Annotated in this window: 56 protein-coding genes and 1 riboswitch (2 of these 57 cut by a window edge); of the genes, 21 read left to right on the top strand and 35 right to left on the bottom strand. The window is 61.2% G+C overall.

Annotation, left to right across the window (positions count from 1 at the left end; genetic code table 11):
- The 3 genes from N2599_RS06805 to N2599_RS06795 all read right to left on the bottom strand — a co-directional run.
- On the bottom strand, positions 1-941 hold the 5' portion of the coding sequence (locus N2599_RS06805; protein ID WP_027513264.1) for a carbohydrate ABC transporter permease. It extends 4 nt beyond the left edge of the window; 941 of the gene's 945 nt are visible here — the first part of the coding sequence; it begins with the start codon at positions 939-941; the stop codon falls past the left edge of the window.
- Positions 934-1,836: a carbohydrate ABC transporter permease gene (locus N2599_RS06800; RefSeq protein WP_027513265.1), complete on the bottom strand. Its 903-nt coding sequence runs from the start codon at positions 1,834-1,836 to the stop codon at positions 934-936. Before N2599_RS06800 ends, N2599_RS06805 begins: the two co-directional genes overlap by 8 nt.
- 93 nt (positions 1,837-1,929) lie before the next feature.
- Positions 1,930-3,165 (bottom strand): ABC transporter substrate-binding protein, encoded by a 1,236-nt coding sequence (locus N2599_RS06795; protein ID WP_027513266.1) that lies wholly within the window; start codon positions 3,163-3,165, stop codon positions 1,930-1,932.
- Positions 3,166-3,621: 456 nt separating this feature from the next.
- On the opposite strand from N2599_RS06795, the gene N2599_RS06790 reads away from it, so the two are divergent.
- A complete protein-coding gene (locus N2599_RS06790; RefSeq protein WP_027513267.1) occupies positions 3,622-4,662 on the top strand; it encodes a LacI family transcriptional regulator in 1,041 nt (346 codons plus the stop codon).
- Positions 4,663-4,988: 326 nt separating this feature from the next.
- Here N2599_RS06790 and gnd read toward each other — a convergent pair whose 3' ends face one another.
- Positions 4,989-6,440, bottom strand: coding sequence for an NADP-dependent phosphogluconate dehydrogenase (gene gnd / locus N2599_RS06785; RefSeq protein WP_198521611.1), 1,452 nt, complete (start codon positions 6,438-6,440; stop codon positions 4,989-4,991).
- A gap of 157 nt (positions 6,441-6,597) precedes the next feature.
- Between gnd and N2599_RS06780 the strand changes: the two genes are divergently transcribed.
- Positions 6,598-6,996: an SRPBCC family protein gene (locus tag N2599_RS06780; RefSeq protein ID WP_027513269.1), complete on the top strand. Its 399-nt coding sequence runs from the start codon at positions 6,598-6,600 to the stop codon at positions 6,994-6,996.
- Between the two features lie 3 nt (positions 6,997-6,999).
- On the top strand, positions 7,000-7,356 hold the full coding sequence (locus N2599_RS06775) for a VOC family protein (RefSeq protein WP_027513270.1): 357 nt from the start codon (positions 7,000-7,002) through the stop codon (positions 7,354-7,356).
- 80 nt (positions 7,357-7,436) lie between these two features.
- Here N2599_RS06775 and N2599_RS06770 read toward each other — a convergent pair whose 3' ends face one another.
- From N2599_RS06770 to N2599_RS06725, 10 genes are all read right to left on the bottom strand, one after another.
- Positions 7,437-8,018, bottom strand: a complete 582-nt coding sequence (locus tag N2599_RS06770) for a dienelactone hydrolase family protein (RefSeq protein ID WP_027513271.1) — start codon at positions 8,016-8,018, stop codon at positions 7,437-7,439.
- A 139-nt stretch (positions 8,019-8,157) separates the two neighbouring features.
- A complete protein-coding gene (locus tag N2599_RS06765) occupies positions 8,158-8,871 on the bottom strand; it encodes a PAS domain-containing protein (protein WP_051336820.1) in 714 nt (237 codons plus the stop codon).
- A gap of 189 nt (positions 8,872-9,060) precedes the next feature.
- Positions 9,061-9,996, bottom strand: a complete 936-nt coding sequence (locus N2599_RS06760; protein WP_027513272.1) for a lipid A biosynthesis lauroyl acyltransferase — start codon at positions 9,994-9,996, stop codon at positions 9,061-9,063.
- A 4-nt stretch (positions 9,997-10,000) separates the two neighbouring features.
- Complete coding sequence (locus N2599_RS06755; protein ID WP_027513273.1) at positions 10,001-11,029, bottom strand: zinc-binding dehydrogenase; 1,029 nt, start codon at positions 11,027-11,029, stop codon at positions 10,001-10,003.
- 55 nt (positions 11,030-11,084) lie between these two features.
- Positions 11,085-12,371, bottom strand: a complete 1,287-nt coding sequence (locus N2599_RS06750) for a beta-ketoacyl-ACP synthase (protein ID WP_027513274.1) — start codon at positions 12,369-12,371, stop codon at positions 11,085-11,087.
- 11 nt (positions 12,372-12,382) lie between these two features.
- The gene (locus N2599_RS06745; protein ID WP_027513275.1) at positions 12,383-13,588 is read right to left on the bottom strand and encodes a beta-ketoacyl-ACP synthase; all 1,206 of its coding nucleotides are present in this window, start codon (positions 13,586-13,588) and stop codon (positions 12,383-12,385) included.
- The gene (locus tag N2599_RS06740) at positions 13,585-14,067 is read right to left on the bottom strand and encodes a 3-hydroxyacyl-ACP dehydratase FabZ family protein (protein WP_027513276.1); all 483 of its coding nucleotides are present in this window, start codon (positions 14,065-14,067) and stop codon (positions 13,585-13,587) included. Before N2599_RS06740 ends, N2599_RS06745 begins: the two co-directional genes overlap by 4 nt.
- 114 nt (positions 14,068-14,181) lie before the next feature.
- Positions 14,182-14,499, bottom strand: a complete 318-nt coding sequence (locus N2599_RS06735) for an acyl carrier protein (protein WP_087002718.1) — start codon at positions 14,497-14,499, stop codon at positions 14,182-14,184.
- A 242-nt stretch (positions 14,500-14,741) separates the two neighbouring features.
- On the bottom strand, positions 14,742-15,062 hold the full coding sequence (locus N2599_RS06730; RefSeq protein ID WP_375714118.1) for a hypothetical protein: 321 nt from the start codon (positions 15,060-15,062) through the stop codon (positions 14,742-14,744).
- Positions 15,004-15,840, bottom strand: coding sequence for a DUF899 domain-containing protein (locus N2599_RS06725; RefSeq protein ID WP_051336821.1), 837 nt, complete (start codon positions 15,838-15,840; stop codon positions 15,004-15,006). Before N2599_RS06725 ends, N2599_RS06730 begins: the two co-directional genes overlap by 59 nt.
- Before the next feature lie 121 nt (positions 15,841-15,961).
- On the opposite strand from N2599_RS06725, the gene N2599_RS06720 reads away from it, so the two are divergent.
- Together N2599_RS06720 and N2599_RS06715 are read left to right on the top strand one after the other, a co-directional pair.
- Positions 15,962-17,182, top strand: coding sequence for a hypothetical protein (locus N2599_RS06720; protein ID WP_027513279.1), 1,221 nt, complete (start codon positions 15,962-15,964; stop codon positions 17,180-17,182).
- Between the two features lie 42 nt (positions 17,183-17,224).
- Positions 17,225-17,854 carry a Vgb family protein gene (locus N2599_RS06715; RefSeq protein WP_027513280.1) on the top strand — a complete coding sequence of 210 codons (630 nt, stop codon included), beginning with the start codon at positions 17,225-17,227 and terminating at the stop codon, positions 17,852-17,854.
- A gap of 79 nt (positions 17,855-17,933) precedes the next feature.
- Here N2599_RS06715 and cbiB read toward each other — a convergent pair whose 3' ends face one another.
- The 6 genes from cbiB to N2599_RS06685 form a co-directional block, all read right to left on the bottom strand.
- On the bottom strand, positions 17,934-18,914 hold the full coding sequence (cbiB, locus tag N2599_RS06710) for an adenosylcobinamide-phosphate synthase CbiB (RefSeq protein WP_027513281.1): 981 nt from the start codon (positions 18,912-18,914) through the stop codon (positions 17,934-17,936).
- Entirely contained in the window at positions 18,911-19,912 is a 1,002-nt protein-coding gene (cobD, locus tag N2599_RS06705) for a threonine-phosphate decarboxylase CobD (protein WP_027513282.1), read from the bottom strand. Before cobD ends, cbiB begins: the two co-directional genes overlap by 4 nt.
- Positions 19,909-21,216, bottom strand: coding sequence for a cobyrinic acid a,c-diamide synthase CobB (locus N2599_RS06700; protein ID WP_027513283.1), 1,308 nt, complete (start codon positions 21,214-21,216; stop codon positions 19,909-19,911). The genes cobD and N2599_RS06700 overlap by 4 nt, the downstream gene beginning before the upstream one ends.
- Positions 21,213-22,055, bottom strand: coding sequence for a uroporphyrinogen-III C-methyltransferase (cobA, locus tag N2599_RS06695; protein WP_027513284.1), 843 nt, complete (start codon positions 22,053-22,055; stop codon positions 21,213-21,215). Before cobA ends, N2599_RS06700 begins: the two co-directional genes overlap by 4 nt.
- Positions 22,056-22,210: 155 nt before the next feature.
- Positions 22,211-23,161, bottom strand: a complete 951-nt coding sequence (locus tag N2599_RS06690) for a nucleoside hydrolase (protein ID WP_027513285.1) — start codon at positions 23,159-23,161, stop codon at positions 22,211-22,213.
- 70 nt (positions 23,162-23,231) lie between these two features.
- A complete protein-coding gene (locus N2599_RS06685) occupies positions 23,232-23,651 on the bottom strand; it encodes a cobalamin biosynthesis protein (RefSeq protein WP_027513286.1) in 420 nt (139 codons plus the stop codon).
- A 101-nt stretch (positions 23,652-23,752) separates the two neighbouring features.
- Between N2599_RS06685 and N2599_RS06680 the strand changes: the two genes are divergently transcribed.
- Positions 23,753-24,565: a TSUP family transporter gene (locus N2599_RS06680; protein ID WP_027513287.1), complete on the top strand. Its 813-nt coding sequence runs from the start codon at positions 23,753-23,755 to the stop codon at positions 24,563-24,565.
- Between the two features lie 7 nt (positions 24,566-24,572).
- Here the strand turns inward: N2599_RS06680 and cobO are convergent, their stop codons facing one another.
- From cobO to cobU, 4 genes are read right to left on the bottom strand one after another with little or no spacing between them, the layout of a single operon-like run.
- Positions 24,573-25,205, bottom strand: a complete 633-nt coding sequence (cobO, locus tag N2599_RS06675) for a cob(I)yrinic acid a,c-diamide adenosyltransferase (RefSeq protein WP_027513288.1) — start codon at positions 25,203-25,205, stop codon at positions 24,573-24,575.
- A 14-nt stretch (positions 25,206-25,219) separates the two neighbouring features.
- Entirely contained in the window at positions 25,220-29,146 is a 3,927-nt protein-coding gene (cobN, locus tag N2599_RS06670; RefSeq protein ID WP_027513289.1) for a cobaltochelatase subunit CobN, read from the bottom strand.
- Between the two features lie 9 nt (positions 29,147-29,155).
- Positions 29,156-30,205 carry a cobalamin biosynthesis protein CobW gene (cobW, locus tag N2599_RS06665; protein ID WP_027513290.1) on the bottom strand — a complete coding sequence of 350 codons (1,050 nt, stop codon included), beginning with the start codon at positions 30,203-30,205 and terminating at the stop codon, positions 29,156-29,158.
- Positions 30,206-30,209: 4 nt separating this feature from the next.
- Positions 30,210-30,734: a bifunctional adenosylcobinamide kinase/adenosylcobinamide-phosphate guanylyltransferase gene (gene cobU / locus N2599_RS06660; protein ID WP_027513291.1), complete on the bottom strand. Its 525-nt coding sequence runs from the start codon at positions 30,732-30,734 to the stop codon at positions 30,210-30,212.
- Positions 30,735-31,046: 312 nt separating this feature from the next.
- A riboswitch (cobalamin riboswitch) is annotated at positions 31,047-31,436 on the bottom strand.
- Positions 31,437-31,599: 163 nt separating this feature from the next.
- Between cobU and N2599_RS06655 the strand changes: the two genes are divergently transcribed.
- Together N2599_RS06655 and N2599_RS06650 are read left to right on the top strand one after the other, a co-directional pair.
- A complete protein-coding gene (locus tag N2599_RS06655; protein ID WP_100771833.1) occupies positions 31,600-33,390 on the top strand; it encodes a chloride channel protein in 1,791 nt (596 codons plus the stop codon).
- Positions 33,391-33,564: 174 nt separating this feature from the next.
- Positions 33,565-34,116 carry an AAA family ATPase gene (locus tag N2599_RS06650; protein WP_027514029.1) on the top strand — a complete coding sequence of 184 codons (552 nt, stop codon included), beginning with the start codon at positions 33,565-33,567 and terminating at the stop codon, positions 34,114-34,116.
- 29 nt (positions 34,117-34,145) lie between these two features.
- Here N2599_RS06650 and N2599_RS06645 read toward each other — a convergent pair whose 3' ends face one another.
- Positions 34,146-35,603: a cobyric acid synthase gene (locus N2599_RS06645; protein WP_027514030.1), complete on the bottom strand. Its 1,458-nt coding sequence runs from the start codon at positions 35,601-35,603 to the stop codon at positions 34,146-34,148.
- A gap of 602 nt (positions 35,604-36,205) precedes the next feature.
- Here N2599_RS06645 and N2599_RS06640 point away from each other — a divergent pair.
- Together N2599_RS06640 and N2599_RS06635 are read left to right on the top strand one after the other, a co-directional pair.
- The gene (locus N2599_RS06640) at positions 36,206-37,201 is read left to right on the top strand and encodes a glycine betaine ABC transporter substrate-binding protein (RefSeq protein WP_027514031.1); all 996 of its coding nucleotides are present in this window, start codon (positions 36,206-36,208) and stop codon (positions 37,199-37,201) included.
- A gap of 100 nt (positions 37,202-37,301) precedes the next feature.
- A complete protein-coding gene (locus N2599_RS06635) occupies positions 37,302-37,652 on the top strand; it encodes a hypothetical protein (protein WP_027514032.1) in 351 nt (116 codons plus the stop codon).
- A gap of 5 nt (positions 37,653-37,657) precedes the next feature.
- Here N2599_RS06635 and N2599_RS06630 read toward each other — a convergent pair whose 3' ends face one another.
- Positions 37,658-37,813: an entericidin domain-containing protein gene (locus N2599_RS06630; protein WP_027514033.1), complete on the bottom strand. Its 156-nt coding sequence runs from the start codon at positions 37,811-37,813 to the stop codon at positions 37,658-37,660.
- Positions 37,814-37,917: 104 nt separating this feature from the next.
- A complete protein-coding gene (locus N2599_RS06625; protein WP_027514034.1) occupies positions 37,918-38,859 on the bottom strand; it encodes a LysR family transcriptional regulator in 942 nt (313 codons plus the stop codon).
- A gap of 64 nt (positions 38,860-38,923) precedes the next feature.
- On the opposite strand from N2599_RS06625, the gene N2599_RS06620 reads away from it, so the two are divergent.
- Positions 38,924-39,184: a hypothetical protein gene (locus N2599_RS06620; protein WP_156915398.1), complete on the top strand. Its 261-nt coding sequence runs from the start codon at positions 38,924-38,926 to the stop codon at positions 39,182-39,184.
- On the opposite strand, the gene N2599_RS06615 is transcribed toward N2599_RS06620, so the two are convergent.
- Positions 39,181-40,083, bottom strand: a complete 903-nt coding sequence (locus N2599_RS06615) for a universal stress protein (RefSeq protein WP_027514036.1) — start codon at positions 40,081-40,083, stop codon at positions 39,181-39,183. The genes N2599_RS06620 and N2599_RS06615 overlap by 4 nt on opposite strands.
- Positions 40,084-40,318: 235 nt before the next feature.
- On the opposite strand from N2599_RS06615, the gene N2599_RS06610 reads away from it, so the two are divergent.
- The 8 genes from N2599_RS06610 (at position 40,319) to N2599_RS06575 (ending at position 46,432) form a co-directional block, all read left to right on the top strand.
- Positions 40,319-40,762: a hypothetical protein gene (locus tag N2599_RS06610; protein ID WP_027514037.1), complete on the top strand. Its 444-nt coding sequence runs from the start codon at positions 40,319-40,321 to the stop codon at positions 40,760-40,762.
- A gap of 778 nt (positions 40,763-41,540) precedes the next feature.
- The gene (locus tag N2599_RS06605; RefSeq protein WP_198521613.1) at positions 41,541-41,948 is read left to right on the top strand and encodes a hypothetical protein; all 408 of its coding nucleotides are present in this window, start codon (positions 41,541-41,543) and stop codon (positions 41,946-41,948) included.
- A gap of 88 nt (positions 41,949-42,036) precedes the next feature.
- Positions 42,037-42,264: a hypothetical protein gene (locus tag N2599_RS06600; protein ID WP_100771843.1), complete on the top strand. Its 228-nt coding sequence runs from the start codon at positions 42,037-42,039 to the stop codon at positions 42,262-42,264.
- Positions 42,261-43,727 (top strand): TolC family protein, encoded by a 1,467-nt coding sequence (locus N2599_RS06595; protein ID WP_260308044.1) that lies wholly within the window; start codon positions 42,261-42,263, stop codon positions 43,725-43,727. Before N2599_RS06600 ends, N2599_RS06595 begins: the two co-directional genes overlap by 4 nt.
- 14 nt (positions 43,728-43,741) lie before the next feature.
- Entirely contained in the window at positions 43,742-45,088 is a 1,347-nt protein-coding gene (locus tag N2599_RS06590; protein ID WP_260308042.1) for a multicopper oxidase family protein, read from the top strand.
- Positions 45,089-45,123: 35 nt separating this feature from the next.
- A complete protein-coding gene (locus N2599_RS06585) occupies positions 45,124-45,603 on the top strand; it encodes a cupredoxin domain-containing protein (protein ID WP_100773381.1) in 480 nt (159 codons plus the stop codon).
- A gap of 22 nt (positions 45,604-45,625) precedes the next feature.
- Positions 45,626-45,913: a copper-binding protein gene (locus tag N2599_RS06580; RefSeq protein WP_027508957.1), complete on the top strand. Its 288-nt coding sequence runs from the start codon at positions 45,626-45,628 to the stop codon at positions 45,911-45,913.
- A 57-nt stretch (positions 45,914-45,970) separates the two neighbouring features.
- On the top strand, positions 45,971-46,432 hold the full coding sequence (locus tag N2599_RS06575) for a DUF411 domain-containing protein (RefSeq protein ID WP_027508956.1): 462 nt from the start codon (positions 45,971-45,973) through the stop codon (positions 46,430-46,432).
- Between the two features lie 34 nt (positions 46,433-46,466).
- On the opposite strand, the gene N2599_RS06570 is transcribed toward N2599_RS06575, so the two are convergent.
- From N2599_RS06570 to N2599_RS37795, 3 genes are all read right to left on the bottom strand, one after another.
- Positions 46,467-46,595 carry a hypothetical protein gene (locus tag N2599_RS06570; RefSeq protein WP_260308463.1) on the bottom strand — a complete coding sequence of 43 codons (129 nt, stop codon included), beginning with the start codon at positions 46,593-46,595 and terminating at the stop codon, positions 46,467-46,469.
- Between the two features lie 340 nt (positions 46,596-46,935).
- A complete protein-coding gene (locus tag N2599_RS06565) occupies positions 46,936-48,702 on the bottom strand; it encodes an adenylate/guanylate cyclase domain-containing protein (RefSeq protein ID WP_027508955.1) in 1,767 nt (588 codons plus the stop codon).
- Between the two features lie 390 nt (positions 48,703-49,092).
- Entirely contained in the window at positions 49,093-49,275 is a 183-nt protein-coding gene (locus N2599_RS37795; protein ID WP_375714136.1) for a hypothetical protein, read from the bottom strand.
- Between the two features lie 519 nt (positions 49,276-49,794).
- Here N2599_RS37795 and N2599_RS06555 point away from each other — a divergent pair.
- Together N2599_RS06555 and N2599_RS37790 are read left to right on the top strand one after the other, a co-directional pair.
- Entirely contained in the window at positions 49,795-49,992 is a 198-nt protein-coding gene (locus tag N2599_RS06555; RefSeq protein WP_027508954.1) for a hypothetical protein, read from the top strand.
- A gap of 295 nt (positions 49,993-50,287) precedes the next feature.
- Positions 50,288-51,307, top strand: a complete 1,020-nt coding sequence (locus tag N2599_RS37790; RefSeq protein WP_027508953.1) for a GlxA family transcriptional regulator — start codon at positions 50,288-50,290, stop codon at positions 51,305-51,307.
- A 16-nt stretch (positions 51,308-51,323) separates the two neighbouring features.
- Here the strand turns inward: N2599_RS37790 and N2599_RS06540 are convergent, their stop codons facing one another.
- The 4 genes from N2599_RS06540 to N2599_RS06525 form a co-directional block, all read right to left on the bottom strand.
- Positions 51,324-52,655 (bottom strand): diguanylate cyclase, encoded by a 1,332-nt coding sequence (locus tag N2599_RS06540; RefSeq protein WP_027508952.1) that lies wholly within the window; start codon positions 52,653-52,655, stop codon positions 51,324-51,326.
- A gap of 206 nt (positions 52,656-52,861) precedes the next feature.
- Positions 52,862-53,692, bottom strand: a complete 831-nt coding sequence (locus N2599_RS06535; RefSeq protein WP_027508951.1) for a response regulator — start codon at positions 53,690-53,692, stop codon at positions 52,862-52,864.
- A 167-nt stretch (positions 53,693-53,859) separates the two neighbouring features.
- Positions 53,860-54,123 carry a hypothetical protein gene (locus tag N2599_RS06530; RefSeq protein ID WP_027508950.1) on the bottom strand — a complete coding sequence of 88 codons (264 nt, stop codon included), beginning with the start codon at positions 54,121-54,123 and terminating at the stop codon, positions 53,860-53,862.
- A 122-nt stretch (positions 54,124-54,245) separates the two neighbouring features.
- Positions 54,246-56,164, bottom strand: partial view of a mechanosensitive ion channel family protein gene (locus N2599_RS06525; protein ID WP_027508949.1) — the 3' portion only. Its footprint extends 601 nt past the window's final position; 1,919 of the gene's 2,520 nt are visible here — the last part of the coding sequence; its start codon lies off the right edge, out of view; the stop codon is at positions 54,246-54,248.

Raw genomic sequence — 56,164 nt, 5'->3', positions numbered from 1 at the left:
CCTTTGACTGCGCCGGCGGCGATACCGCGAACGAAAAGCCGACCGGACAGGAAATAGACGATGAGCGGAACCGCGCCCGTCAGCAGCGTTGCCGCCATATTGACGTTGTATTCCTTCACGCCCTGAACCGAATTGACGATATTGTTGAGCTGCACGGTCATCGGATAGGTATCCGGCCGTGTGAAGACGACACCGAACAGGAAGTCGTTCCAGATGCCGGTGACCTGCAGGATCATCGCGACCACGAAGATCGGCAGAGACATGGGAAGCATGATCCGGAAATAGATCTGCCAGAACCCTGCCCCGTCGATACGAGCCGCCTTGAACAGTTCCACCGGAAGCGAAGCGAAATAATTCCGGAAGAGCAGCGTCAGGATCGGCATGCCGAAGATCGTGTGGACGATGACGAGCCCGGTGAGCGTGCCGTAAATCCCCAATTCCCTGAGCACGATGACGATCGGATAGATCATCACCTGATAGGGAATGAAGGCGCCGATGATGAGGATCGAGAAGAACAGTTCCGCTCCCTTGAACCGCCAGTTGGCGAGCGCGTAGCCGCTGACCGAGGCAATCGCGATCGAAACGACGACGGAGGGCACCAGGATGCGCACGGAGTTCCAGAACCCGCGGGAAAGACCATCGCAATTCAGCCCGGTGCAAGCCTGCGCCCAGGCTTTCACCCAGGGCTCAAAGGTGATTTCCATCGGCGGCGAGAAGATATTGCCGAGACGGATTTCGGGCATGCCCTTGAGCGATGTAACGACCATCACGTAAAGCGGCAGGAGGTAGTAGAGCGCCGCAACGGTCAGCGCACCATAAAGCATGATGTTGCGCGGCGCAAAGATGCGGCGAGGCTTGCGGCCGCTGGGACCGCTGGCGAGCTGCGAAGAAACCGCATCAAAGCTTGCGGCAGCGGTGTTGAGAGTGCTGATACTAGCCACGCTTGCGTCCTCCGAACTCGAGGTAGGCCCACGGAACGACGATGATGGCGACCGTCAGCAGCATCATGGTCGAGGCGGCAAAACCCTGGCCGAGGTTCTGGGCCTGGAACATGTAGTCGTAGACGTATTTTGCCGGCACCTCCGACGCGTTTCCGGGGCCGCCGCTGGTCTGGGCGACGACGAGGTCGTAGACCTTGACGATGCCGCTCGCGATGATGACGAGCGTGGTGATGAACACCGGGCGCATCATGGGAATGATGATGAGAAGATAGGTCTTCCACATCGGGATGCCGTCCACGCGGGTCGCCTTCCAGATGTCCTCGTCTATGCCGCGCAGACCCGCCAGCATCAGGCACATGACGAGGCCCGTGCCCTGCCAGAGAGCGGCGATCAGGATGCCATAGATGACGATATCGGGATCATAGAGCGGGTCGAAGGCGAACGAGGTCCAACCGAGCGATCGAATGACAGATTGAATGCCGAATTCGGGGTTGAGCATCCATTGCCACACGAGCCCCGTGACGATGAAGGAAAGAGCGAAGGGATAGAGGAAGATCGTCCGGAAGGCGTTCTCGAACCGGATCTTCTGATCCATCAGCGCCGCCAGTATAAAGCCGATGACCAGGCTGAAGATCAGCGACAGGATGCCGTAGATCGCGAGGTTCTGGATCGAGATCATCCAGCGCGACGAGGCCCATAACCGCTCGTATTGGTCAAGGCCGACGAAATTGAGACGCGGGAGCAGCCTTGAATTGGTGAAGGAATAAAACACCGTCCACAGGGTGCCGCCGAGGAAAATGACCAAGGCGACGAGCATCATCGGAATGGAAGCGATCTTCGCATTGAGGTTGCGGAAGAGCTGGCTCGGTCGGCCGGTCGGGGCATGCGCCGCCATGATCTCTCCTCTTCAGGAATGAACCATTTCTTGAAAACAAATCCTCGTCCGGCCCCTACGCTGTGGGACCGGTACGAGGCATCCGGGAGGGAATCAGTCAGCCGAGCCGATGATATCCGCGAAGCGCTTCTGCGCAGCTTCCGGCGTAATCGACGCATTGGCGAAGAATTCGGACATCAGGTCCTCCTTCTGCTTGGTCGTATCGGCGGAAACCAACTGGTCGGTGCTGGTTATGACACTGCCCTTCGCGAGAATGTCGAGCCCCTTCTTCATGCAGTCGTTGGCAGCTGCGAGGTCAACGTCGCCGCGAATAGGCAAAGAGCCCTTCTTCAGATTGAACGCAACTTGCGTCTTCGGGTCGACAATGGTCGCGGCGAGAATGTCCTGCGCCTCGGACTTTGCATCGTCCTTCTGGAGCGGGAAGTAAAAGGCGTCGCCGCCGGTGGTCAGAAACTCGTTCAGGCCGAGACCCGGCAGGCAGGTATAATCCGTACCGGCCTTCTTCCCGGCAACCTGAAACTCGCCTTGGGCCCAGTCGCCCATGATCTGGCCGCCGGCCTTGCCGGTGATGACCATGTTGGTGGCCTGGTTCCAATCCTGGACATTACTGCCTTTTGCCATGTCGCGGGCCTGTGCGGCAGCCGCGAATATCTTCGCCATTTCAGGCCCCGCAGCCACTTCCGCGTCCTTGTCCTTGTAGACCTTCTCGTAGAGGTCCTTGCCGCCAAGCGAGATGATCAACACATCGAACAGGCCATTGGCCTGCCAAGGCTGTCCGCCGAGCGCCAGAGGCTGGATTCCGGCCTTCTGCAGCGCCGGCGCCGCAGCGACAAATTCGTTCCAGTTCTTCGGTACCGCGGTACCCGCCTTTTCGAAGGCCTCGTTCGAAAGCCACAGCCACTGCCACGAATGGATATTGATCGGCGCGCAATAGATCTTGCCGTCGATGGTGCAGGAATCGAGCAGGCTTAGCGGCCGGATGACGTCCTTCCACTTGCCCTTTTCGGCAACCGCCGTGAGATCGCGCATCAGGCCTTCCTGGACCAGTTCCTCCGCCTGACGGCCATGGTTGAACTGGGTGGCGCCCATGGGATCACCACCGGTAATGCGGCTGATCATGATAGGACGAGCGGTGCTGCCCGAACCGGCAATGGCGCCATCCACCCACTTATTGCCCGTCGTATCGAATGCCTTTGCGAGTTCGCCCACGGCAGCAGCTTCACCGCCGGATGTCCACCAATGGGTGACTTCGAGATCGGTCGCATTGGCCGCACCTAGCGGCAACACGACGGAAGCGGCAAGTACGGCCGCCATCGAACGAAAATTCATGAGTTTTCCTCCCTCACTGAAACGTTGCCGGAAAAACTTAGTGCAATCGACATTTTGGCGCAACTGCCCGCCGGCAAAATTCTCTGTGAAACTCGCTATTGCTACCATTGCCTGTTCTTGTTCCACAAATTCCGCGATCATGGTGTTAAGTTGGGCATTCAAGATCGCATGGTGAATAACGGAGCATCATATTGAGATTTAATCATATTTTTAATTGTGGCGCATGCCATCTGAAGGGATCGTCTTCGCAACTGCAAAAAATCTGAGCGGGAATCCGCGATTCAACCTAAGCGTCTAGCGATGGAGCGACCGTCATAAAAAGTGCTCGACATTTCTACTGTATCGTTACAGATTTCATTGTTCAGGGAGGAGCGTTTTTCAGCGGGACATGCGCTTACGGCGCTGCGAAAAACATTCTATAAGCGGACCAAAATCGCGCGAAGGTGACCTAAAGGGATGGAAAACAAGGGAAATTCGGGAGGAGCGGCAGCCGCTATCCAGCGCGAGCGGCCGACGCTGAAGACGATCGCCTTCATGACGGGCCTAGGCATTACCACCGTTTCGCGGGCCCTCAAGGACGCACCGGATATTGGCGCGGAGACCAAGGAGCGCGTGCGCATGGTGGCGCGCCAGCTCGGTTACCAGCCGAACCGCGCCGGCGTGCGCCTCAGAACCGGCAAGACCAACGTCATCGCGCTCGTCCTTTCCATCGATGAAGAGATCATGGGTTTCTCAAGCCAGATGGTCTTCGGCATCTCCGAAGTGCTGACCGGCACGCCCTACCACATCGTGGTGACGCCCCACTCGCACAGCAACGACCCGATGGCGCCGGTGCGCTATATCCTCGATACAGGCTCTGCCGACGGCGTCATAATTTCCCGCATCGAGCCCGACGATCCGCGCGTTCGGTTGCTCGCCGAACAGAACATGCCCTTCGCGACCCACGGCCGGACGGATGCCGGGCTGGTTCACCCCTATCATGATTTCGACAACGAAGCCTTCGCGCACGAGGCGGTGAAGAGGCTCGTCGAGCGCGGCCGCCGGCGCATCGCCCTGCTCCAGCCGGCGAGCAAGCTCACCTACTATGCTCATACGAGAATCGGCTTCCAGACGGGTCTTCACGACTATGGCGCGGAGGAAGTTCCCCTGCGCGTCAACACCGATACGCCGTTGGAAGAGGTCAAGAACGCAGTCGAAACGATGATGCGCTCGCTTAACCCACCCGACGGGATTGTCTGTTCGGCCGGAAGTGCGGCCATTGCCGTCAACGCCGGCATCGAGGCGGCAAGTAAGCGCGTCGGCTACGATGTCGATATGGTCTCCAAGCAGTCAGCGCCGATCTTGAACTGGATCAGGCCGGAGATCATCACCGCCAATGAAGACGTTCGCCACGCCGGCCGCGAACTGGCCAAGGCCGTCATCGCCCGCATCGACGGCATCGAGCCGGAACTGCTGCAAAGCATCAGCAAACCGGTCTGGCCGAATGATCGCAGATAGGCTGCGCATGCCTCACTACGGTTCGCAACCGCTCTCTCGATGTTTTATGCGCCTGTTATGATCATTTCAGGTGCAGAGGGCATCGCACCTGGTCTTAAAGTGAGCGCCGCACAAGCAAACTCCGCCCACAAAGGCAGCTTACTGACTATTTCCGGATTGCGGGCATTACGTGCCGCTGGAGAGGCCCAAACGTCTAAATGAAATCCTGCGAGATGTCATATCCGCTCAGGGTGGCCCTCTATAATTCAAAGAGCATTTTCGCCGCTGAGGCCGGACAGAATTCGGAGTTCTGCGTCCGGCTTCAGCGTGAGCGAGTATATTCCGCCTCAGAACGTCGAAGCACCGCTGCCCCAGGGGCCGTGGTGGAAATCCTTGCCGTCGAGGCGGTCGAAGCCGTGGGCGCCGAAAAAGTCGCGCTGGGCCTGGATGAGGTTTGCGGTGCCGCGGCCCTGGCGGTAGGCGTCGAAATAGGTGAGCGCCGAGGTGAGCGCCGGGACCGGCAGACCTGCCTGCAAGGCTGCCGCAACGACGCGGCGGAGCGACGGGATCGACTCCTTGACCATTTCCGAGAAGGCAGGCGTGACGACGAGGTTCGCGGCATCCGGGGCCTTGGTGAAGGCCGAGGTGATCTCGTCCAGGAACTGCGAGCGGATGATGCAGCCGGCGCGCCAGATCTTGGCGATCACCGGCATCGGCAGCGACCAATTGAACTCGCGGGAAGCTTCGGCCATCACCGCAAAGCCCTGCGCATAGGCGCCGATCTTGGCGGCAAAGAGCGCCAGTTCAAGGTCCTTGTCGAGGTCCGGACCGTAAGCGATCGGGAACTCGTATTTCGGCCTGCCGAAGATACTCTCGGCGGCTTCGCGCTGGTCTTTCATCGACGAAATGCTGCGGGCCGCAACGGCAGCCTCGATGGCGGTCGCCGGAATGCCCATGTTCTGCGCTTCGATCGCCGACCACTTGCCGGTGCCCTTCTGGCCGGCCTTGTCGAGGATCATGTCGACCATCGGGCCGCCCGACACGGGATCGGCCGCGGCCAGCACCTTTTCGGAAATCTCGATGAGATAGGAGTTCAGGCGGCCCTTGTTCCATTCGCCGAAGATCTTGCTGATCTCGCCGGCGCTCTTACCCAAGCCGTCGCGCAGGATGCCGTAGATTTCGGCGATCATCTGCATGTCGGCATATTCGATACCGTTGTGGATTGTCTTGACGAAGTGGCCGGCGCCGTCGTTGCCTAGCCAGGCGACGCAGGGATCGCCGTTGTACTTGGCGGCGATCGAAGTCAGCACCTTTTCGACGCGCTTCCAAGAATCCTCTGTGCCTCCGACCATGATCGACGGGCCGTGGCGGGCGCCTTCCTCACCGCCGGAAACACCCATGCCGATGAAGGTGAGGTCCGTATCCTTGAGGCGGTCGAACCGGGCGATGGTATCGCGGAAATTGGCGTTACCGGCGTCGATCATGATGTCGCCCTTGGAAAGATGGGGGCGAAGCGCTTCCATCTGCTGGTCGACGGCGTCGCCGGCCTTGATCATGATGATGATCGGGCGCGGCGGGCGGATCGCATCGACGAATTCCTCGATGGTCTTGCAGGGAATGATCTGCTTCTTGAGATCACCGGCGCTTTCGTAGAACTCGTCTGTCTTTTCGGGAGTGCGGTTGAAGACTGCGATCTTGTTGCCTTTTTCCGCGATGTTGAGCGCCAGGTTGGAACCCATGACGGCAAGGCCGATCAGCCCGATTTCTGCCTTTTCCACGATACACCTCCGATGAGTCATTTTGGACCGGTGTTGTGGCATTCTCCAGGTAAAACGGCAAGTCTGGGAGGGCGCCAATCAGTTCGGCAGCGCGCAGTTCGAAAGCACAACGGCCGTTTCCTTCAACGCCGCGTTCCTGTCTGCTATTATCGTCTGCGGAGACACTAAGGAAAATCCGATGAGCACCCTGCCCGCCAAAATCGTCCACTGCTCGATCAGCCGGCACTGGAAGGACGTCTACGACTTTGCCGGCAAGCCGGAGAATATGCCGCTCTGGGCCTCGGGGCTGGCCTCCGGCCTCGAACCGGAAGGAAGCGACTGGGTCGCTTACGGCCCTCTCGGAACTGTGCGCGTGAGCTTCGTTCCGCACAACGAGTTCGGCGTCATCGACCATACGGTCACGATCGAAAGTGGACTGCGGGTTTACAACGCGCTGCGGATCGTGCCGAACGGCGACGGTTGTGAGGTAATGTTCACGCTGTTGAAACGGCCGGGCATGACGGACGAGCAGTTCGCAGAGGATGCGGCCCATGTGCAGAGGGATCTCGGCGCCTTGAAATCACTGATGGAGAAATAACCGATGGAAAAGAGCGCAAACGACCTGAAGATCGACTACATCGAATTCACCGTCGCCGACATAGAGGCGGCTAAGGACTTCTACGGCAGTGCATTCGGTTGGAGTTTCACCGACTACGGCTCCAGCTATTGCGAATTCAACGACGGCCGCCTGGCGGGCGGCTTCACCAATATCCAACCACCGCGCCCCGGTGGCGGTCCGCTTGTGATCCTTTACGCCGACAAACTCGAGGAAGCCCTGGACAAGGTCGAACGTGCCGGAGGCACGATCGCAAAGCCGATCGCCGATTTTCCGGGCGGGCGGCGCTTTCATTTCCTCGATAAGGACGGCTATGAGTTGGCCGTGTGGAGCAAGTCTTAGGGTAAGAAGCCAGCACTGAAAATCCGGCGCTTGGTACAACGCTTCCGGTTGCGCCTCAGCCAAGCCCTCGCCAGTACGGGTTAGACACGGTTCAAGAACTCAATCACCCGTCGGGTAAGCAGCGCAGTGGCATCCGCATCGTACGACGGCAGCGAGCTGTCGGCAAAGTAGTGCTGGTCGCCATCGTACAGGAAAAGCTCAGCATCGGCCACCTTCTCCACGATCTCGCGGGCGGCGTCGATGTCGCCTTCGCCGACGAAGATCGGGTCATTGTCCATGCCATGAATTTGGACCGGGACGCCATCCGGCCAGGGTCCGAAGGCCCACTCGCCGCTAATCGGGAGGCAGGAATATAAGAGCAGGGCTCCGCGGGCTCCGGGCCGTGACTGCGCGAGCTTCTGCGCCGGCAGCACGCCGAATGAGAACCCTGCGTATACGAGCTCGGGGGGCAGTTCGTCCGCGACGCGGACGCCTTTCTCCCGCATGTCGTCGAACCCGATATCGCCGATGTATGCGACGCCCTCGTCGATGTTTCGGAAGGTGCGTCCGTCAAACAGGTCCGGCGTGTGCACCGTGTGCCCGGCGATCCGCAAGTCGTCAGCGAACGCACGCACACCGGCGGTCAGCCCCTGTGCGTGATGGAACAGTAGAACCTCGGCCATGGGGAAGCTCCAAATCGGACGCGAATTCCAATAGTAATAGCGAATCTGGGCGCGGATCAGCAAGCGTAGGATGCAGACATCTGACGTGCATCGAACCGGTATTCCAGCTCGGGGGCAACAAACGCCAGATTTTTTGCGACTAAGCCGCAATCGTCGAAATCGCGCCGGCATCGGCAGCTTCCAGAACGACGAGCGCGCCCAAAACCTGCCCGGACAGGTCGCGCAACGGCGACATGCGGCAACGCGTGGCCTTGGTTTCTCCGCGCTGGGCGTAGTTGTATTCGACATGCTGCCCCGCAAAACAGGCATCGAAATTGGCCTTCGCCTGCGTCAGGAACAGTTCCTCGCCGATGAACTCCATCACATGGCGGCCGATCATCTCGATCGGCTTTCGTCCGAGATATGCACAGTTCACCGGATTGGAATAAAGATAGCGGTAGTCGCGCGTGAGCACAGCGACGCGATCCGGCAAGGTCTCCAAGATCGCCGAATTCAAAAAATTGCCGTTGTCGACATTGGGCACATAGGCCTTCGGCGCAGGCAGCGGCCATTCCGGGGGTGGCGCAAACTCCGGACGCGGCGACGCACCGAAGTAACGCTCCAAAAGAGATGTGAGAACAGCTGCGTAATGGCTGACGCTGGCCGCATCGTCTGCTTCCTGCTGCAGCAGATAGCCGACAAACTGAAGCTGCATGTACATCTCCATCAGGTTGACTGCCTCGTGGCCCACAATTGCCTGGACCAAACGATCGATTCCACCGTCAAGGGTTGCAACACGCACATCATCCCCGAGACGAATCGCCTCGTCGATCTGCGAGCAGCGTAACGAAAAAGCCTGCAAAAGTTCGAGCAAGGCGCCTCCATGTCCCTCATTCTTCAGAGGGATTCATATTCTCCCCGCTTTTACGGAATTCAACGCAGACGACATTAATATGAATTCCGCTACTCGCCCTAGTAGCGATGGGTAACATGAACAGCGTTCACATTCAACGCGAACGACACATGGGTTTTAGTAGATAAGATATGAGAGGCTGGCGCCTCTTCACTTCAACAATTCGTGCTTTATCTTCCAGCGGTCGTGGTACCAGAGCCATTGGGCTGGATATTCCCGCACCCAGCTTTCGACCTTGTCATTCAACAACTGCGCAGTCGCCGTCACGTCGAGATTGCCCTTTTCGTCACGCGGCATGTCCAGCTTCGGCTCGATCTCCAGCCGGTAGCGATTGCCGGGAAGCCGGATGCAGCGCGCAGGATAAACCTCGCAGTTGAACTGACGGACGAGTTTCGGCAACAAGGGGTTCGTTTTCACGTCCAGGCCGAAGAAGGTGGTCTTCAAGCCCTTGCGGAACTTCTGGTCGACGAGTACGCCGACGCCCTGCCCGGCTTCGAGCTGACGCGCCAGCGCAAAGGACGAGCCGGCATGCGACGGCACGAGCTTGCCCATGCGGGCGCTGCGGAAATCAAAGACCTTCTGGGCGACATAAGGATTGTTCGGCGGACGGAAGAGAACCGTCACATGCAGGCCGAAGGCAGCGCCGCCGACGGGCAGAAGTTCGAAATTGCCTGTGTGGGCCGTAAAGACGATGAACGGCCGGGGATTGTCCCGCAGGTCGAGGAAGATCGGGATGCCAGAGACCTCCACCCTGCCTGGCTCGGTTCTTTCCGGATCGAAATCGAACAGCCGGTCGAGAAAGACGTATTCGGCGGCGAGCCTGCCCATATTGCCCCAGCTTGCGAAGGCGGTCTCTTCTATTTCCGCATCGCTCTTTTCGGGAAAGGCGTTTTTCAGATTGTAGAGCATCAGCTTGTGACGCGGCGTGTACGGGCCGATCTTGCGGGTCAGCCAATCAGCAAACCGGATCGCACCATCAGCCGGAAACAGCTTCAGGAAATTCATGAAGCCGAAAGCAGCCTGAGCGATCAGCCATTGCCGGAAATGCTCGAGCTTCAGAACGATCCGGGTGAGGAAGAGCTTCACCGGTTCAGTCCATCTTCAGGATGATCTTGCCGAAGATCTGCCGGGATTCCATCCGCTCAAGCGCGCGGTCGATATCGTCGAAGCCGACTTCGGTATCGATGACCGGATGAACGAGGCCGCGGCCCATCTTCTGCATGGCGTTTGCCATGTTCTCCATGCGGCAGCCGAAGGAGCCGAGCAGCTTCAGCTGCTGCTGGAAGAGCATCATCAGGTTCATGTCGGTGGAAACGCCCGACGTCGAGCCGCAGGTGACGAGGCGGCCGCCGCGCTTCATGCACAGCATCGAGCCGGCCCAGGTATCCTTGCCCACGTGTTCGAAGACGACATCAACGCCCTTCTTTTTCGTGAGCTTGCGCACGACGCCCTCGAAGCGATCGGTGCGGTAGTTGATGACGTGATCGGCGCCGAGTGCCTTCGCCCTCTCGATCTTGTCGTCCGAGCCGACCGTGGTGATGATTGTGCAGCCGATCTTCTTAGCGAGCTGGATGGCAGCCGTGCCGATGCCTGAACCGCCGGCATGGACGAGAATCGTCTCACCGGGTTCGAGCTTGGCATTGTCGAAAAGCATATGCTCGACCGTGCCGAAGGTGACAGGTGCCAGAGCCGCGCCTATGGCATCGACGCCGGGAGGGGCCGGAACGAGCAGGCGGGCAGGAAGGTTCACCTTCTCCTGCGCGAAACCGTCGAGATGGAAACCGTGAACGCCCGAGACGTGTTCGCAGAGATTGTCGCGGCCTTCGCGGCACGGACGGCAGAGGCCGCAGGTGCGCGCGCCGTAGATCGCAACGAGCTGGCCGGGCAGGACATTCGCAACACCAGGACCAATGGCCTCCACGACGCCTGAAGCCTCCGCTCCGATGACGAGCGGCATCTTGCGCTTTGCAAATGCCATGCCGCGCCAGCCCCAGACATCAATATGGTTGAGGGCGACGGCCTTGACGCGCAGCGTCACCTCGCCGGCAGCCGGAGCATCCGGTTCCGGCAGGTCGGTGATCTCAAGCTTACGGTCGTCGACCAATTGCAAAGCGCGCATACGAAAACCTCTCGCCTTGAAGGCGGTTTATCTCTCTTGTTTTGTCGGCAACCGCTTAAGCCGGTTCGAGCGCCATGACAAGGCTGGCGTTCTGTCCGCCGAAGCCGAAGGAGTTCGAAAGCACGGCTGAAACCTGCTGTTCGCGCTTCTTGTTGGGCACGACATCGAGAACGATCGTCGGATCCGGGTTGTTGTAGTTGATCGTCGGTGGCAGCGTGCCTGTGAGCATGGTCTGCAGCGAGAAAACCGCTTCGACCGCGCCGGCCGCCGTCAGCGTATGGCCGATCATCGACTTGTTGGACGACAGCGGAATGGAGGCCATCCGCTCGCCGAAGACGGCAAGCATGGAGCCGTACTCCATCTTGTCGTTTTCCGGCGTCGACGTGCCATGCGCGTTGATGTAGCCGATGCCGCTTTCATCGATGCCCGCATCGGCAAGTGCTGCACGGATCGTCGCGATCGCCGGGCCGCCGTCGGGCGACGAACGGGTGCGGTGGAAGGAGTCGGCTTTTTCGCCGGCGCCCTTCATGATCCCGAGCACCTTGGCGCCGCGCGCGACTGCCGCTTCCAGCGATTCAAGGACCAGCGTTGCTGCACCTTCGGCGATGACGAAACCGTCGCGATCCTTGCTGAAGGGCTTGGAAGCCTTGGTCGGCGGATCGTTCTGCGTCGACAACGCGGACAGCAGCGAGAAGCGGATGAGTGCTTCAGCGCTCAGCGACCCGTCGGTGGCAACGGCAAGGGCGCGATCGGTCCGGCCCTGACGGATCGCCTCGATGCCGAGCTGGATCGCCGTCGCGCCTGAGGCGCAGGCGGTCGACAGCGTGACCGGCAGCCCGCGCGTACCGAAACGGTCGGCCAGACGCTCGGAGATCGCGCCGAACAATGCCGCTTCATGGAAGGCCGCATCCGTCCGCTGGCGCATCGCGGCGAGGAACCGCTCGTAGGCGTCACCCGGATGACCGGACGGCGGCGAGCGGTCGGCGAGATCGAAGCGGGCGCTCCATTCCGGCTCGATCGGCGGCGCAGCAAGGAAGAGCGGACCGTTGAAATCGCCGGAGATGCCGGCATCGGTGAGCGCTTCGATCGTCGTTTCGCGCGCAAAGGCATAGGAGCGCTCGACGGCGTTCCGCACCGGGATGTCGATGAAATCGACAGTGCCGGCGATGCGGGTCGAGAGTCCGTCGGTCGGAAAGCGCGTGATGCCGTGGATCCCGGAGGTGCCGGAGGTCAGCGCGGCCCAGTTGTCCTTGAGACCCTGCCCGAGCGAGGTGATGATGCCCATACCCGTGACCGCGACGATCGGCCGGCCGAGATGATCCTTGTAAGTCGCTTCTGTCATATGATCACTCCTCACGCATCCGCGGAAAGAACGGCGACACCCTCGCCGCGCTGGTGGCCGATCGTGGTCACGACTGCGGCCGTGGTACCAGCACTCATCGGCTTTTCATGGGCAGCGTCGAAAGGCGGCACCTTCGCCTTGCTGTCGACGGCGAGTGCCGCAAAAGCAAGGCCAAGGGTAAACTGCGCTTCGATGGCATGGCCGGACACGCCGCTGAAGCCGCGGACGGCCGCACCCGGAAGCTGATGCTCCAGGACAACCTTCTCGCGCTCTGCCAGGTCATGCATGCCGGTCGAGCCCGAGAAGATCGCAGTCGTTTCCGGCGCAAGCGCCTTGGCCGGCTGTAGCAGGCGCTCGAGACGGGCCTCGAGGTTACCGGCGTTCCGACTGCCGCGGTCGCCTTCGATGGAATCGATCGTCGCGTAGATATGCGCGCCCCGCGCCTCCGCATGCTCACGCGATTCCAGAATGAGAAACGACCCGGCCGTACCGAGGATCATGCCGCCGCCTTCACTATCCTTGCGCGACCAAAGCGGCGCCCATTTGCCCTGCAGGTGGGCGCCGATCGCTTCGGGCAGCAGGATCATGTCCTGCCGCTCGGCGGCAAAGGCGCCGCCGACGAGTGCGTGCGAGGATTCACCCGACTTGATCCGGTGGAACGCGGTTTCGACGGCGGAGATGCCGGCAGCCTCCTCGCCCATGAAGGTGCGCGAGGAGCCGGTGACCTTGTGGACGATCGAGATATTGCCGGCGAGCAGGTTGGAAAGCTGCGCCAGGAAGAGCGTCGGGCGCAGTTCCGTGGTCAGCTTCTCGTTGAGCAAGAGCTCGCGATCATTGCGCTTCAGGCCTTCGTCGACGATCAGCGTATCGACATTGATGTCACGCTCGCCGCCACCGGCCGCCACGATCATGTCCATCGTGCCGCAGGCTTCCGCATTCTCCTTGAAGCCCGCGTCATCGAGCGCCAGGCCGGCGGCAAAGACGCCGATGCGCTGCCAGTTCTCCATCTGCCGCTGATCGCCACGCTTGGCGATCTGCTGCGACCAGTCGATTTCCGGCAGCGGATGCACCGGATAGGGCTTGAACTTCTCCGTCTCGACGATCGGCTCCGGCGCCCGGCCTGCCGTCAAAAGCGCGACATGCGCATCCTTGCCGACGCCCTGACAGGTGACGATACCGACGCCGGTGATGACGACATCATTTTGAGCCTTGCTCATCCCTTTACTCCCTGCGCGGCGATCGCATCCATCAAACCAACCTCGCCCGCACGCTTCTTCACGATATCGCCGAGCGGAACCTCGCTGAAAGGCATGGTGCGCAGCTTCAATTGCGCATCGCAGACCTTCTTGCCGCCGCTCGTGATCTTTGCCCTGGTCACGGCAAAACCGGACCCGTCATGCTCCAGAAACGCCTCGATGTCGAGAACTGCCTCGGGTTCGACAAAGGTGCGCATTTTGGCGCCGTCGACCGACATCAGGAATGGCATCGCGGCAAAATCGGTCGCGGCCAGCACCAGCATGCCGGAAGCCTGCGCCATGGTTTCGATGAGAAGCACGCCCGGAACGAGCGGCATCCCCGGAAAATGGCCTTCGAAGACGGGGCTTTTCGCCGGCACGACGGAACGCGCCTTGAGCACACCCTTTTCGAGGTCGACCGCTTCCACGCGGTCAATCATCTGGAAATATTCCAGCAGCATCGGATCCTCCGGCCCGGCAGGGAAGAGAGCGCCGGATACGCCTAGTTAGGAACAAAACCGCCCGGCCGCTACGGTTCGCAGAGGCAGGGCGGAGAAAAAAGATAGCTGTGTCGTTCAGGCCTTGGCGGCGCGAAGCTCATCGATCTTGGCACAGAGGTTCTTCAGCACGAAATATTCCTCGGTGGAAACCTTGCCCTCGTTGACTTCCTGCGTCCACTTTTCGAGCGGGATCTTGATGCCGAATTCCTTGTCGATGGCGAAAACGATATCGAGGAAATCGAGGCTGTCGATACCAAGGTCGTCGATCGTATGGCTCTCCGGCGTGATCGTCTCGCGATCGATCTCGCTGGTTTCTGCAATGATGTCGGCAACTTTATCGAATGTAGCGGTCACGCACTGTACCTCTTTGAATGACGAATTTATCCCCCTCATAGGCAAATCCATTTCAAAAGCCAATGCTTTCGCACAATCTGCTTTCAAATTTGACGGACAACTGTTGCCGAAACAGCAGTCCGGGGCAAGGCCCGGAACGTCGATCCGGCAGCCTTGCCCGCGATATTCGGCAGCAGATGCCACCAGTTGATTGCGCCGCAGGTCGCTTTAATACCGATCATGCCGGCGTAGTCACTCCGCCGTGAATTTGAGGCCATGCTTGCCGCGAGGCAAGCATCAGATCAAGACCGGCGCGCGCCGCCTCGCCGGCTGGAGATCAGCTTCAGCCACGACGCCAAATGGAACGCGCTCATGAGCAAGTACATCGGGACCATTCCGGTCAGCGGTGATGCATCGGCTGCGGCAGAGCAGATCATGTCCGCACCGCCGGAGACCCCTGTCAGCAGCGCCATGACCGCGAAGGTCGGGGCCGCCGCAAGGGATAGCCAATCGGCGGCACCGAGGGCGGCCAGGTTGCCGCTTCCGCCGGAGGTGGCCGCAGTTTCACGCTGAGCAGCAATCATGGTTTTGAACCTCCCGGCGAACTTGCTTGCCGTACTCATCGTTGTGGCGCCACCAGACGCCATGCTCGTTGCGCCCCTTGGGCGCACGGTCGAGCCACTGGTACATGCCCCACAGGCCGTCCAATCCGCGCGCATAACTGGAATAGGTGTGGTAGACGATGCCGTCTTCGAGCACGAACGCGCTGAGACCAGGCCTGTCGCGCGTATAAGTGGGAACGTCGGTTCCGGTCATGGCCGCGATCTGCGCGACCGGCCCTTCACTGCCGCGCAACTGCCATTCCTGAACGGTCTTTCCGGCGAGCGGCTCGGGTGCCGGCGCTTCACGGCGGAAGTTGTATTCAATGTTGCCCTCACGCTGCTCCTCCTCGGTGAACCAGACGCTGAAGTCACGGTTGAAGTCGCCGCCGTTCGACGACGCCCAGGGAAAGCTCCAGCCCATCCGCTGCTTGAACGCCTGCAGCTTTGCGAGGGGCGCGCGCGAGACCGCCGAGAAGGCGACGTCGTGGTTCTCAAGATGGACGACGATGCCGTTGAACCCATCGGCGATCGAAGAGCAGGACGGGCATCCGGCTGTATAGTCGGGGCCGAACATGAAGTGGTAGACGAGAAGCTGCGAGCGCCCGCCGAAAAGGTCCGCCAGCGAGGCGCTTCCTTCGCCGATTTCGAACCGGTAGTCCTTGTCGATCCGGACCCGGGGCAATTCCTGACGGCGCAGCGCCAAAGCGTCGCTGCGCCGCGTCAATTCCTTCTCATCCTCAAGCAGGTCGAGCCGTGCCGACAACCACTCTTCGCGTGTTCCGGTTACGTGTGCCGTCATTGTTCTTCTCCTTTGGTTGTTTGTCGCCGTCCATTTTCGGTGCGGCGTGTTGCTTGCTGGTCGTGAATAGACTAGGGCCGGTTATCGACATGGTGGGAGTTACAAGTGTGACGGGATTCCGATGGACTCGCTGATCACTGCTGCGGCACGCGCCCTCGCGGCGGGCGATCCCCTCGGCGCACTGAAGCGGGTCGCCCTCCGTGACGACGCGCCGGCGCTTGCGCTCAGAGGCATCGCGATGGCGCAGCTCGGCGATCTCGACCGGGCCAAGGCTCTGCTCAAGAGTGCGGCGCGCGCCTTCGGTCCGAGAGAAGCTATGGCCCGCGCGAGGTGCGTCGTCGCCGAGGCCGAGATCGCGCTCGTCTCGCGAGACCTGACCTGGCCGGCGAAGGCGCTCGACGCCGCGCGGGCGACACTTGAAGCACACGGCGACCATATCAACGCCGCGCATGCCAGCAATCTCGAGGTCCGGCGGCTGCTCCTGATCGGCCGCCTCGACGAAGCTCAGCGCATTCTCGCAGGCCTCGATCCCACGTCGCTCCCGCCTGCTTCGAGGGTCGCCCATGAGTTGGTAGCCGCGGGGATCGCGATCCGGCGCCTGCAGACGAAGGAGGCGCGGGCCGCGCTCGTTCGTGCCGAACACGCCGCACGCGAAGCGGCTATCCCGGCGCTGAGCGCGGAGGTCGAAAGAGCGTCCCTCCTCCTGATAACGCCGGCGGCACGCCTGATTTCGCGTGGCGAGGAACGTCCGCTCCTGCTCGATGAGGTCGAAACGCTCCTGGCGTCGGAGGCGCTCGTCGTGGATGCGTGCCGCCGCGTCGTGTGGAACGCAGGCGTGGCGGTCTCGCTCGCCACACGCCCGGTCTTGTTCGCGCTTGCCCGCGCGCTCAGCGAAGCCTGGCCCGGGGACGTGTCGAGGGGCACGCTTCTCGCTCGCACGTTCCGGGCAAAGCATGCCGATGAATCGCATCGCGCGCGGCTGAGGGTGGAAATCGGCCGGCTGCGCGCTGAGCTTCGGGCGCTGGCAGATGTTAGGGCAACGAAGCGAGGCTTCGCGCTGGCACCGCGTCATACCCGCGAGATCGTCGTGCTGGTGCCGCCCATCGAAGAGCAGCATGCGGCGGTGCTCGCCTTTCTCGCCGATGGCGAGTCGTGGTCGAGCTCGGCACTCGCCATTGCGCTTGGAGCAAGTCCTCGCACCGTGCAAAGGGCGCTTGAGCAGCTTGCGGCAGCAGGCAAGGTGCAGTCTTATGGCCGCGGACGGGCGCGCCGCTGGATGACCCCGCCTGTGCCGGGATTCCCGACAATCTTGTTACTCCCCGGTCCGCTGCCGGGTAATTAAGGTCAGGGCCTGAGTTGAAACCTGAAATGACAGGGTGGAATCATGAAAAGATCCGCAGCTGAAATCCTCCGTGAATATGGACCCTTTCCGGGTGCCGAGGACGTGGCCGGCGTCACCTTCGATGGCCAGCACGTCTGGTTTGCCTCCGGAGACAAACTGAACGCCCTCGACCCCGGGAGTGGAGAGATGGTGCGCTCCATTGATGTTGCCGCGCACGCAGGGACGGCCTTCGACGGCGAGCACCTGTTTCAGATCGCTGAGGATAGAATCCAGAAGATCGACCCGAAGACCGGCCGCGTGCTCGCCACGATACCGGCACCCGGCGGCGGCGACTCCGGGCTTGCTTGGGCCGAGGGGACGCTCTGGGTGGGGCAGTACCGGGACCGGAAAATCCATCAGATCGATCCGCAAACGGGCGCTATTCTTCGCACCATCGATTCCAACCGCTTCGTCACCGGCGTCACCTGGGTCGACGGCGAGCTCTGGCACGCCACCTGGGAAGCCGACGAAAGCGAGGTGAGGCATATCGATCCGGAAACGGGCAAGGTTCTGGAGAGCGTCGAAATGCCGCCTGGAATGGGCATTTCAGGGCTCGAGTCGAACGGCAGCGATCAATTCTACTGCGGCGGCGGACGAAGCGGGAAAGTGCGGGCCATTCGCCGTCCCACCTGAGGATCGGCGGCCGGCAGCGGCACCGAAGCATCCGCCGGCTCCACAAACAGGTAGTCGAAGCGGCCTTGCGGAACCGCCGTCAGAGCAGAACAGCGAATGCCAGAAACACCGTGATCGCCAGTATCATGCAGCTCGCATTGAAGACCGCAACGCCGTCCTCGACATCCTTGACGGTCGCGGTGCCGCGGCCTGCGCCATTGATCATCGGTTCGCTGACGACGATACCGGAATAGACGCGCGGGCCCGCCAGTTGAACATCGAGCGCACCGGCCATCGCCGCCTCGGGCCGGCCGGAATTCGGCGAGCGATGCAGACCGCCGTCGCGGATCGCAACCCGCAAGGCCTCACGGCTGGCGTTTGCACCACGCCGAAGCCAGGCGCCCGCGGCAATCAGCAGGATGGTAAGACGCGCCGCGGGCCAGTTCGCCAAGTCATCTAGGCGGGCAGAAGCCCAGCCGAAATCGACATACTTGTCCGACTTATGGCCGATCATCGAGTCCGCGGTATTCAGCATCTTGTAGATGAACAGGCCGGGCAGGCCGAGGACGGCATACCAGAGCGCCGGCGCAACGACGCCGTCGGAGAAATTCTCGGCGAGGCTTTCGATCGCCGCGCGGCAGACCCCTGGCTCGTCCAGTGTTTCCGGATCGCGGCCGACAATGCGGGAGACGGCCCTGCGTCCGCCGACTATACCCTCGCCGCGCAAGCCTTCTGCTACCGCGGAGACATGATCCGTTAGGCTCTTCTGCGCCAGGAAGACCGCGACGCAGACAACCTCGAGCAGAATGCCGACAAAGCCGAACAGGCCGAAGAACCAGTGCAGCACGAGTCCGGCGACGGCGCTGAATGCGAGCAGGACAGTGATCGACACCGTGCCGTTCAGCCGCCGCTCGGCCTTCGTCAGCGTCTCGCGGTTGAACTGCCGGTCGAAATGCGAAATCGCCTTTCCAAAAATGACTACGGGATGCGGCAGCCGCGACCACAGCCAATCCGGGTCGCCGACGATCCGGTCCAAAAGGAGCGCCAGCAAAAGCACGAGGAGATTTTCGTCGATCGTCATCCGTCAAAACTTTCCAAAGCGGCCGCAAGCCTGTTGTCTGCAGCAGAATCGGGCGCGAGGCCGAAACGCAGCCATTCCGGCGCATAGTCGAACTTGCGGACAAGAATATGGTGGCGGCAGAGATGCAGATGAATGCCGCCGGCGCGGCTGTCTTCGACAAGCGCGAAGAGCGGCGTACCGCCAGCTATTTTCAAACCGGCACTTTTTAGCGCGTCCCGCAAGGCATCCTGGCGCTCGGCGATTCGGCGGATGATGGGAGTGCTATCCGACCGCAGCAAGGACGCGGCAATCGACAGCGCCGGGCCGGACACGGCCCAGGGACCAAGCCAATCCTCGAAACGCTCGCGGATATCGCTTGCCGCTACAACGAAGCCGAGCCGTAGACCTGCGAACCCGAAGAATTTTCCGAACGAACGGAAGATGATGAGATTTGAAAGCCGGGATGCCAGCGGCACGAGACTCAAATTCGGCTCGGCATCGCCGAAGGCTTCGTCGACGATGAGATAACCGCCCTGCCCTTTGAGCCGTTCATGCAGAGCGGCCAGTTCGTCCGGCCGATGGCTTCGGCCGTCGGGATTGTTCGGACTGACGACGACGGCAAGCGCATGCCGGTCATCGACAGCGCCGATCCCATTGACCGCATCAACGACAAAGCCCGCCGACCGGAACGCCTTTTCGTATTCGCCATAGGTCGGCGAGAGAATCGCGACGCGCCTGCCGGGCTCGACCAGCCGCGGCAGAAGCTGGATGACGGACTGCGTGCCGGGAACAGGCAGCGGCAGGAGGTCGCCGCTGCGGTAATAGTCGCGGGCAGCGGCAACGGCGGATTGCACCAGATGCTCATCCGGCAGGCGATGCCAGGATTCCGCCGGGATGTCCGGCAGCGCGGCCGGGCTTGGATTGATGCCGGTCGAAAGATCAAGCCAATCCTCCGGCCTTCCGCCGAAGGCAGCGGCAGCGGCCGTGATCCCGCCGCCATGCATGATCGGAGCGCTCATGCAGTCGCTCCGGCAAGGTCGATCAGATGCATGTAGGAGCCAGCGATTTGGCCGCGGCGAAGGCCGGCCTTGCCGAGATCGATGTCCAGCGCGTCACTCACATAGAAAAGCCGGTCGGCCTCACCTTCCCGAACAACAGTGGAGTAATGATACTCATGGGCCGTCATGGCATGATCGAAAAGTGCCCCGTCGACGGGCTGAACGCGACGATAGCCGAGATGCCGGCTGCGCTCTTCATAGCTGGTGACGAGCGGCAGAAGGCCGAGCATGTCGTGCCGTGCGCCGCCGGCATCGATCAATCCTTCGCCAAGGACCATGTAGCCGCCGCACTCGCCGTAAATGCGCGTGCCGCGTCCCGCAGCCTCGATCATCCCCCGGCGGAAATTCTGCGCGCCTGCGATCTCTCCGGCATGCAGTTCCGGATAGCCGCCCGGCAGGTAGATCGCGTCGGCATCGGCGGCGGGTGCTTCGTCGGCCAGCGGCGAGAAGAAGGAGATCGTTGCCCCGCGCCGCCGCCAGCCGAGCAGCATATGTTCGTAGGAAAAGGCGAAGGCGATGTCGCGGGCAACGGCAATCCGGCTTCCGAGCGGGGCCAGCCGATGGATGTTCGCCGCCGAGGGGACGTTGAGGCCTTGCCGCGCGATGCGCAGAAGAAATTCGAAATTGCATTCGGCCGAGACTGCCTTGGCGGCGTGCTCGATAAAGGCTTCCAGCCCCTGATGCTCGCCAGCCTGGACGAGGCCGAGATGCCGCTCGGGAAGCGCCAGCGTCTTGTCGCTGCGGATGACCGCGATGACCGGCATGCGGATGGCATCGAGGGCCTGGCGCAGCATCGTCTCGTGTCGCTCGCTGCCCACCTTGTTGAGAATGACGCCCGCGATCCGCACATCGGCGCGGAAACCCGCAAAGCCGCTGACGAGCGGCGCGACCGAATGCGACATGCGCGAGGCGTCGACGACGAGCACGACGGATAGACGGAGCATGGCGGCGAGATCGGCCGCTGTCCCCTTGCCATCGGCGGCACCGTCGAAGAGGCCCATCATCGCCTCGATGACGAGAATGCGATCGCCCGACCGGTGCAGCGCGGCATTGGCGGAAATCAGCTCGGGCCGCATGGCCCAGGCATCGAAATTCAGGCAGGGCGTGCCGCTGGCGGCGGCGTGAAAGGCAGGGTCGATATAATCCGGGCCCGCCTTTCCGGGAGCGATCGCGACGCCACGGTTGCGAAGCGCCCGAAGCAGGCCGAGTGTGATCGTAGTCTTGCCGGAGCCGGAGGACGGCGCAGCGATCAGCAATCCGCTCATGCCGTCACCTTTCCTTCCGTGCGGCGAAACGGATCGGGCTCAAGCCTGCGGCCTGCGAGCGCGCCCAACCAATCGAGCGACGCGCGCAGTCTCACGACCTCGCCGACGACGACAATCGCAGGCGGCTCAAGGCCCGAGGCTATGATGGCCGCCGGTGCCTCGCCAAGCGTCGTTTCCAGAACCTGCTGTCCGCTGGTTGCCGCATTGCAGACGAAGGCGACCGGCTCCGACGCCTTGCGGCCCGCAGCGATCAGGTTGGTGCTGATCTGGGCGATATGTTTCATCGCCATATAGATGACGATCACCGGCGAACCGCGGCCGATCGCCTCCCAGTTGATCGCATCCGGCACGATGCCGGAAGAATCATGGCCGGTGAGGAACGTGACCGCATGGTTGATGTCGCGATGAGTGACCGGAATACCCGCATAAGCAAGCCCGCCGATGCCGGCCGTGATTCCCGGCACGATCCGGAACGGGATGTTGTGCTCGACCAGCGTCAGTGCCTCTTCGCCACCGCGGCCGAAAACGAAGGGATCGCCGCCCTTCAGCCTGAGAACGCGCTTGCCGGAGCGCGCGAGTTCGACCAGGCGAAGCGAGATGTCCCGCTGCTTCGCGGAAGGCTTGCCGCCCCGTTTGCCGGCATATTCGAGAACGGTGTCATCCCGCGCGAGCTTCAGACATTCCTCGTCCACCAGCGCATCGTGGACGATCACATCGGCTTCCGCCATCGCCTTGGCGGCAAGCAGCGTCAGGAGGCCAGGATCGCCCGGCCCGGCGCCGACGAGCCAGACGCTGCCCGGCTCCAGCGCCGGCAGATGTGAGAACGCGTTTTCGATCATTCAGGTGATCTATGCCCGGCTGCAGGCAAGGTCAACGGCGAGGACAACTCGCGACTGCAGGTTGCCGGATGGAATCCTACTCAATTCTTAGCCATCCCATTGATTAGACTCGGCAAGAACGGACCGGCAGAAGCCGTCGGCCGGTCCGTATTTCCTCAGACGCGCAGCAGCGTCTCACGAATGAGGTCGTTGACCTTTTCCGATTCGACGCCGGTGCAGACGATCTGGCTCGGCAGGCCGTCCCACTTTCCCGGCGGGAAACGGCGGCCATCCGGCTTGACGATCGTCTGACCGTCGGCAATGCCGCCGCAGACGACCCGAACGGAGCCGGTGATGGTCGTGAAGAGTTCCGGCGCCACGACATAGACGCAGGCGCAGCTGTCATGCACCATCATGCCGTCATCAACCGCATGCGTGTAGAAATCGATGTAGAACTGCGAGAGGTCGTTCAGCATCTTCACGGCCTTGTCGCCCTTTGCAGCGGCAGCGGCGAGATAGCTCCGGCTCATGGTCGTGATCGAGGTCACGTCGAGGCCGACGACGGTCACCTCCCACGGCGCGGTCAAGACGATATCGGCAGCTTCGGGATCGCCGTGAATATTGGCTTCCGCGACCGGGGAGACATTGCCCGCCACATAGAAATTGCCGCCCATGATGACGACGGCTTTCACGAGCTTGGCGATTTCCGGATCGTCCTTGAGCGCCAGCGCAAGGTTCGTCATGCGGCCGACGGCAACGAGCGTCACTTCCCCCGGATTGGCGCGCACCGTGTCGATGATGAATCGGTAGGCCGGGCGCGGATCAAGCGGCAGATCCACCGTTTCCGGTACTTCGATATTGCCGAGACCGTTGTCGCCGTGAACCAAAGTTGGCCAGCCAATTTCCTCGCGCGAAGGATCGATCGTGATACTAGCACCCTTGGCAACAGGTGCCGGGATATTCCATTCGCGCTTCAGAAACAGCGCGTTGCGCGTCGTCGCTTTGATCGAGGCATTGCCGAAGATGGTCGTGATGCCGATCAGATCGATGTCCGGATGACGATGCAGGAAAAGGAGCGCCATGGCGTCATCGACGCCCGGGTCCGTGTCATAAATGACCTTGTGCATGAGATTTCCTTTTTATGCTGTCCGCTGCCGTCCAAGGGACGACTAGCGAAATGGGGCACCATAACGCCCGTTATTCTTTCTGCAACCGCATGCGGGCGATCGCCGCGGTTGCATGCGCGGATTTGATCTTGGGCACCGCGAGCTCCGCCACCTGGCCGGCAGCAGCAAGCGCAGCGGATTCAGCAACGCCGTGGCAGCCGATGCGGGCAAAGACAATATCGGATGGATTCTTAAGGCGTGGCGTCTCCTCCTCAAGGCGTGCGGCGCTGAAAAACAGCATCGGCAAGCTGAGGTGTCTGGCGGCTTCAAGAATAGCAGGTTCCCCGGCCCGGCCGTCGATCGACGCGATGGCGGCGAGTTCACCGGGCGCCAGACCGGCCAGCCGCAACGCCTCGGCCGCAAGCGCCATGACCTCATCGGCCGGCGTGCCGCGCTCGCAACCGAGGCCGAGGACGTGGCGGCGTGAAATATCGAACGTGATTTCGGTCATTAGCCCGTTTTGAAAGACTGCATGCGTATCCTGCCAGCCATTGCAGCCGGAGACCGGAAATGCAACATGGCGCGGACTTCAATCGCGCCTTCGAGTTCGCCTTGTCCGATATCGCTCCCCATCTGCTTCTTCTCCTTTGCCTCGCTGGCTTCTTCGCCGGCTTCGTTGATGCCATCGCGGGCGGCGGCGGGCTCATCACCGTCCCGGCGATGCTGATCGCCGGGATTCCACCGCTCCAGGCACTCGGCACGAATAAGGTGCAATCCGTTTTCGGAGCAGCATCCGCCACCATCGCCTATGCGCGGAAAGGCCATGTGAACCTTCGCAAACAACTGCCGATGGCCATGATGGCGGCGATGGGCGGAGCGCTCGGCGCGGCTTTTGCGACGATCGTGCCCGGCGATGTCCTGCGCGCCATCATGCCGGTGCTGCTTATCGCGATCGCGCTCTATTTCGCCTTCAAGCCGAACCTCAACGACCTCGATAAGCACCGCCGTATCACCCCCTTCGTCTTCGGCATGACCTTCGTGCCGCTGATCGGCTTCTACGACGGCGTTTTCGGCCCCGGCACGGGCTCCTTCTTCATGCTGTCCTTCGTGACGCTTGCAGGCTTCGGCATGCTGAAGGCAACGGCGCATACCAAGCTTCTGAACCTCGGCTCGAACATCGGCGCACTCATCGTCTTCGCCTCCTTCGGCGCAACGCTCTGGACGATCGGGCTCATGATGGGTGTCTGCCAGTTCCTCGGCGCCCAGGTTGGCTCACGGCTTGCGATGCGCACCGGCGCCAGGCTCATCAAGCCGCTGCTTGTGACGGTCTGCATTGCGTTCACGATCAAGCTCCTGTCCGATCCGACGAACCCCCTTCGCCTGTGGAGCCTGGCTATGACCGTCGATTACCTGCCGGGTCATTGACCCGCCGTCAGAACTCCACGCCGGGCTGTCCCTTGATGCCGGAGCGGAACGGATGCTTGATCAGTTCCATCTCCGTGACAAGGTCGGCGATCTCGATCAACTCGTCCTTGGCGTTCCGGCCGGTCAGCACGACGTGCGTCATGTGGGGTTTTTCGGCCTTGAGAAATGCGATGACCTCGTTCACGTCGAGATAGTCGTAGCGGAGCGCGATGTTGATCTCATCGAGCAGCACCATGGAGTTGCGCTCGTCGCGGATCAACTCCTTCGCCTTTTCCCAGGCAGCAGCGGCGGCGGCCATATCGCGGGCGCGGTCCTGTGTTTCCCAGGTGAAGCCCTCGCCCATTGTGTGGAACTGGCAGACGTCGGAGAAATGCTTCTCGATCAGGTCGCGCTCGCCGGTCCACATCGCGCCCTTGATGAACTGCACGACGGCCGACGGCTTGCGGTGGGCGATATGGCGGAAGATCATGCCGAAGGCCGCGGACGATTTGCCCTTGCCCTTTCCAGTGTGGACGATGATCAGACCCTTCTCGTCCGTCTTCGTCGCCATGATCTTGTCGCGCGCGGCCTTCTTTCTAGCCATCTTTTCGGCGTGACGTGCATCGTCCTTCTGGCCGGGTTCCACTGGTTCTTCGCTCATTGTTCTTCCCTGGTTTATACCGTTTCTGCGTGACGTGACGGCGCGAGATCGAAGCGCGCCGAATTGCTGCGCGGCGTCCAGAGCCTGCGCTCGATCGCTTCGAGCAGCCGCTCCTTCATTTCCCTTAAAGCCGCCGGGTTCTTTTCCGCCATGAAATCGCGGACTTTCGGATCGGCGACGAAGGCCTGGTAGACGGCTTCGAAATGATGGTCTCCGACGACCCCCGTCGTTGCCGCGAAGGCAAAGAGGTAATCGACGGTCGCGACGATCTCGAAGGCGCCCTTGTAGCCATGGCGCATAACGCCATCGATCCACTTCGGATTGACGGCACGCCCGCGCACGACGCGGCCGATCTCCTCTTCCAGCGAGCGGATCACCGGCTTTTCCGGCCGCGAGTGATCGTTGTGGTAGATCGCGGGACGCGTCCCACCCAATTGCTCTGCGGCCGCCGCCATGCCGCCTTCGAACTGGTAGTAGTCGTCGCTGTCGAGCAGGTCGTGCTCGCGGTTGTCCTGATTCTGCACCACGGCCTGGATGGAGCGCAGGCGCTCCTCGAAGACACCGCGTTCGGCCTTGCCTTCGTCTGCCGCGCCATAGGCGTAGCTGCCCCAGACGAGATAGGCTTCCGCCAGGTCGGCGCGACGCTCCCAGCCCTTTTCGTCGATCAGCGCCTGCAGGCCCGCGCCATAGGCGCCGGGTTTGGAGCCGAAGATGCGGTACCCGGCGCGCTTCTGCGCGGATGCCTCGTCGAGCCCGGCTGCGGCGAGCCGCGCAGCCTCGCCGCGCATGCGAGCGGCAATCGGGTTGTCGGCGGCATCTTCATCCAGCGCGCCGACGGCGCGGATTGCCCGGTCGAACAAGGCGATCTGTTCCGGAAAGGCATCGCGGAAGAAGCCGGAGACGCGCAGCGTCACGTCGACCCGTGGGCGCCGCAGCAGCGCCGGCGGAATGATCTCGTAGCCGGTGACGCGCCGCGAGGTCATGTCCCAGAGCGGCTTGACGCCGATCAGCGCCAGCGCCTGGGCGATATCGTCTCCGCCGGTGCGCATATTCGAGGTTCCCCAGGCCGTCAGACCGAAGGAGACCGGCCATTCGCCGTGATCCTGAGCGTAGCGGCGAACGAGCAATTCGGCCGATTTCTTGCCGAGTTCGTAGGCCGCAGGCGTGGGGACGGCGCGGCTGTCGACCGAATAAAAGTTCCGTCCCGTCGGCAGCACATCTGGCCGGCCGCGCGTCGGCGCGCCGGAGGGGCCTGGCGCGACGAACCGGCCGTCGAGACCGCGCAGAAAGCCCGCGATTTCGGCCTTGCCGCAAGCTAGGATCGAGGGCTTCAGGCGGTTTTCGATCTCGGAGAGCACCGCGCGCGTGGCGGCCCAGTCCAGCGGGCATGGAAGTTCGCCGGAAACCAGCTTTGCGGCAAGCAGTTCGATGCGCTCGACAGTGTCGCCGCTGGTGCGCCAGGGGGTGTTGGAAGTCTCTGCCAACTGCGATGGCCGCGGACCGAGCCAGGGCGCCGACATATCGCAGTCTAGTGGATCGAAATGTGGAGCGTGGGGCTTATCCCCCTCCGCTGCAAACGCATCCGCCGCAATCGCCCGCTGCAAACTCTGATCTCCGCCCTCGCCCAAACCACGCGGGACGCGCGCCAGTGCCACCGTGAGATCAATCAGCAACCGGCCTTCCGGCGCGACGCCGAAGATGTGCAGGCCGTCGCGGATCTGCATTTCCTTGAGGTCGCAGAGATAGGCGTCGAGCTTCTTCAGCGCCTCATCCTCGGTCTCGCCCTTAGCGATCCCGGCATCCTGGTCGAGGCCGATGTCGGCGACGAGATCGAGGATCTGCTTGCTGAGCAGCCGGATTCGTCGCGGATCGCTGCCGGAGGCTTCGTAATATTCGTCGACCAGCGCTTCCAGGTCCTTGAGAGGACCGTAGCTTTCGGCCCGCGTCAGCGGCGGCGTCAGGTGGTCGATAATGACGGCGCTCGCGCGGCGCTTGGCCTGTGTGCCCTCGCCCGGATCGTTGACGATGAAGGGATAGAGATGCGGGAGCGGGCCGAGGATTGCCTCGGGATAGCATTCCGCAGACAGCGCCAGCGCCTTTCCCGGCAACCATTCCAGATTGCCGTGCTTGCCCATATGGATCACGGCATCAGCGCCGAACTCCTCACGGAGAAAGGCATAAAAGGCAAGATAGCCATGCGGCGGCACGAGGTCCGGCGAATGGTAGCTTTCCTTCGGGTCGATGTTGTAGCCGCGTGCAGGCTGAATGCCGATGAGGACATTACCGAAACGCGTGAAAGGCAGGGCGAAACCGCCATCCGTGAAATACGGATCGGATGCCGGATCGCCCCAGCGGGCGGTAACTTCGTCCTGAACCTTTTTCGGAAGAGACGCGAGGAACAATTTGTATCCGCTCAATGAAAGCGTCTCGCGGATCACCCTTCCATCGCGTCCGGAGTTGGTCGGCCCGTCGGCGAGGTGCCGCATCAGCGCATCGCCATCGGCCGGGAAATAGGAAACCGTGTAACCCGCATCCCGCATCGCCTCCAGCACCTCGATGGTGCTGGCCGGCGTATCGAGACCGACGCCGTTGCCGAGGCGCCCGTCGCGGTTCGGATAATTCGCAAGCACCAACGCGATGCGGCGGTCCGCAACTTGCCTGCTTCGCAGACACGCCCAGTTGGCGGCGAGTTTCGCCGTGTAACGCATACGATCGGCATCCGGCTCGCTGGCGACGATATTGGCTTCAACGGCCGCGTCGTAACGGGCGGCGGATTTGAACGAAACGGCGCGCGCCAGCACGCGGCCATCGACCTCGGGCAGCGCAACGTTCATGCCGAGATCGCGGGCGGAAAGACCTTGGGACGACAAGGCCCATGCTTCCTTGGACGAAGCGGAGAAAATCGCCTGGAGAACGACGGCGCCGTTGGATTCTAGGACCGTTGCCGCGCGATCGGCGCCGGGCGCGGAGACGGCAAAGCCGGTCGTGTTGATCACCACGTCAGGCGGCGCTTCTGTTAAGATGCGTTCGAGAATGCCGGTCGATACCGGGTCCTTGAGGCTATAGGCGAAGACGGGCAGAGGACGCAGGCCTTCCGCCGCCAGCGCTTCGATGAGCGCTTCGATGGGGGCCGTTTCACCGCTCTGGACGAGGGCGCGGTAGAAGCTGATGGCGACGGTCGGGAGTTCGCCGGAACTTCCCTTCCCCCCAAGGGGGAGAAGGTGGCCCGAAGGGTCGGATGAAGGGGAAGCACGGCAATCGCCAGCATCACCTTCGCGGCCCTGTTCGCTCCTTGCGTCGCTCACGCCCCTCATTTGCCCTGAAGGGCATCTTCTCCCCGCTGGAGAGAAGATGGAGGCTGCGGCGGCCTTCCACTCCTCAATCCCAATCACACCTCTGCCCGGCCACCAGATGCCGGCCTTCATCAACGGCGCTGCCGCGCCCGGCTTCCCGTCACCGGCAAGCATCGCCGCGGCATAATCGAGAAAGCCCCGCGAATTCCCGTCGCCGCCTTCGACCAGATAGGACCAGAGCGCATTCAGATCATCGAGCGGCACATTCGAAAAAGGCGCCAATCCCGCATCCGGCTTGGAATCCCCGGGCAGCACCGCGATCAGCGCGTCATGCCGCGCAGCGCAGGTGTGCAGCGCCTCCAGCGCGTAGTGGAAATAGCTCGCGCCCCCAAGCGCCCGGACGATGATCAGCTTGGCATGCCGCGCAGTCCGCTCGATATAGGCATCGACGGACATCGGGTGCTTGAGGCTCATAAGGCTGGCGAGCCGGAGCGAAAAAGGCCTGCCGCCTTGTGCGTGAGCCGCGGCGATCGCCGAAAGCTCCGTGTCCGCTGCGGACAAGAACAGGATATCGCCCGGCGATTGGCCGAGGTCGATCGCCTCCTCGCCATCGCTGATCGTTCCTTTCTGGGCAAGAAGCAGATGCATGGCCGAGCCTTAGACGAGTGCCTGGATGGCATTGCGGACCGTGCCCTGATCCATCTCATGCAGACCGATCACTACAAGGCGCGTGCCGCGTGCTTCGCCTGGCGCCCAGGCGCGGTCGAAATACTGGTCGATGCGACTGCCGACCGCCTGGACCTGCAAACGCATCGGCTTGCCCGCGACATCGGCAAAGCCCTTCAGGCGCAGGACGTCGTGCTTGGCAATCACGCCTTTCAGCTTCTCGGCGAAGCCTGCCGGATCGGTGATCGGACCGAGTTCGACGACGAAGCTGTCGAACTCGTCATGGTCGTGCGGCGTGCCGTCCTCATGCTCCAGCTCGTGATGGGATTTGCGGTTGACGATGTCCCCTTCCGTGCCGATTCCGAGGCCGAGCAGCACGCTTGCGGGAACCTCGCCGTTTCTCGCCTCGATCATCGCCGGCTTGCGGGCAATGCGGGAGGTTACTTCGCGGCGCACGCGGCCGAGCCCCTCGCCGTCAAGGAGGTCGGTCTTGTTGAGCACGATGAGGTCGGCGCAGGTCAATTGATCCTCGAAGAGTTCTTCTATCGGGCTTTCATGATCGAGCGACGCGTCGTCGGCACGGCGCGCATCCACCGCATCGTGGTCATCGGCGAAACGGCCGGCGGCGACGGCCGCGCTGTCGACGACGGTGATGACCCCATCGACCGTCACCTCGCTGCGGATATCCGGCCAGTTGAAGGCGGCAACGAGTGGCTGCGGCAGGGCAAGGCCGGAGGTTTCGATGATGATGTGGTCCGGGCGCTGCGCGCGCTCCAAAAGCTTCGTCATCGTCGGGATGAAATCATCGGCAACGGTGCAGCAGATGCAGCCATTGGTAAGCTCGATGATGTCGTCCTCGGTGCAGTTTTCCGCGCCGCAACCCTTCAATACGTCGCCGTCGACGCCGAGATCGCCGAATTCGTTGATGATCAGCGCGATCTTCTTGCCGCCGGTATTGGAAAGCAGATTGCGGATCATCGTCGTCTTGCCGGCGCCAAGGAAGCCGGTGATGACCGTTGCGGGGATCTTCTGCTGGTTCATAGGTTCAACCCTTCATTTTCAGCGGCAGACCGGCCGCGATGAAATACACGTCCGCGGCTTCCGCCGCGATCATCTGGTGCAGCCGTCCGGCATGATCGCGGAAATCCCGCGCCATCCGGCTTTCCGGCACGATGCCGAGGCCGACTTCATTGGAAACGATGACGAGCCGCGCCTTGGCCTTTGGCAAAAACGACGCAAGGGCAGCGAATTCCGCCGCCATGTCGCGCTCTTCCATCATCAAATTGGTGACCCAGAGCGTCAGGCAATCGACGAGGATCGCCCGACCCTCGCGGTCGATCGCGGAGAGACGGGAGAGGAGATCCAGCGGCTCCTCGTGTGTCGTCCAGAGCGGACCGCGATCGGCCTTATGCTGCTCGATGCGCGCACGCATCTCTTCGTCCCACGCCCGGCCGGTCGCGACGTAGTGGCGCTCAAGGTCGCTATCGGCGATCAGCCGCTCGGCGAAACGGGATTTGCCGGAACGCGCGCCGCCGAGGACGAAGGCAGTGCCGGGGGAAGGAGAGGTCATCAGGATGCAAACCCCGGAAGGGATAGCACCACACCACCTCTCCGTCCCTCATTCCTGTGCTTGTCACAGGAATCCAGCCACGGCGCGTCTCCGCCGTGAATGACCTTTTTCGTTTTTGGGAATCTTCTGCTCCCAAGGACTTGGGCGCACTGGATTTCTGTGCTGGTTCCCGGGACAAGTCCGAGGACAGGAATGAGGGAAGTCGAAAGTGCGGTGTCCCGCAAAGAAGCCGCAAAATACGGCATAAAATTCCATCGTTCAGCCATGACAACCTCCGTGCTGGCAGCGGGGAACAATGCCCCAGAATGGGCTCTTCGCCCGGCACGCATGGCAGGTCTCCTGGCTCGCGGGTATTGGCACGACAGGGCGGCCATTGCGGTCGCCCTGTCGTGCCAGCGGGTCTTCCTCGCCTTCCCGGCTGCGTCTTCGTGAAAAGGCGGACGATTCGTAGAAATAGAGGCGTCCTGCCCCGGCTGATCACGATGCATTTCCAGTGGCTTTTCCGGCGCCTTGCCGCTTCACCCGCTCCGCGACATGCGAAACAGCCGTGAATTGGCCCGAACGCCGGATGGAAGACCCTGACCGCTCTACAGTCGCGGGGTCGGCTGTGATGAAGACGCCCGGCTTGGGTCCGTCCCTTCACATTCCCTTTTCATCCGGCACGGCATCTGCCGTTCCGGAACCATCCGTAAGATTGTTCATCGTTAGGCAAGCCGCCTGTCGAAGTCAATCACGCACGCCAAACGGAACCAGCGGAGAACAGGTTCAAGTTCGCGGTGCTGTTCGCGCCGGCCTTTCGCCATATTTCGGGAGCAGGTGCCCTAATCGCCCTTGAAGGTGTTGGCCGTTACCTAGTTCTTTGCATATGCTCACGAAATTGAATTTCCCGCGCCTCCACCAGCTCTATCGCCTGCTTGATTCAGGGCGGATTCGCGCGCTTGCCCGCCGCAGCGAAATGGGCATGGTCTTTGCCGGGATCGCCGTCGGCGTGACGTCGGGCCTTGCGGTCACCGGCATGAGCCTGCTCTCTCGCGAGCTGCACCGCCTGATCTTCGGCATCAGCGAGATCGAGAGGCTGAGTGGGTCGCAGATAAACGACAAATTCCTGCTTCTGATCGCGCCAGTCTGCGGTGGGATTCTTCTCGGCCTTGTGTTTTTTATTCTCGCGCGAACCCGCAAGAAGCCCATGGTCGACCCGATCGAAGCAAATGCTTTGCATGGCGGCCGACTGTCGCTGACGGACAGCATCATCGTCGCTGTCCAGAATCTGGTTTCGAACGGCTTCGGCGCCTCTGTTGGCCTTGAGGCCGGCTACGTCCAGCTCGCGGCAGGCATCGCCTCCAAGCTCGGACTGAAGCTGCAGCTTCGCCGCGCCGATCTGCGAGTCCTTGTCGGCTGCGGCGCAGCCGGTGCGATCGCCGCCGCCTTCAACGCGCCGCTGACCGGCGCCTTCTACGCTTTCGAACTCATCATCGGAACGTACACGATCGTTTCGCTGACGCCGGTCGTCGTTTCTGCGCTCGTCTCGACGCTCGTCGCGCGCCTGCTGGCGGGAAGCGACTTCATGATCGACGTCGGTGAATTCGGCACGGTGGTTCCGGCCGATTATATCCCTGCCCTGCTGCTTGGCGCCTTCTGCGCCGGCGTCGGTATCCTGATCATGCAGGGCGTAGCCTTCATCGAGGAACTGGCGCGTAAAAGTTCGGTTCCGACGCCGCTTCGTCCGGCACTCGGCGGCATCGTCGTCGGCCTTCTGGCGATGATTACGCCTCAGGTGCTTTCGGCGGGCCATGGCGCCTTGCATCTCAATCTCGACCGCGATGTCGCCGTCACGGTCCTGATCGGCCTCTTCCTGCTGAAATCTTTCGCTTCGGCCGTCTCGATCGGTTCCGGCTTCAGGGGCGGCCTCTTCTTCGCCTCACTCTTCATGGGAGCGCTGCTCGGCAAGCTTTTCGCCTATTCGGCACCCTATTTCGCGCACGCGACGCTGACGCCGGTGATCTATGCCGTGGTCGGTATGAGTTCGCTCGCCGTTGCCGTCATCGGCGGGCCGCTGACGATGACCTTCCTGGCGCTCGAGATAACCGGCGACTTTCCGATCACCGCGCTGGTGCTGGCGGCCGTCATCACCTCGTCGCTCGTCGTGCGGAGCACCTTCGGTTACTCCTTCGCCACCTGGCGCTTTCATCTTCGCGGCGAGAGCATCCGCAGCGCCCATGATGTCGGCTGGATCCGCAATCTGACGGTCGACAAACTGATGCGCTCGGACGTGAAGACGGCAAAGGCCAATATCACGATCGACGAATTCAAGAAGGCCTTCCCGATCGGTTCGCGGCAGCGCGTCATCCTGGTCGACGACGCCGACAAATATGCCGGCATCGTGCACGTTCCGGAAATCTACGCGAGCCCGGTCGATACTGACGACGAGGGCAAGGGTCTGAAGGATTTCATCCGCTACCGGAACGATTTCCTGCAGCCGCAGATGAACGCAAAGCAGGCGGCGGCGATCTTCGACAAGACGGAGAGCGAAGCGCTCGCCGTGCTCAACAATCTGATCGAGCGCCGCGTGGTCGGCCAGCTCAGCGAAAGCTATACGCTTCGCCGCTACAGCGAAGAGCTCGATCGCAGGCGCCGCGAAGTTTCGGGCGAAATCTAGTGATGTCGAACTAGTCTTACCAACCTAGATTGCAGGGACCCAGACCGCCGGCGGCCAGTATCGTTGCTAATAAGATGTGATCGCGCAGAGCGAAATGACGCTTGCCACTTCCAACGCGGTTCAAGCTCCAGCAAATTGCAGTCGGTTGAAGATTGGAAGGACAATGGAAACGGCATGGAGATCACATTGATTACGGGACCGGCCGGCGTTGGCAAGTCCACGCTGTGCTGGGAGATGAGCTTGCAACTCGCCACGGCGAACGTCGCTCACACCGTCATCGAGACAGATGAACTTGATAGAGTGTTCCCGCGCCCGAGTGCCGAGGATCTCGCGAGAATTCGCTCGGGAACGACGGATGTCAGCAGCCTCAATCTGGCTGCGATTTGGTCGACATATCGGGCTTTGGGGCACACCCGCCTGATCATGTCAGGCGTTATGGTGCATCTTGAATTCGACCGACGATGGATTCTTGCGGCCATCCCGGACGCGACGATCACGGTGATCCGCTTGATAGCGTCTGAACCGACGCTGATGGCGCGGCTGGTACAGCGTGAGATCGGTTCTGGCGCGGATGAGCAGGCACAGCGTTCACTTCGACAAGCGAGGCGCATGGCAAACCAAGACGCCAATGGCGTGTTCGTTGTGCCGACAGACGGCAAGACACCGACGGAACTCGCGGAGGTCATCCTGCGAAAAATCGGATGGCTGAATGTTCGCCCGGAGTGATCGCGGGAGGGCGGCGTAAGCCAGCCACCCTAGCCGAGCAACGCGGTCAACCAGCCCTTGTCGAGATGGGTTTCGAGTTCGGAGGCGACCTCATCCAATGCCTCGTCGACGCTTTGTCTGTAGTTCCGCCTGTCACCGGAAAGGCCGAAACTTTCGAGAAGCTTGCTGCGATAGGCGTCGCTGCCGAAGAGGCCGTGGAGATAGGTGCCCATGATCCGCCGGTCGGCGGAAACCGCGCCATCCGCCACGCCGTCGATCACCGCTGATGGGCTGGCGCAGTCCGGCCCGGCCGTCACACCCAGGTGGATCTGGTAGCCGGCAAGCGGAACGTCATATTCGGCCGAGACCGCCAGGCTGTTGCGCACGGTCTTTTCCGGCGCCATTTCGGTCTCGACATCGAGCAGTCCGAGACCCGGCGTCTCGGCGCTCGCCCCCTCGATGCCGAGCGGATCGCGAACCATGCGCCCTAGCATCTGATAGCCGCCGCAGATGCCGATGACGCGGCCGCCGCGCCGGACGTGGGCATCCAGATCGCGGTCCCAGCCGGCAGCGCGCAGGTCGGCAAGGTCGGCAATCGTAGATTTCGATCCGGGCAGGATCACGAGTGCGGCATCTCCCGGCAGCCGGTCGCCCGGTTTCACGAAGACGAGTTCGATATCCGGCTCGGCACGAAGAGGATCGAGATCGTCGAAATTGGCGATGCGCGGCAAAACCGGCACGGCGATCTTCAATGCGCCGGATGCTCCCTTGGCAAGGCGCTCCAGCACGACGGAATCCTCTGCCGGCAAACGGCAAGCCGCCTTCAGCCAGGGCACGACCCCGAAACACGGCCAGCCGGTGAAGCGACTGATCGCGGCAATGCCGTCATCGAAGAGCGAAACATCGCCGCGGAACTTGTTGATGACATAGCCGGAAATCATCGCCCGGTCGCCATCCGAAAGGATCGCATGCGTGCCGGCGAGGGAGGCGATCACGCCGCCGCGGTCGATGTCGCCGACGAGCACGACGGGCACCTTGGCACGGGTGGCAAAGCCCATATTGGCAATGTCGCCGGGACGGAGGTTGATTTCGGCCGGCGATCCCGCACCCTCGACGATCACAAGGTCGGCGCCCTCGGACACGATCGCGAAGCTCTGCAGCACATGCTCCAGCAACTGCGGCTTGAGCCTCTGGTAGTCGCGGGCCTTCGCCTGCCCGAAGACCCTGCCCTGCACTATGATCTGGCTGCCGTTTTCGGATTGCGGTTTCAGGAGAACCGGATTCATGTGAACCGAAGATGGGGTTCGTGCCGCGAGCGACTGCAGCCACTGCGCCCGGCCGATCTCCCCGCCGCCGTCGTCCGCGACGGCCGCATTGTTCGACATGTTCTGCGGCTTGAACGGCTTTGCGTTGAGGCCGCGGTTGGCCGCAAGCCGGCAGAGCCCGGCGACGAGCACCGTCTTGCCGACATCCGAGCCGGTTCCCTGCAACATGATCGCCTTGGTCATGTACGAGGCCTACAACGCGGCGTGATCCGCGGTCAATCGCCTGCCTGAAATGCGAAAACCGCGCGGGCTGGCGGGCGCGCGCGGTTTGCCGAAAACTCTGGCGTATTCGCCAATACACGGCGAAACTCGTATTCTCCGGGACGCAATACCTGATCCGGAGAAACGGCGGTTGTCCCTCGCCGTGGTTCAACTGATAGCGTGACATTCTTACCGGAGTGTTATTGCAGAAAATTATGCGAGGCGAATTTCGGCTTTTTTTGAGTTTTCGCCGATTTTCGATCCGCACGCAGTTCACTGGGGACATCCCGCCTGTGGCTCGACGCAGGCTTTGGTTGGTGGGTCGGTGAGAATATTAGTGCATTCAAAACAGCTATTTAGCTCGAAAATATTCGACCACCGGCGGATTTCAATTACCGCGTCAAAGGCGTAGGCTGGAAAATAATAGCAATGTTTCAGACCGGCAGTCGCGATGCGAAAAAACGCATGGCACGTGAGATTACGGCGGCCGACTGCTGCATTTGCATTCATTGAACGGACGGATTGGGCGGGTAGTATTGCATCCAAAGGCTGCACATCAGACATAAAAACTGGGGAACGAGCGAATGAAGATCATCCTGGCTTCGCTTACTTTTGCCGTATGTCTCTTCGCCGGCGGCCGCGCCGCGCAGGCGGACTGCGGTAACGTCTCGATCGCGGAGATGAATTGGGCATCCGCCGCGATTGCCGCCAATTTCGACAAGTTCATTCTCGAAAACGGCTACGGCTGCAATGTCACGACCGTTGCCGGCGATACCGTGCCGACCTTTGCTTCGATGGATCAGAAGGGCGAACCCGACATCGCGCCCGAACTCTGGACCGCGTCCGTCCGGACTCAACTCGAGGCGGCGGCAACAAGCGGTCGGCTGGTTCAAGCCTCCGAGATTTTGGCAGACGGCGCAATCGAAGGCTGGTGGATCCCGAAATTCATCGCCGATGCAAATCCCGATATCCGTTCCGTGCAGGATGCTCTGAAGCGGCCGGACCTCTTCCCCTCGCCGAAAAGCGCCTCCAAGGGCGCCATCCACAATTGCCCGTCCGGCTGGAGCTGCAGGATTTCGACCGCCAATATCTTCAAGGCCTTGAAAGGCGATAGTGCAGGCTTCGAGCTGATTGACAGCGGAAGTCCGAAGGATCTGGACGATTCAATCGCCAACGCCTTCGACGCCAAGATCGGCTGGCTCGGCTATTACTGGGCGCCAACGGCGATCCTCGGCAAATATGACATGACGCTGCTCAGTATGGGCGTCAGCCACGACAAGGCGGAATGGCTTGCCTGCACTTCGGTCGAAGGCTGTGCCCGTCCGCAGCTCAACGCCTATCCTGTCTCCCAGGCCTTCACCGTCGTCACCAAGGCGTTTGCCGACCGTGCCGGTCCAGTGCTCGGCTATCTGCGCGCCCGCTCTTGGGACAACAACACCATAAACGACGTTCTGGCATGGCAGGACGAAAACCGGGCAAACAATGAGGACGCCGCGCTCTATTTTCTGCGCAATTACGCCGACTTCTGGACACGATGGGTGCCTGCCGACGTTGCAGAAAAGGTGAAAGCGGCTCTGTGAGACTGCAATTCCAGCCTCGCGAAGGCTATGCCGCCTAGTCTGACGGCTCACTTTCTAATCGAAGGCTGCCGTGAGCATGGCAGCATGTAATGGATGACCGATGACGCCAGCCGCTTCCTTTCCCGATCGCGAGACCGTTGCCAGCAAGTTTGCGGGCGCTTCCGAAGCGGACAAATCCTATCTTTCGCTGCTCATGGAAAATACGGCGCAGGACGACAGCCTGATCGACGGTTTGCATCGGTATCTGGATCTGGCGGCGGCAGCTCCTTTTCTCAATTCGCTAAAACTTGAAAGTACCGGACTGTGGATCGGCGAAGCCGCGCCGGCGCGGCTTCAGATTCAGTTGATGGAGGCGGCCAAGTCGAGCCAGCATCCGGCCTATCTTGCCTTCCGCACTGGCCTTAACCGATCGGGCGGCCTCGAACGCGCCTACCCTGCCGCAGCGATCTGAAAGTTTTAGCGGGTTGCGGCGCGGTTGACCGAACGGCCGGCGTCCTGCGTCGCGTTGACGGCATTTGCCGTATCGCGGCCGAAACCGCGGATGGTATTGCCGCACGAAGAAAGCGCCAGAAGCAGCATCAGCGCTGCGCCGATTTTGACCGTCATCGTCATTTTGGAAATCCTCTTTTGGAAACTAAACGTCGCCTGGCCGAAGCAACCTCCGCCGCTCCGGCCATTCAACGCGCCGAATCCAATAAGGTTCATCGCCGTCCGGATCAAGCAGCGACAGCTTTTGCCTTTTCCGCGAAAGCGAAGCGGATGCTGTCTGCCACGGCCTCCATAGGCCCTGAGAGCTGCGAGGCCGTCAGCAGCCGGATATCGAACGAGCCGAGTTCGGGCAGGCCTTCCTGCGCGTCGAGAATGACCATGTCTTCGCCGATATAGGAGCGCGGCAGCGGCGCGATCGCAAGATCGGAAAGCACAGCGGCACGCTGCGCCATCGTATGGCCGCTCAGATAGGCGACGCGGTACGGCCGCTTGTTGCGCTCCAGCTGCGCCAGCGCCTCCTGGCGCCAGATGCAGCCGTCTTCCCAGATCGAGATCGGCAGAGGATCGCGCCTGTGAGCTGTTCCGCATTTCGCACCCGCCCAGACGAGGCGTTCACGGAAAACGATCTCTCCGCCTGTCGGAAACGGCCGCGTTGCGCAATTGATCAGCGCCAGATCCAGCCTTTGCTCTTCCATGCGCTTCTTGAGGCCTTGGCTCATGTCGATCGTCACATCGACCATGATGCCGGGATAGCTCTCCGCGAAGCTCTTCAGGATCCTTGGCAGCAGGCGCTCGCCGATATCTTCCGGCGCGCCCAGCCGCACGACGCCGCTGAGTTCCGGCATGATGAAGCGGGAAACCGCCTCGTTGGAGAGCGCCAGAATGTTGCGGGCATAGGTCAGCAACAGCTCGCCGTGCTGCGTCAGCGTGACCGAACGCGCATCGCGCATGAAGAGCGTCGCGCCCAGCTGCTCCTCGAGCTTCTTGATCTGCATGGAAACCGCCGACGGCGTGCGGAACACGGCCTCGGCAGCAGTCGAAAAATTGCCTGTTTCCGCAATGGCGACAAAGGTTCTCAGAACATCATTGTCGAGCAGCGGGATCGGGCGCCGAAAGGGTATCGTCATCGTCGCATCTTTCAATTTTTCTGATACTAAGCACCATATCATTTCGTTTGTTTGAAAGTCAACGCGTGGCTATCTTAGCACCATGGCTCGACAAACCAAGGAGGCCATGATGACCGGGACAGCATACAGCATTCTGGACACCTTCTTCGCATTCAGGGCAACACAACTGCAGCGCACGACCTGGGAGAACACCATACGGCAGATGAGCACCCTGCCCAGCCACCTGATCGCTGATGTCGCCCCCTATCCGGGTAACAATACTCGAGAATTATCCACACGACACTCCGCTTCTCAGCAGAGTTCTGCGTTGGCGATGCAACATGAAATGCGATTCACGCCCGGCTGGCCCTCCAGTGATCGCCGCTAATGCTTCATCATTAAGGGAAGCGGCGCATGCGACAGCAGGTAATAAGTGACACGGCCGAGCAGCAGTTCCAGGAAATAGCCATGCTTGAAAGCGCCGATCAACAGGCACGTCGCATTCGCCGACTTGGCGAAATCGAGAATCGCCTCCCCGACGGACCGGCCTCCCGAGCTGATTGCGGCGACGTCGCCATCAAGCCCCAGCTGATCAAGCAGTTCCCTTGCCGTTAACTGGTAGCTTCCGTCCGGTTTGTCGTTGACGCATAGAACCGTCACGCGATCGGACGCGGCCAGCCAGCGTCTGGCGGCGGTGGCGGCATCCTGCACATGATCATGCGGTTTCCAGCCGATCACCACATGGCCCAACAGATTGCCGGCATAGGAACCGCAAGGCTGTGTCAGCACCAGCTTGCGCTCATGGAAAAGAAGATCGTGAAACGCATCGCGGGCATCCATGTTGCCATGCCACGGGGCGACGACGAGCGCCGCCTCATGGGTTTCGGCGGTCACGCAGCGACTGAGATCGCCGCGGCAGTCATCGAGAAGGAGCCGTTCCCGGCCGGGCTTGTCCTGCTTCCAATCCTCGAAGGCGCGGGCGACCTGCTCGAACCGCTCGCGCGGCGACCCTTCCGTCCGGTCTCGCAGCATCTGCAGGTCGATCTCCTCCGGTGCGGCAATCATCCCTTTCGGATCCGCACCGACATGAGCCACAGCCATGGTGCCGTGGATGGCGCGGGCGGCGTCTTCGGCGATATCCAGGCACGGTCGCGCAGTTGCCGGATCGGGCAGCAGAGCGAGAACGTCGGCATGGACGGTCACTTCATGCACATGGCCGGCGAAGATGACGCCGGCCTCTGCCGAGGGCGGTTTCCGCGCGTTGTCGTTTGCGGGCGCGTTGTTCATACCGGACCTCCTTCCGCGATGCTCCCACATCGCTCCGGTCCATCACATTTGAAGTCTACTCCTGCGCCCCATACCTAGCAACGCCGCGCACTTGTCGACCACTTCCATGGCAAAGAGGCAACGCGCCGCGGCAGAATATCCTGCGCGGGCGCAGCCAGGCGGGCAGCCGAGCTGCGGCATCATTTGAACAATCAGGCAGTCCCCACGTTCATTTTGAAGGGCGAAGGAGTTCCTGATGACATATGGATCACTGAGTCCTTTCAATGAAACCTGGTTCCGATACAACCCGGATACAGAGACCCTCAAAGCCGCCCGTGATCTGGTGGACCAGTACCTCGTCTTCGCCGAGGGAGCGCAAGTGGGAAACGACATCGTCGACGAGATCGAGCTGCCAGTCCCGAAGCCTGTCCTGATCAAGTCGTTTGGCCTCGTCATCGCCGCCGAGCACCGTCCCCAGATAAGAACCCTGCTGGTCAACGCCGGGATGGTGCTTGCCCAATATTGCGACGACCTCGGACCACGGATCAGGTTAAAGCCCACAACGCCCCACGGCAGGCCGCCGGCAGCCCAATCGCGAGAGTTCGAGCGCCGTCTTGAAAAGAAGCTTGCGGCAGTCGCTACAGAACGGATCAACCTCAGCGTGTTTTATCGCCGCGCCTTTATCGAGGCCATGCATTAAGGCCAGCGCCCCTGCCCCGGCCACGACGTCGGATCGCGGCCTGCAACCAGGTAGAGGGATCGTTCCAGAGGACGCTGCGCGACTATTTTCATCATGGTCATGGGATCGATATGGGGGGGCGGACCGCAGTTGGCCGTCGGGTCGGTGATCGTCAAGACCTGCGTCTCTGTTCGTCATACGCAAGTTCAGCGATCGTTTTCGCTGCACCAGGAACCGCACCGATGCAACCCGCGGTTCAATGGAACATTACCAAGGTGATCGCGCCGACCATGACCCACCCGGAGATGATAATCAGAGACATTCTCAACAATGCTGTCTTGATCGTCATGAAATACCCCACATCGCGTCAATTCGAACGAACCGGCCCCCGGGGAGAACGCGCCCATCGGACCGACGCCTCATCCCGGCCGGATTATGTCTGACGCCCTCAGGACGAGCGGAGCCAGAGATGGACTGAAATTGCCCGTTGTGACTAAGCACGCCCCCCATCGTCAGTCGCGTGAAATCGATGTGACACACGTTCTGCGTGAGAAGCATCGCACCGTATTCATGGCGTCCTCGCTTTCACGTGCGTCGTCGAACGCGGCAGGCTCCGCGATCCCGACAGGATTCGTCACTTGCTTCCGTCGAACGGATCGGCCAGCGCCACGGGGCGACTTATCGGAAATTTGATGACGGAGACCCACAACGTGATGTTCGCGCCACATAAAGGACTCGAATGTTGAAGACACGTAGGCCCTAATTGAAATCGGGCTGCTTTGCATGTAGCTCGTTGGGAATGGGCAAGATGTACCGAATCACAGTGAGCAAGCTGCTCGTGATGATACGGCTGGTGATCATCGTATCGCTGGCGGGGTACTCGCTATCCAACGCCAACGCGGTGATGCATGGCTCCTCTGTCCCCGAGCTGGAAGCCGTTGCCTCGGAAACGATGCCGTCCCACGGGGGTCACGACGTGGCGGAGGCGGCCCATCTCGATCATTCGCATGGCGACATCTCCGATAACGCCAATGGTGTCTCAAAGCTCGTCAAGCAGGAATGCTGCAGCGATTTCTGCGGCGGGCTTGGCATGATTTGTGAAGGCCCCGACGTCGGCGGACCCGTCGAGACATCCATCCGGCAGTTCGTCGACGATCAGCAAACCTTTGGCGAGCTGCCGCCCCTGCACCGTCCCCCGAATATCTGAATAGAGACTAACCCGCATTGCGGGTCCGCAGGGCATTCCCGGTATCACCGGGTCTGCCGCTCGAAGTCTTTTATTCGGATTTTCAAAAATGAGACCTTCCATATTGGTGGTGGGGCTGGCCCTTGTCATAGGTGGCTGCGCATCCACATTACCTCCCGATGTCATTGCATCGACGGACGTTGAACAGACGTATTCTGTGCGTCCGGTTCGATATCACTCGCCCATTTCCGGCTATGTTTCCCGTCAACCGGTCGACCCCAAACCCTGGCGTCAGCAGAATGAGCAGCAGGCTCCGAAGAGCGGAGATGCGTCATGATCACGATCAGGAAACTTGCTGCCGTCGCGACCCTTCCCGTTGTCTTGGCGAGCTGTGTGAGCGGAGCCGACTACGCAAAGCGCGACGCGGGCTTCAGCACCGTCGCGGCGAAGACCTCGACGGTAACCGCCAAGCAGACCGTCTGGGTACAAAATCAGCAACAGGCTCAGGCAGCCTCGGCCCAAGTCAAGACGCTTCTTGCCCGCAAGCAGGCACTCGACGCCGAAACCGCCGTCCAGATCGCCCTGCTCAACAACAAAGGTCTGCAAGCGGCGTATGCCGATCTCGGCGACAGCGCCGCCGACGCCTGGCAGTCGACGCTGTTCATCAACCCGACCGTCTCCATCGGCACGACAGGCATAGGGACGCCGGAACTCGAGGCGTTCAAGACGATCGAAGGGATGATCACGACGAACATCCTGGCGCTCGCGACGAAGAACCGGGACGTGGCGATCGCCGACACCCGCTTCCGCCAGGCGCAGTTGACCGCGGCGGTGACGACCCTCCAGCTCGCCGCCGACACGCGGCGTGCCTTTATCGGCGCGGTGGCGGCCTGGGAAAACGTCGGGCAGCTCCAGCGTGCCCAGGCAGCGGCCGACGCCGCTTCCGAACTGGCCGAGAAGCTGGGCGAGACCGGCGCGATGGCCAAGGGCGCCCAGGCCCGCGAACATGTGTTCGTCGCCGAACTCGCCGCAGAAACGGCGAAGGCCCGCCTGGCGGCCCGTCTCGCCAAGGAGGAGCTGACACGGCTGATGGGTCTGTGGGGCTCCGACCTGGACTACCAGGTTCCCAACAGCCTGCCACCGCTACCCAAGGCCGTCGTCCGGCGCGACACCATCGAGGCCGAAGCCCTCCGAAACCGGATCGACCTGCAGGTCGCGAAGCTCGAACTGGAGGCCACTGCCAGGTCCTATGGGCTCACCGAAGCCACACGTTACGTCACCGACCTCGAAATCCTGACGGGCTTCGAAACCGAACAGGAAATCGAGGACGACGAGAAGAAGACAAGGACGACGGCTCAGGTCGAGCTGGAGTTCGCCATCCCGATCTTCGACACCGGCAAGGCCCGCATGCGCAAGGCCGAGGTGGCCTATATGCGGGCGGCAAACCAGCTCGCCGAGAAGGCCGTCAATGTCCGCTCGCAAGCACGATCCGCCTATGAGGCCTACCGCGCGAACTACGACATCGCGCGGCACTACCGCAACGCCGTCGTGCCGCTGCGCACCAAGGTCGAAGAAGAATCCCTGCTGACCTACAACGGCATGATCACCAACACCTTCGAGCTGCTGACCGACACCCGCGACAAAATCAACGCCATGCTGCTTTCCGTCAATGCGAAGCGCGACTTCTGGCTCGCCGAAGCCAACCTCGCGCCGGCGATCTACGGCGGCGGCGCGACGAACGCGTCGGCAGAGACCGAGGTCGCCGCTGCTTCCGAAAGCAGCAGCGGCGGCGGCCATTGAGAAAGGAACTCACCATGTTCAACAGACGACAACTGTTCGGTGCGAGCGCGGCGCTGCTGGCGGCCGGCGCCTGGACAAAGACATCGGCGATGGGTCTGCCCGACGCCCCGACAATGGCATCGGCCGACATGCAGCCGCCGCTTCATCCGGCCTCGGGTCCGGACTACCAGCCGGTGGTCACCCTCAACGGCTGGACCCTGCCTCACCGGATGAACAACGGCGTCAAGGAGTTCCACCTCGTCGCCGAACCGGTCGAGCGCGAGATGGCCGACGGCATGACCGCATATTTATGGGGTTACAACGGACAGTCGCCCGGCCCGACGATCGAGGCCGTCGAAGGCGACCGCGTCCGCATCTTCGTCACCAACAAGCTGCCGGAGCACACGACGATCCACTGGCACGGCATGCTCGTGCCGTCGGGCATGGACGGCGTCGGCGGCCTGACGCAGCCGCACATCCCGGTCGGCAAGACCTACGTCTACGAGTTCGACCTCGTGAAGTCCGGCACCTTCATGTACCACCCGCACTCCGACGAGATGGTGCAGATGGCCATGGGCATGATGGGCTTCTTCGTCGTCCATCCCAAGGATCCGAAGTTCATGCGCGTCGACCGCGACTTCGTCTTCCTGCTCAACGCCTACGACATCGATCCCGGCTCCTACGTGCCGCGCATCATGGAGATGACCGACTTCAACATGTGGTGCTGGAACAGCCGCGTGTTCCCGGACATCAGCCCCCTGGTGGTTTCCAGGAACGACCGCGTCCGCGTCCGCGTCGGCAACCTGACGATGACGAACCACCCGATCCACATGCATGGCTACGATTTCGAAGTGACATGTACCGACGGTGGCTGGGTGCGGCCGGAAGCGCGATGGCCGGAGGTGAGCATCGACATCCCGGTCGGCGCGATGCGCGCCTACGAGTTCGACGCCAGGTATCTCGGCGACTGGGCGATCCATTGCCACAAGTCGCACCACACGATGAACGCCATGGGTCACGACATTCCGACCTTCATCGGTGCGGACAAGTCGAAGGTCGCCGAGAAGATCAGGAAGCTGCAGCCTGAATACATGCCCATGGGCACCAAGGGCATGGCCGACATGGGCGAAATGGAAATGCCCATTCCCGAGAACACCGTTCCGATGATGACCGGCTGGGGGCCGCACGGCCCCATCGAGATGGGCGGCATGTTCTCGGTCGTGAAGGTCCGCGAGGGCATCTCGGCGGACGATTACGCCGATCCGGGCTGGTACGAGAACCCGCCCGGAACGCAGGCCTGGGAATGGACCGGCGAACTGCCGGCGGCGACCAAGGCCAAGGACGCGAAGACGCAAATCACCCCGAAGCCGACAAACGGCTGAGGCTCCATCTTCCACATCAAGAAAAGGATTTACCCATGAAGAACTTTGTATTGGCACTGGCGCTGGCCGCCCTTGCAACCCCAGCCTTGGCTGCCGGCAATCATGCCGGCGGCCACGCTGAGAAAATGGCCATCGGCGAACCTGGCGATAAAGCCAAGGCCACGCAGACGATCCGCGTCACGATGAAGGAAACCGACGACGGCAAGATGCTATTCACCCCCGCCGTCTTCAACGTCCGCAAGGGGCAGACGGTCAAGATCGCGATCAAGAATGCCGGGACGGTCGACCACGAGTTCGTGCTCGATCAGGAAGACAAGATCCTTGAGCACAAGGCGGTCATGGAGAAGTTCCCGGAGATGGAACACGACGATCCGAATTCGATCCGACTTCCGGCCGGCCAATCCGGCGAGATCGTCTGGAAGTTCACCACCGACGGGCAGTTCAAGTTCGCCTGCCTGATCCCCGGCCACTACGAGGCTGGCATGCATGGCGACGTCACCGTCGCCGGGAAATAATCGAAACCAAGGAGACACAGAGATGAAAACCGCAATGATCAAGATCGGCGTAGCCGCCCTGCTTTCGGCCAGCGCAGCCTTCGGTGCGTTCGCCCAGGAATTCACCAAGGGTGTCGTCAACAAGGTCGACACCAAGACCAACAAGGTCACCATCAAGCATGAGGACCTGAAGAGCCTCGACATGCCTGCGATGACGATGGTCTTCCGCGTCGAAGACCCGGCTCTGCTCGAAAGGCTCAAGGAAGGTTCGAACATCGAGTTCGTTGCCGAACGCGTGAATGGCAAGCTGACCGTCACCGAGGTAAAGTAAGCCAGCCTCCCGCCGCCCGGAGGCATCCGGGCGGCGGGACATCGAGGAGTGGAGACGATGCACAGGAGAAGCTTCATCGCGATGGCGGCATCCGCCCTAGTGTTCCTTGGGGGAAGGGCCCATGCCACTGTCCCGGCCGAGATGACCGTCTATAAGGATCCGAACTGCGGCTGCTGCCATGAATGGTCGAAGGCGATGGCGGCGGCAGGATTTTCCGTCGACGCCCGCGACACCGGCGACCTTGCCGCTGTCAAGGCGCGACTGCACGTGCCCGCCGAATTGGAGGGATGCCACACCGCCGTCATCGAGGAATACTACCTTGAGGGACACGTGCCGCTCGAGGCCGTCCAGCGCCTGTTGCGGGAGCGGCCACCCGTTCGAGGGCTGGCCGTGCCGGGCATGCCGTCTGGCTCGTTGGGAATGGGCGACGACCCGGAGGCGTCCTATGACGTTTATGCGATCCCGTCGGAGACCGGCGCACCATACGTGTTCATGGAGATCCGTCCCCGAAAAGGCTGACGCCGCGATCGATCAAGCCGTGCCGTACTGCCGCTCAGGAAACTGGAGCGCTGCAGAGCGCTGCCCAGAGATCGTGCTTCCAGTCGGCTCCCGCCTGCGCCGAAACGTCGACTGCATAGTCGGTGGAATTGATCCGCACCATGGCGGGCGAAACGCAGCGCACCTCGCCTCGTGTCTTCCTCCGTCCCGATAGAGCACTGTAAGGCAGTCCCCTTTTCGCAAGCTATCAATCTTGCCTATGTTCGCACTCTTTGCCCTCTACCTGCCTAGAACCTCAGATAATCAAACCAGCCCCACCGCGAGCTCCCTCCCGCGAAGCGGGTTCGCGCATGGGCCCGAAAGGCGACCTCGGCGGCGGACAAGTCTCGGGCTATTGCAAAGCTCCTACTGATCGCCGCCCTGCAATTCTTCTGTCATGGGCAAAGATGATCCGAGACATCGCCCTCAGATTTCACAGAACTGGCATCCGGTGGCAGTTGCTGCATAATTGCGTTTAACTGCAGTCAATGTTCGGGCAGTCCTGCCTTCCGCAAGCCCTCGGCCATTTGATCGGCCCATTTCGGTACGGCTCGAAACACGGGCCGAGTCAGATAGCGCTGGATCGTAAAGTCCGGTTCGGCTGCCAAGAGTTTCTTCGCGGCCCATCGAGCGGTGTCCTGGTCGCCTGCCATTGACGACCACGCAGTCATCATCCGATAAGGCCAGGTGACCTCTGGATGTTTGTTGACTACCTCCCGGGCGATGGAGACTGCCTCTGAAAGGGAGCCTGCCAGAGCTAATGCGAGAGCGAAGCCCATTCTCATGTTGAAGGCAAGCGGGTCCGCCGGACTGAGCGTCATCGCCCGCTCGAACCGCTCCTTAGCGCGATCAGGCTCGCCCTTGTAGCTTGCAACCCATCCAAACCTCGCCCATGCCCAGGCATTGTTCGGATCGAGCGCCAGCGCTCTTTCAAGGTAAGCCGAAGCACGCTCCTGATCGCCGCAGTGGCTCAACGCTCCACCTACGGCTGTCAGGGCAGCCGGATCATCGTCGATGGAGCGCGCCGCAGCCTCGGTGGCCCTAAGGGCGCGTTCCAAGTCCCGCTCCGGCTCTTCGGTCCAGATATAGCCGAGGTTCTGCGCATGGCACCATGCGAGAAATGCATGGGCTCGGCCGTAAGCAGAGTCGATCGCGATGGCATCCTCAAGTAGCGGTATCGCCCGCCTGACAGCATCTTTGTTGTGACCCCAGAGGTGTGGGTAGGCACGCATGACGAGGTCATAGGCGCGCAGACTGCTAGGCGGCTTACGCTTCGACACCTCGATTTCCGCGCTGCGGATGGCTGGATGGATTGCGCCCGCGACCTGCGCCGCGATCCTGTCCTGAAACTCAAAGATGTCGTGGGTCGCGCCCTCATAACGCTCGGACCAAAGCTGGGTCCGCATCTCGGCGTCGACCAGTTGTACAGAGATGCGCAGCCGATCCCCTCCCCGGCGAACGGTCCCTTCGACCACGTAAGTGACTCCAAGTTCCCTGCCAACGTCACGCACGTCGACGAAACGTCCCTTGTACGTGAACGCGGACTGGCGGGCGATCACAAAGAAGTCCCGAACACGGGAAAGGGCGGCGGTGATTTCCTCCACGACGCCGTCCACAAAGTACCCATCGCTCTGACCGCTGAGGTTGTCGAAGGGCATGATCACGATCGACGGCTGGTCCCTGCCAAAGCGGGTCGCAAGAGATGGCCCTGACCCCGCGTCACGGCCCTCGGGCGTCTCTTGCCGCCAGTCGACCCGAAAGGCAGAAATTGGCCTGGGGATGTTCTTCAAGGCCCGATCGCCAAGGCTGGTCAGCGTGAACGGCACCTTGCCATCGAGATGTTCGCGTACCGACCCGGATATGCAGATGCCTGATGGGGCCGCCATCTCCTGCAAGCGCGCCGCGATGTTGACGCCATCGCCTAGCAGATCGTCACCTGACACAACCACGTCACCCAGATTGACGCCGATGCGAAATTCCAAACGGCGATCCAGTGGGAGGTCTTCCGAGAGGCTGAGAACGCGACGCTGGATTTCAACCGCGCACCGGACCGCCTGAACTGCACTTGGGAACTCCGCGACAAGGCCGTCGCCTGCGCTGCCGAAGATACGACCGCCATGCTCGCGCACTAACTCGGCGATCCGACTATGGCACAAGTTAAGTGCACGAACCGTGCTCTCCTCGTCAATCGCCGTGAGGCGGCTGAAGCCGGCCACATCGGTGGAAAGGATGGCTGCAAGCTTTCGATCCACAGCGGTGACCGCTCCTGCGGCGTACAATATCGTTGGGTGGATGTGCGCGCATTCAATTGCGCGACTTTACATCTGACCAACGTCAAAATCCACAGGCCGTCCTTCCTGTTTGAGTAGTTCAAGAACTTCGAATCTTTGCGTCAGGATTGCTGATTCCGATGAAGCCGCCCCTCTGTTCCGAGATGATTGCGCCCCCGGATTCGGGGATGATCTCGTCCCCTTGAGGCTGCGGTTCTGCTGGCATTAATTGTTGTCAGTTCATTCGCGTCACGAGGCTTTCTCGGTCGCGTCGGAAGAACAGCGCTCCCGTAGTGAGCCGGCATCCCGGCATAGCTGCGATTGACCTGCAGATCAAAGAGGCAAGTCTTGATCACGGCGACCTTGGCATTGTCAGGCACAAGCAATGCTGCAGCCCCGCGAAAGCCCGGCAATCTCCGCACGGCGCAGCGTCTCACGCACCGTCGACGGCGCCGCACCAACGCGCACCGCAATCGACTTGTGGCCAAGACAGTCCTTAAATCGGTATCTTAAAATCTCGCGGACACGCCGCATCTTGAGTCTCTCCGCTGGCATCGCGTTCTTTCCTCTCAGCGCAATCGAAGGACGAACGTCTCACCAGCAGAACACCCCGACAAACAGCCCAATCAGGGGCGGAATGATTTCGGAACAAGGGGGCGGTTAATTCTCGGAATTGGGGGGCGGCATCATTTCGGAATGCGAGGGCGGATTGCCTCGGAATCTGCAGTCAGGATTTTTCATGTTAGCCAACGATCTGTTCGTCGTATTCTCAAACTAGGCCTTGCGGTAGCCCTGACCCGACGCGGAACTTGGACGGTTGTTTTATTGTGGCCTGCCCAAAAGAACCGACTCACCTGCGTCAATATTTCACTGGGTTGCATCAGTATCGTTTGGCCTCTGCGTCACGTTTTTCAGTCTGCGACAAGTGGTTCATCACTGCCGAAGCGACATGCTAACCGTCCTAAAGACGTTCAATAAATCTGATCGTATCCATAAAATCTATTCGTTTGTTTGATGAATGACCAAGGAGCATATTAAGCACCAAGCGCAAACCGCGTGAGAAAGGAAACGGCGATGACTACGATCGGTTACCGGGATGGCAAGAGTTCATCCTCCGACGCACATTTTGATGTAGCAAGCGTTGCCCGCAGGCTCGTACATTCCTGGCACCAGTGGCAGAACGCGCGGGAAATCGAATCCATGCCTTTCGACATCCGCAAAGATATTGGCTGGCCGTCTGCAGACGACGCGGATGAACGCAAGGTAATGTAATGAATGCGACATACCTCCCCGCTTGAAGGCGGCGCCCAGCCCACCGGCGGCGCCGCCTTCATCGTTTCAGCCTACAAAAATTTAATCTTGAATTTCAGACGCATATATTTCGCAAATAAGCCGGTGGCGCAACTTTTGCAGGCTGGCTTCGTCATTTGACAATGGTCTAATTCGTCAATGTCGCAAAATAGCTCTTCACGGCCGCATTTTTCCATGCGAATGTCGCTTTTGAGACATCGGAACGGCGCATTCCACGCAACGAATAGGCAATCGCCCTCGAGCATGGATTTTTCTCATGAACAAGATGCTGACCAAGAAGCGTTCTCTCGTGTTCTTCATGGTTCCCCAGTTCACCATGCTGCCCTTTTCGGCGGCGATCGACACGCTGCGCATCGCAAACCGCATGCTCGGCTACGCGGCTTACACTTGGCGGCTGACCTCGGTCGACGGCAACAAAGTTTATTCCTCCTGCGGCATCGGCGTCGAGGCGAATTCCTCCCTCGCTGAAGAGCGCCGGCATCTCAGCGGCGAGAACCGGCCAAGCATGGTGCTCGTCTGTTCGGGCATTGATGTCGAGGATTTCAACAACAAGTCCGTCAATGCCTGGCTTCGCGAATCCTACAACCGCGGCGTTGCCGTCGGAAGCCTCTGTACGGGCGCGCATGTGCTTGCTCAGGCAGGGCTCCTGAACGGCAAGCGCTGCGCGATCCACTGGGAAAACCTGCCGGGCTTTTCCGAAGCCTTCCCGCAGGCGGAGGTCTATGCCGACCTCTACGAAGTGGACAGCAATCTCTACACCTGCGCCGGCGGCACCGCTTCGCTCGACATGATGCTGAACCTGATCGGACAGGATTTCGGCGAGGCGCTCGTCAACCGGGTTTGCGAGCAGCACCTGACAGATCGCGTCCGCAGCCCGCACGACCGTCAGCGCCTACCGCTGCGCGCCCGCCTCGGCGTCCAGAACGCCAAGGTCCTGTCGATCATCGAACTGATGGAAGGCAATCTCGCCGAACCTCTGTCGCTGCTTGAGATCGCCGACGGCGCCGGCCTGTCCCGCCGCCAGATCGAGCGGCTTTTTCGTCAGGAAATGGGCCGGTCCCCTGCCCGCTACTATCTGGAGATCAGGCTTGACCGCGCCCGCCACCTGCTGGTGCAGTCTTCGATGCCGGTCGTCGAAGTCGCGGTCGCTTGCGGCTTCGTCTCCGCGTCGCATTTCTCGAAGTGTTATCGCGAACTCTACAACCGTTCGCCGCAGCAGGAGCGCGCAGAGCGCAAGCTGACCATGGCAACGGCCCGCCAGGCGATCGCAGCGTAACGAAGATGGCGGCGTTTTACTGCGCCGCTTCTTCCGTCATCCTGGCGTCGGAATAGACCTGATTGCGGCCCTTGTGCTTGGCCATATAGAGAAACTGGTCTGCGGCGTTGAGATAATTTTCGAAGGTCTCGTATCCCGAGATTTCAGCAACGCCGATCGAGATGGTGACCGACAGTTCCTCATCGTCGGCAGCCACCTTCAGCCGTGAAATATCCGAGCGGACTTCGTCGCAGAGCTTCGTTGCCGCAGCGGAATCCATCATCGGGAAAAGGATGGCGAACTCCTCGCCACCGAGGCGTGAGAGCAGGTTGTCGCTGCCCTCGAAGATGACGGCAAGCCGATTGGCAACCGCCTTCAGCACCTCGTCGCCGATCTCGTGGCCATAGGTGTCGTTTAGCCGCTTGAAATGATCGATATCGAGGATGGCGACCGAACTCAGCGATTTCTGCCTCAGGCACTCGTTCACGACCTTAGGCCCGTAATCGTAGAAATAGCGGCGGTTGTGGAGACCCGTCAGGTAGTCGCACGCCGCTGCCGCCCGCAGCTGCTTCATCTGCGTCAGCGTCTCGACATTGTTGGCAATGCGGCACTGAAGCTCCTCGGCCACGAACGGCCTGTAGACGAAATCGCTGGCCCCGGCCTTCAGGAAGCTCGCAGACAGCAAACGGTCATTGGAAGACGAGATACCGATGACCCGCATCCGGTCGGAACCGAAGCGATGGCGGATGCGGCGCGTTAACTCATAGCCAGTCATATCCGGCATATGGTGGTCCGTCACCACGAGCTCGATATCGCCGTAGGCCTCAAGCGCCGCAAGCGCCTCCAGCCCCGACGTCGCCTCGACGACCATATATTGCTGCGCCTTCAGCAGATCGACGAGCACCTGGCGCGCGGACGGAACGTCATCGGCGACGAGGACGCGCATCTTGCGATTCAGTATCGCCCGCCGAACGGTCGCGACCAGATTGTCGAGCGCGAATTCATTGTCCTTCAGGACATAATCGATGACGTTGCGCTCCAGTATCCGGTTGCGCGTCGCGATATCGAAGGTCGCGGTGAAGACGATCGCGGGGATGTTGTGCTCGATCGTGCAGTCGAGCGCCTCGCCATAGGGCGAATCCGGCAAATTCAGGTCGACGACCGCCATGGTGTAGCCCTGATCATCTTGCGCCAGCGCGTCCTGCAGTGCCTTCAGCGAAGAACATGATTTGACGTTGAGACCGAGTTCGGTCTGGAACCGGTGGCAGAGCACTGCGGAAAACATCCGCGAATCTTCAATCAGAAGTATTTTCTGGCCGCCGAAGCGCGGACCTGAGCCATCCCGATTGAAATCCGCCTGAAACGCCATGCAGCCGCCTACCCTCTCCAGTGCACGGATGACCCGAGTCGGCCTTCCTTGCAGCGGTGCCGACGATAGTCGAGAGTCCGTGAAGGTTGAAGGTGCAGAACGGTCGCGCAGTAACCTGCAATTGTAAAAATTCGAAATGTCGTAACAACTGCCAAGGCGCCCTGGATCATCCGGGAGCTCTCCTTTCGCCGTGTTCGACCTCCGAATCAGGCAACGGCCCGCTCCCTCTTCATCGTCTGGATCTGGAGAAGCGTGTCGAGGTTCTGGTTGACGCGGCAGTAGAACTCCTCGTCTATGAACGGACGCAGCATGAAATCGTTGCCGCCCGCCTTGAGGAAGCGCGCCGAAAGCAGCCGATTGGACGAGGACGAAACGCCGATGATGCGCAGCTGATGCGAGCCGATATTGGCCCGGATGCGCCGCGTCAGCTCGAAGCCGTCGATATCGGGCATATTGTAATCGGTGACCATCAGGCCGATGTCGCGATTGGCCCTCAGGATCTCGAGCGCCTTGGCGCCGCTCTCGGCAACGCTGACGCGGAAGTTATAGCGCTTCAGGCGGCTGGAGAGCAGCGCGCGCGCCGTGGCGCTGTCGTCGACGATCAGCACGTGATGGCGCTTATTGGTGAGGAAGCGGCAGATCGCTTCCGCGAGCAGATCGACTGCGAAGATGTTATCCTTGAGGATGTAGTCGACGATATCCTTCGACATCAGTTCGTCGCGCAGGCCCTCATGGAAGGTGCCAGTGAAGACGATGGTCGGAATGCTGAGATCGACCAGATATTCCAGCGCCTCGCCCTTTTCAGCGCCGGGCAGATTGATGTTCGATATCGCCAGCATGATCGGCTCGGAAGACTTGTCGTAGGCGAGCTGCAGGTCATCGAAATTGCGGCAGATCTCGACGTCGATATCGAAAAGCTCTTTTAACCGCTTGCTGATCATCGACGTAAAGACATTGGAATCTTCCGCGAGAATAATACGCGCACGAGCAAACATCTCTCCGGAATACTGCATTCCCGAAATGCCTAAAAATGACATAGCAAACCTTTTAGTGGAAAATTCTGTCCCCGGTCGAAACCGATACATGAATTGATTTGAGTAAGTATTAATCGACATAGCGTGAAACCAAGTCAGTCCGCGAGGCGGGCTGCGATTCGTCGATTTATGCTTAAGAGACTATGCGCGAAGTGCTGTGCGGCGTGTGCCTACTTGAAGACCGCCGAGCCTTTGACGATCTCGATGGTCTCGCCGCCGCCAAGGCCGATGCGGTCGCCGTCCGGCGTCGTCATGAAGCAGCCTGTGGCGCAAAGCGTCTCCGACACACCAGCATCGACGACGACTTCGACGCGTTTGCCGCCTTCGGTGACGATAACGATGACTGGTGCGGGATCGGTGTTGGTGATTGTCGCCGCATATGCGCCCCCGGCGGCGAAAAGCGAAAGAAACAGAACCGTGGCAAATCTTGCCATTCAGTGCGGCGCAGCGATGCGCCCTCCCCTGGAGCGTCTCGGCGCTGCTGCCCCCAGCAGCGAAATCCCGATTGCCCAGGCGTTATAAGCGAAAGCCTCTGAACGATCCCTGAATAAAATCCTTAGAGTTTGCGATTGCCATCGGCCGTCTTGCCGCGCAAATGGCGCACCGCTCCGTCGTCGGTATCGTCATCAGGCTGTTCGTCTACTGTTATCGCGGAAGGTTCTGGCGCCGGAGCAACGACGTCGTCGCGGTGAAAAATGACATCGCTCTGCGGCAATGGGATTTCGATTCCTTCCTCCTTGAAGCGCTTGAGGATGGCGACACGCAGGTTGTTACGCACCTTCATGCCCTCGCCCATGTCCGCCAGCATGAAGCGCAGTTCGAAATCCAGCGAATAGACGCCGAAACGCAGGAACTCGACATGCGGCTCCGGATTGCGCAGCACGAACGGCGCCTCGTTGACCAGTTCCAGCAGGATATCCATGACCTTCTGCGGATCGGCGTCGTAGCTGACGGAAACCGGGATCTCCGAACGGCCGACCTTGTTGCGATGCGTCCAGTTGCCAACGGCAGCATTGATGAGTTCGGAGTTCGGCACGATGATCGACTGCTTGCGGAAAGTCTCTATCTCCGTCGCACGCACAGAGATACGTGTCACGATGCCTTCAGCCGTTCCCGATACCACGTGGTCGCCGACCTTGAAGGGCCGTTCCACGAGCAGGATCAGACCCGACACGAAGTTCGAGACGATGTTCTGCAGGCCAAAACCGATACCGACCGAAAGCGCCGAAGCGACAAGCGCAAGGTTCGAAAGATCGATGCCTGCCGCCGAGACGCCGAAGATCGCTGCGACGGCAACACCCAGATAGCCGATGCCGGTCTTCACGGAATTGCGCACGCCCAGGTCGACATGGCTTCGCGCCATGACGTTGGTGTCGAGCCAACGCTGAACCCAGCGGGTCAGGAAATAGCCGCCAGCGAAAAGCAGGATACCGGTAAAGATGCCGAGCAGCGAAATGTTGATGCCGCCGAGGCGGACCTCCGTAAAAAGACGGTAGGCGATCAGCTGAAGATCCTGGATATGGAAGCCCCAGAGCAGCAGGATCAGCGGAATGCCGGTCAAGAGCGCGACGGCATAGATCGCAAGGCCCACTGCGAGACCGACCTGGTCGATCGCCACCGGCCCCATGTCGAAGCGGTTCCTTAGGAAGCGACCGATGAAGGTGTCGCCGAAACTCTCCTGCTTGGAAATCGCCTTGCCCGAGAGTAGTCCGATATAGGTCGTCACGACGATCGCGCCGGTGATGATGAGCTGCGTGGCGACGAAGCGTGCAAGACCGACATAGCCGGTCAGTGCCGTGACGATGAGGCCGATGCCGAGAAGGCGCAGGATGATGGCCATGCCGCGCGGCCAGTGGCGGCCCGGTGCATCGGGATCGCCGTCGCGTGCCAGCATTGGACGACCAAAGGAGGCCGCAATCAGGATGAGGCCGATGATCAGCGCCGCAATAAAGCTTCTGACGACAGTCAGAACCAGTGGCGAGCCCATCGCTTCGCTGATGCTGCCGAACAGATAGTCGAGCGCATTGACGATCGCCATCGCCAGCAGGCATGCGCCAATCGATTGCGCGCCGCGGTTCGAAAGACGTACGAGACGCCATTGCGGCTCGCCCGGAGCAAAGACGGCATTGCTGAAGCGCCCGACGAAATAGATAAGTCCGATTGCCGCGAAAAGCGCGCCGATGACCGGCGCGATGTCCGGCCTCAGCACATTGAAACTGTTGAGGAAAATATATGATGTCACCAGCACTGCGGCAAGCGCAAAGGTGCGGATCAGCGTCGACCAGAAGGCGATCGAGAGCCGGCTGATATAGGAGGGATTCTCGATGCCATCGTCCCGCGTCAGGTAGCGGCCGAACATCCGGTAGCCACCTGAAAGCATGACCAGGCCTGTCGCGAGCGACATGAAGATCGCGGCGAACATCGGGAACCGCTTGAACTTCCATACGAAACTCAGCCAGCTCGACAGCGCCTCCC

Origin of the sequence: Rhizobium sullae (assembly GCF_025200715.1) — a bacterium.
Classification (GTDB): Bacteria; Pseudomonadota; Alphaproteobacteria; order Rhizobiales; family Rhizobiaceae; genus Rhizobium; species Rhizobium sullae.
This window is presented reverse-complemented; position numbering and strand designations above follow the sequence as displayed.

Coding starts and splice junctions, on each gene's coding strand:
- gnd (WP_198521611.1), bottom strand. CDS start 6,440: ATGACTCATCGGAGGTGTATCGTGGAAAAGGCAGAAATCGGGCTGATC.
- N2599_RS06790 (WP_027513267.1), top strand. CDS start 3,622: ATGGAAAACAAGGGAAATTCGGGAGGAGCGGCAGCCGCTATCCAGCGC.
- N2599_RS06625 (WP_027514034.1), bottom strand. CDS start 38,859: ATGATATGGTGCTTAGTATCAGAAAAATTGAAAGATGCGACGATGACG.
- cobD (WP_027513282.1), bottom strand. CDS start 19,912: ATGAGCGCTCCGATCATGCATGGCGGCGGGATCACGGCCGCTGCCGCT.
- N2599_RS06540 (WP_027508952.1), bottom strand. CDS start 52,655: ATGGCGTTTCAGGCGGATTTCAATCGGGATGGCTCAGGTCCGCGCTTC.
- N2599_RS06610 (WP_027514037.1), top strand. CDS start 40,319: ATGACATATGGATCACTGAGTCCTTTCAATGAAACCTGGTTCCGATAC.
- N2599_RS06585 (WP_100773381.1), top strand. CDS start 45,124: ATGAAGAACTTTGTATTGGCACTGGCGCTGGCCGCCCTTGCAACCCCA.
- N2599_RS06580 (WP_027508957.1), top strand. CDS start 45,626: ATGAAAACCGCAATGATCAAGATCGGCGTAGCCGCCCTGCTTTCGGCC.
- N2599_RS06530 (WP_027508950.1), bottom strand. CDS start 54,123: ATGGCAAGATTTGCCACGGTTCTGTTTCTTTCGCTTTTCGCCGCCGGG.
- N2599_RS06795 (WP_027513266.1), bottom strand. CDS start 3,165: ATGAATTTTCGTTCGATGGCGGCCGTACTTGCCGCTTCCGTCGTGTTG.
- N2599_RS06640 (WP_027514031.1), top strand. CDS start 36,206: ATGAAGATCATCCTGGCTTCGCTTACTTTTGCCGTATGTCTCTTCGCC.
- N2599_RS06655 (WP_100771833.1), top strand. CDS start 31,600: ATGCTCACGAAATTGAATTTCCCGCGCCTCCACCAGCTCTATCGCCTG.
- cobU (WP_027513291.1), bottom strand. CDS start 30,734: ATGACCTCTCCTTCCCCCGGCACTGCCTTCGTCCTCGGCGGCGCGCGT.
- cobW (WP_027513290.1), bottom strand. CDS start 30,205: ATGAACCAGCAGAAGATCCCCGCAACGGTCATCACCGGCTTCCTTGGC.
- N2599_RS06700 (WP_027513283.1), bottom strand. CDS start 21,216: ATGAGCGGATTGCTGATCGCTGCGCCGTCCTCCGGCTCCGGCAAGACT.
- N2599_RS06770 (WP_027513271.1), bottom strand. CDS start 8,018: ATGGCCGAGGTTCTACTGTTCCATCACGCACAGGGGCTGACCGCCGGT.
- N2599_RS06595 (WP_260308044.1), top strand. CDS start 42,261: ATGATCACGATCAGGAAACTTGCTGCCGTCGCGACCCTTCCCGTTGTC.
- N2599_RS06755 (WP_027513273.1), bottom strand. CDS start 11,029: ATGCGCGCTTTGCAATTGGTCGACGACCGTAAGCTTGAGATCACCGAC.
- N2599_RS06635 (WP_027514032.1), top strand. CDS start 37,302: ATGACGCCAGCCGCTTCCTTTCCCGATCGCGAGACCGTTGCCAGCAAG.
- N2599_RS06590 (WP_260308042.1), top strand. CDS start 43,742: ATGTTCAACAGACGACAACTGTTCGGTGCGAGCGCGGCGCTGCTGGCG.
- cobA (WP_027513284.1), bottom strand. CDS start 22,055: ATGATCGAAAACGCGTTCTCACATCTGCCGGCGCTGGAGCCGGGCAGC.
- N2599_RS06745 (WP_027513275.1), bottom strand. CDS start 13,588: ATGAGCAAGGCTCAAAATGATGTCGTCATCACCGGCGTCGGTATCGTC.
- N2599_RS37790 (WP_027508953.1), top strand. CDS start 50,288: ATGAACAAGATGCTGACCAAGAAGCGTTCTCTCGTGTTCTTCATGGTT.
- N2599_RS37795 (WP_375714136.1), bottom strand. CDS start 49,275: ATGCCAGCGGAGAGACTCAAGATGCGGCGTGTCCGCGAGATTTTAAGA.
- N2599_RS06715 (WP_027513280.1), top strand. CDS start 17,225: ATGAAAAGATCCGCAGCTGAAATCCTCCGTGAATATGGACCCTTTCCG.
- N2599_RS06740 (WP_027513276.1), bottom strand. CDS start 14,067: ATGCTGCTGGAATATTTCCAGATGATTGACCGCGTGGAAGCGGTCGAC.
- N2599_RS06720 (WP_027513279.1), top strand. CDS start 15,962: ATGGACTCGCTGATCACTGCTGCGGCACGCGCCCTCGCGGCGGGCGAT.
- N2599_RS06575 (WP_027508956.1), top strand. CDS start 45,971: ATGCACAGGAGAAGCTTCATCGCGATGGCGGCATCCGCCCTAGTGTTC.
- N2599_RS06535 (WP_027508951.1), bottom strand. CDS start 53,692: ATGTCATTTTTAGGCATTTCGGGAATGCAGTATTCCGGAGAGATGTTT.
- N2599_RS06690 (WP_027513285.1), bottom strand. CDS start 23,161: ATGCACAAGGTCATTTATGACACGGACCCGGGCGTCGATGACGCCATG.
- N2599_RS06650 (WP_027514029.1), top strand. CDS start 33,565: ATGGAGATCACATTGATTACGGGACCGGCCGGCGTTGGCAAGTCCACG.
- cobO (WP_027513288.1), bottom strand. CDS start 25,205: ATGAGCGAAGAACCAGTGGAACCCGGCCAGAAGGACGATGCACGTCAC.
- N2599_RS06750 (WP_027513274.1), bottom strand. CDS start 12,371: ATGACAGAAGCGACTTACAAGGATCATCTCGGCCGGCCGATCGTCGCG.
- N2599_RS06605 (WP_198521613.1), top strand. CDS start 41,541: ATGGGCAAGATGTACCGAATCACAGTGAGCAAGCTGCTCGTGATGATA.
- N2599_RS06555 (WP_027508954.1), top strand. CDS start 49,795: ATGACTACGATCGGTTACCGGGATGGCAAGAGTTCATCCTCCGACGCA.
- N2599_RS06735 (WP_087002718.1), bottom strand. CDS start 14,499: ATGAGGGGGATAAATTCGTCATTCAAAGAGGTACAGTGCGTGACCGCT.
- N2599_RS06645 (WP_027514030.1), bottom strand. CDS start 35,603: ATGACCAAGGCGATCATGTTGCAGGGAACCGGCTCGGATGTCGGCAAG.
- N2599_RS06775 (WP_027513270.1), top strand. CDS start 7,000: ATGGAAAAGAGCGCAAACGACCTGAAGATCGACTACATCGAATTCACC.
- N2599_RS06800 (WP_027513265.1), bottom strand. CDS start 1,836: ATGGCGGCGCATGCCCCGACCGGCCGACCGAGCCAGCTCTTCCGCAAC.
- N2599_RS06600 (WP_100771843.1), top strand. CDS start 42,037: ATGAGACCTTCCATATTGGTGGTGGGGCTGGCCCTTGTCATAGGTGGC.
- N2599_RS06730 (WP_375714118.1), bottom strand. CDS start 15,062: ATGAGTACGGCAAGCAAGTTCGCCGGGAGGTTCAAAACCATGATTGCT.
- cobN (WP_027513289.1), bottom strand. CDS start 29,146: ATGCATCTGCTTCTTGCCCAGAAAGGAACGATCAGCGATGGCGAGGAG.
- N2599_RS06685 (WP_027513286.1), bottom strand. CDS start 23,651: ATGACCGAAATCACGTTCGATATTTCACGCCGCCACGTCCTCGGCCTC.
- N2599_RS06725 (WP_051336821.1), bottom strand. CDS start 15,840: ATGACGGCACACGTAACCGGAACACGCGAAGAGTGGTTGTCGGCACGG.
- N2599_RS06620 (WP_156915398.1), top strand. CDS start 38,924: ATGATGACCGGGACAGCATACAGCATTCTGGACACCTTCTTCGCATTC.
- cbiB (WP_027513281.1), bottom strand. CDS start 18,914: ATGACGATCGACGAAAATCTCCTCGTGCTTTTGCTGGCGCTCCTTTTG.
- N2599_RS06780 (WP_027513269.1), top strand. CDS start 6,598: ATGAGCACCCTGCCCGCCAAAATCGTCCACTGCTCGATCAGCCGGCAC.
- N2599_RS06615 (WP_027514036.1), bottom strand. CDS start 40,083: ATGAACAACGCGCCCGCAAACGACAACGCGCGGAAACCGCCCTCGGCA.
- N2599_RS06630 (WP_027514033.1), bottom strand. CDS start 37,813: ATGACGATGACGGTCAAAATCGGCGCAGCGCTGATGCTGCTTCTGGCG.